Source organism: Acidovorax sp. GW835-FHT14B10 (assembly GCF_058793725.1).
The window spans coordinates 1-47,871 of sequence record NZ_JBXAGC010000032.1; the positions used below are offsets into that span (position 1 = coordinate 1).

The 47,871-nt window shown below is 61.6% G+C and carries 38 protein-coding genes and 3 pseudogenes; 30 read left to right on the top strand and 11 right to left on the bottom strand.

Annotated features, from left to right (window positions below; all coding sequences use genetic code 11):
- Positions 1 to 131: 131 nt before the first annotated feature.
- Positions 132 to 2,492: a hypothetical protein gene (locus tag AC1Q5S_RS19050; RefSeq protein WP_492239240.1), complete on the bottom strand. Its 2,361-nt coding sequence runs from the start codon at positions 2,490 to 2,492 to the stop codon at positions 132 to 134.
- Positions 2,493 to 2,715: 223 nt separating this feature from the next.
- Here AC1Q5S_RS19050 and AC1Q5S_RS19055 point away from each other — a divergent pair, with 223 nt between their 5' ends.
- From AC1Q5S_RS19055 to AC1Q5S_RS19090, 8 genes are all read left to right on the top strand, one after another.
- Positions 2,716 to 3,483, top strand: coding sequence for a response regulator transcription factor (locus AC1Q5S_RS19055; RefSeq protein ID WP_492239241.1), 768 nt, complete (start codon positions 2,716 to 2,718; stop codon positions 3,481 to 3,483).
- Positions 3,484 to 3,492: 9 nt separating this feature from the next.
- A complete protein-coding gene (locus tag AC1Q5S_RS19060) occupies positions 3,493 to 5,337 on the top strand; it encodes a sensor histidine kinase (protein WP_492239242.1) in 1,845 nt (614 codons plus the stop codon).
- A gap of 32 nt (positions 5,338 to 5,369) precedes the next feature.
- Complete coding sequence (gene rodA, locus AC1Q5S_RS19065) at positions 5,370 to 6,542, top strand: rod shape-determining protein RodA (protein WP_303836279.1); 1,173 nt, start codon at positions 5,370 to 5,372, stop codon at positions 6,540 to 6,542.
- Between the two features lie 94 nt (positions 6,543 to 6,636).
- The gene (locus tag AC1Q5S_RS19070) at positions 6,637 to 6,972 is read left to right on the top strand and encodes a YegP family protein (protein ID WP_303836281.1); all 336 of its coding nucleotides are present in this window, start codon (positions 6,637 to 6,639) and stop codon (positions 6,970 to 6,972) included.
- Positions 6,973 to 7,055: 83 nt separating this feature from the next.
- Positions 7,056 to 8,540: a metalloprotease TldD gene (gene tldD / locus AC1Q5S_RS19075; RefSeq protein ID WP_422205711.1), complete on the top strand. Its 1,485-nt coding sequence runs from the start codon at positions 7,056 to 7,058 to the stop codon at positions 8,538 to 8,540.
- A 103-nt stretch (positions 8,541 to 8,643) separates the two neighbouring features.
- Positions 8,644 to 9,180, top strand: coding sequence for a hypothetical protein (locus tag AC1Q5S_RS19080; RefSeq protein WP_303836284.1), 537 nt, complete (start codon positions 8,644 to 8,646; stop codon positions 9,178 to 9,180).
- 264 nt (positions 9,181 to 9,444) lie between these two features.
- Positions 9,445 to 10,566 carry a 3-deoxy-7-phosphoheptulonate synthase gene (locus AC1Q5S_RS19085; RefSeq protein WP_303836286.1) on the top strand — a complete coding sequence of 374 codons (1,122 nt, stop codon included), beginning with the start codon at positions 9,445 to 9,447 and terminating at the stop codon, positions 10,564 to 10,566.
- Positions 10,567 to 10,662: 96 nt separating this feature from the next.
- Positions 10,663 to 10,974: a hypothetical protein gene (locus AC1Q5S_RS19090; protein WP_092696954.1), complete on the top strand. Its 312-nt coding sequence runs from the start codon at positions 10,663 to 10,665 to the stop codon at positions 10,972 to 10,974.
- Positions 10,975 to 11,022: 48 nt separating this feature from the next.
- Here the strand turns inward: AC1Q5S_RS19090 and mpl are convergent, their stop codons facing one another.
- Positions 11,023 to 12,447, bottom strand: coding sequence for a UDP-N-acetylmuramate:L-alanyl-gamma-D-glutamyl-meso-diaminopimelate ligase (gene mpl / locus AC1Q5S_RS19095; protein ID WP_422205713.1), 1,425 nt, complete (start codon positions 12,445 to 12,447; stop codon positions 11,023 to 11,025).
- A gap of 197 nt (positions 12,448 to 12,644) precedes the next feature.
- Between mpl and AC1Q5S_RS19100 the strand changes: the two genes are divergently transcribed.
- From AC1Q5S_RS19100 to AC1Q5S_RS19130, 7 genes are all read left to right on the top strand, one after another.
- On the top strand, positions 12,645 to 13,241 hold the full coding sequence (locus AC1Q5S_RS19100; protein ID WP_303836290.1) for a hypothetical protein: 597 nt from the start codon (positions 12,645 to 12,647) through the stop codon (positions 13,239 to 13,241).
- Complete coding sequence (locus tag AC1Q5S_RS19105) at positions 13,238 to 13,819, top strand: TlpA family protein disulfide reductase (protein WP_303836292.1); 582 nt, start codon at positions 13,238 to 13,240, stop codon at positions 13,817 to 13,819. Before AC1Q5S_RS19100 ends, AC1Q5S_RS19105 begins: the two co-directional genes overlap by 4 nt.
- Before the next feature lie 151 nt (positions 13,820 to 13,970).
- Positions 13,971 to 14,426: an acetyl-CoA carboxylase biotin carboxyl carrier protein gene (accB, locus tag AC1Q5S_RS19110; RefSeq protein ID WP_303836293.1), complete on the top strand. Its 456-nt coding sequence runs from the start codon at positions 13,971 to 13,973 to the stop codon at positions 14,424 to 14,426.
- A 225-nt stretch (positions 14,427 to 14,651) separates the two neighbouring features.
- Positions 14,652 to 16,001, top strand: a complete 1,350-nt coding sequence (gene accC, locus AC1Q5S_RS19115) for an acetyl-CoA carboxylase biotin carboxylase subunit (RefSeq protein WP_303836295.1) — start codon at positions 14,652 to 14,654, stop codon at positions 15,999 to 16,001.
- Between the two features lie 77 nt (positions 16,002 to 16,078).
- A complete protein-coding gene (prmA, locus tag AC1Q5S_RS19120; RefSeq protein WP_422205716.1) occupies positions 16,079 to 16,981 on the top strand; it encodes a 50S ribosomal protein L11 methyltransferase in 903 nt (300 codons plus the stop codon).
- A gap of 370 nt (positions 16,982 to 17,351) precedes the next feature.
- Positions 17,352 to 18,467, top strand: a complete 1,116-nt coding sequence (locus tag AC1Q5S_RS19125) for a DUF3426 domain-containing protein (RefSeq protein WP_422205735.1) — start codon at positions 17,352 to 17,354, stop codon at positions 18,465 to 18,467.
- A 22-nt stretch (positions 18,468 to 18,489) separates the two neighbouring features.
- Entirely contained in the window at positions 18,490 to 19,386 is an 897-nt protein-coding gene (locus AC1Q5S_RS19130) for a carbohydrate kinase family protein (protein ID WP_422205718.1), read from the top strand.
- Positions 19,387 to 19,608: 222 nt separating this feature from the next.
- Here the strand turns inward: AC1Q5S_RS19130 and AC1Q5S_RS19135 are convergent, their stop codons facing one another.
- From AC1Q5S_RS19135 to AC1Q5S_RS19170, 8 genes are all read right to left on the bottom strand, one after another.
- On the bottom strand, positions 19,609 to 20,205 hold the full coding sequence (locus tag AC1Q5S_RS19135; protein ID WP_303836303.1) for a histone: 597 nt from the start codon (positions 20,203 to 20,205) through the stop codon (positions 19,609 to 19,611).
- A gap of 184 nt (positions 20,206 to 20,389) precedes the next feature.
- Entirely contained in the window at positions 20,390 to 21,586 is a 1,197-nt protein-coding gene (locus AC1Q5S_RS19140) for a ribonucleotide-diphosphate reductase subunit beta (protein WP_422205720.1), read from the bottom strand.
- Between the two features lie 135 nt (positions 21,587 to 21,721).
- Positions 21,722 to 24,652, bottom strand: coding sequence for a ribonucleoside-diphosphate reductase subunit alpha (locus tag AC1Q5S_RS19145; RefSeq protein ID WP_422205722.1), 2,931 nt, complete (start codon positions 24,650 to 24,652; stop codon positions 21,722 to 21,724).
- Between the two features lie 368 nt (positions 24,653 to 25,020).
- On the bottom strand, positions 25,021 to 25,641 hold the full coding sequence (gene ampD / locus AC1Q5S_RS19150) for a 1,6-anhydro-N-acetylmuramyl-L-alanine amidase AmpD (RefSeq protein ID WP_303837961.1): 621 nt from the start codon (positions 25,639 to 25,641) through the stop codon (positions 25,021 to 25,023).
- Positions 25,625 to 27,121, bottom strand: a complete 1,497-nt coding sequence (locus tag AC1Q5S_RS19155; protein WP_422205724.1) for a sigma-54-dependent transcriptional regulator — start codon at positions 27,119 to 27,121, stop codon at positions 25,625 to 25,627. The genes ampD and AC1Q5S_RS19155 overlap by 17 nt, the downstream gene beginning before the upstream one ends.
- Before the next feature lie 15 nt (positions 27,122 to 27,136).
- Positions 27,137 to 28,840, bottom strand: coding sequence for an ATP-binding protein (locus tag AC1Q5S_RS19160; protein ID WP_422205726.1), 1,704 nt, complete (start codon positions 28,838 to 28,840; stop codon positions 27,137 to 27,139).
- A gap of 4 nt (positions 28,841 to 28,844) precedes the next feature.
- Complete coding sequence (locus AC1Q5S_RS19165; protein ID WP_422205728.1) at positions 28,845 to 29,072, bottom strand: PP0621 family protein; 228 nt, start codon at positions 29,070 to 29,072, stop codon at positions 28,845 to 28,847.
- Positions 29,069 to 29,866, bottom strand: a complete 798-nt coding sequence (locus tag AC1Q5S_RS19170) for a cytochrome C assembly family protein (protein ID WP_422205730.1) — start codon at positions 29,864 to 29,866, stop codon at positions 29,069 to 29,071. Before AC1Q5S_RS19170 ends, AC1Q5S_RS19165 begins: the two co-directional genes overlap by 4 nt.
- Before the next feature lie 99 nt (positions 29,867 to 29,965).
- On the opposite strand from AC1Q5S_RS19170, the gene ffh reads away from it, so the two are divergent.
- Together ffh and AC1Q5S_RS19180 are read left to right on the top strand one after the other, a co-directional pair.
- On the top strand, positions 29,966 to 31,339 hold the full coding sequence (ffh, locus tag AC1Q5S_RS19175) for a signal recognition particle protein (protein ID WP_422205732.1): 1,374 nt from the start codon (positions 29,966 to 29,968) through the stop codon (positions 31,337 to 31,339).
- Between the two features lie 88 nt (positions 31,340 to 31,427).
- A pseudogene (locus tag AC1Q5S_RS19180) lies at positions 31,428 to 31,625 on the top strand (transposase); the annotation flags it as partial.
- Positions 31,626 to 31,908: 283 nt separating this feature from the next.
- Here the strand turns inward: AC1Q5S_RS19180 and AC1Q5S_RS19185 are convergent.
- Positions 31,909 to 32,934, bottom strand: coding sequence for an IS110 family RNA-guided transposase (locus AC1Q5S_RS19185; RefSeq protein ID WP_422205734.1), 1,026 nt, complete (start codon positions 32,932 to 32,934; stop codon positions 31,909 to 31,911).
- 75 nt (positions 32,935 to 33,009) lie between these two features.
- Between AC1Q5S_RS19185 and AC1Q5S_RS19190 the strand changes: the two are divergent.
- From AC1Q5S_RS19190 to AC1Q5S_RS19250, 13 genes and pseudogenes are all read left to right on the top strand, one after another.
- Positions 33,010 to 33,804, top strand: a pseudogene (locus AC1Q5S_RS19190) (IS5 family transposase); the annotation flags it as partial.
- Between the two features lie 450 nt (positions 33,805 to 34,254).
- Positions 34,255 to 35,823 carry a sigma 54-interacting transcriptional regulator gene (locus AC1Q5S_RS19195; RefSeq protein WP_422204707.1) on the top strand — a complete coding sequence of 523 codons (1,569 nt, stop codon included), beginning with the start codon at positions 34,255 to 34,257 and terminating at the stop codon, positions 35,821 to 35,823.
- A gap of 195 nt (positions 35,824 to 36,018) precedes the next feature.
- On the top strand, positions 36,019 to 36,984 hold the full coding sequence (gene dapA / locus AC1Q5S_RS19200) for a 4-hydroxy-tetrahydrodipicolinate synthase (protein ID WP_422204734.1): 966 nt from the start codon (positions 36,019 to 36,021) through the stop codon (positions 36,982 to 36,984).
- A 30-nt stretch (positions 36,985 to 37,014) separates the two neighbouring features.
- Entirely contained in the window at positions 37,015 to 38,031 is a 1,017-nt protein-coding gene (locus AC1Q5S_RS19205; RefSeq protein ID WP_422204705.1) for an Ldh family oxidoreductase, read from the top strand.
- Positions 38,028 to 39,260: an iron-containing alcohol dehydrogenase gene (locus AC1Q5S_RS19210; protein WP_422204703.1), complete on the top strand. Its 1,233-nt coding sequence runs from the start codon at positions 38,028 to 38,030 to the stop codon at positions 39,258 to 39,260. The genes AC1Q5S_RS19205 and AC1Q5S_RS19210 overlap by 4 nt, the downstream gene beginning before the upstream one ends.
- A gap of 25 nt (positions 39,261 to 39,285) precedes the next feature.
- A complete protein-coding gene (locus AC1Q5S_RS19215; RefSeq protein WP_422204701.1) occupies positions 39,286 to 40,758 on the top strand; it encodes an NAD-dependent succinate-semialdehyde dehydrogenase in 1,473 nt (490 codons plus the stop codon).
- A gap of 18 nt (positions 40,759 to 40,776) precedes the next feature.
- On the top strand, positions 40,777 to 41,697 hold the full coding sequence (locus tag AC1Q5S_RS19220) for a dihydrodipicolinate synthase family protein (protein ID WP_422204699.1): 921 nt from the start codon (positions 40,777 to 40,779) through the stop codon (positions 41,695 to 41,697).
- Between the two features lie 44 nt (positions 41,698 to 41,741).
- Positions 41,742 to 42,899, top strand: coding sequence for an MFS transporter (locus AC1Q5S_RS19225; protein WP_422204697.1), 1,158 nt, complete (start codon positions 41,742 to 41,744; stop codon positions 42,897 to 42,899).
- A 194-nt stretch (positions 42,900 to 43,093) separates the two neighbouring features.
- Positions 43,094 to 44,509, top strand: a complete 1,416-nt coding sequence (locus AC1Q5S_RS19230) for an FAD-binding oxidoreductase (RefSeq protein WP_422204695.1) — start codon at positions 43,094 to 43,096, stop codon at positions 44,507 to 44,509.
- Between the two features lie 247 nt (positions 44,510 to 44,756).
- Positions 44,757 to 45,320, top strand: a complete 564-nt coding sequence (locus AC1Q5S_RS19235) for a TRAP transporter small permease (RefSeq protein ID WP_492239243.1) — start codon at positions 44,757 to 44,759, stop codon at positions 45,318 to 45,320.
- On the top strand, positions 45,317 to 46,597 hold the full coding sequence (locus AC1Q5S_RS19240) for a TRAP transporter large permease (RefSeq protein ID WP_492239244.1): 1,281 nt from the start codon (positions 45,317 to 45,319) through the stop codon (positions 46,595 to 46,597). The genes AC1Q5S_RS19235 and AC1Q5S_RS19240 overlap by 4 nt, the downstream gene beginning before the upstream one ends.
- A 34-nt stretch (positions 46,598 to 46,631) precedes the next feature.
- A complete protein-coding gene (locus AC1Q5S_RS19245; RefSeq protein WP_492239245.1) occupies positions 46,632 to 47,654 on the top strand; it encodes a TRAP transporter substrate-binding protein in 1,023 nt (340 codons plus the stop codon).
- 122 nt (positions 47,655 to 47,776) lie between these two features.
- Positions 47,777 to 47,871, top strand: a pseudogene (locus AC1Q5S_RS19250) (electron transfer flavoprotein subunit beta/FixA family protein); the annotation flags it as partial.

A 47,871-nucleotide genomic window follows, 5' to 3' on the forward strand; every position in this document is an offset into this window, starting at 1 on the left:
ACGAAAAAGGGAGCATGAAGAACATGCTCCCTTTTTACCTGCCCGGGGCAAGCTGCCGTCTTAACTGACTGGCATTGCGCTTCGGCGGGGTTTTGCGGGCAAGGGCAGCCCTATGGCCGCCTGCCGGTTTGTTAGCGACGGACACCCACGAAGCTGCCATTCGAGCCGTCTGTATCTGCAAATGTACCGCTGGCCGCACCCGTCAAGAAGTTGAGGGTGCCAGTCGCGATGCCGTAATCATCGGTCAAGGTGAAAGCGCCCTTTGCCAGGTCTGTAAAGGTCAGGGTGCATGGATCGGTTCCGTTCCCGGTGCTGTCTATCCAGGTGCAAGTGACATTGCCGTTGCCGTCAATACGGATGGTGGTTGATCCGTCCGCTGCAACGGGGTCGGAAATCACCCATTCACCCGAATAAGATGTTCTCGTCAAGGCCAAGGGCGCTTCGGGATCTACGGTGGGCAGCCCCAGTTGGGAGGCCAGGGCATTGGTGGCAACCAGATTCAGCCGCGCCGTTTTGGTGGTCGTGGGATTGTTCTGGTAGCCGGCGTAGATCTTGCCGTTGCGCTCCACAAACACGCGCTGGTAGCCCAGGCTGCTGGCGATCAGCGGCGGGTTGCTCAGCGCCATGACGCGTGCGTCGCCCTGGGTAGCGATGGTGTAGGTGCCGGTACCGATCTCTGTGCAGTTGCGCGTCGAGCCGTTGTTGAAGCGCTCCTTGCAGGCGTAGTAAGTCACCGGGTTCGTGCCCGTGCCCTTGAAGGCCACACGAAGTTTGGTGTTGCCGCTGTAGAAGCCTGGAGCCGAGCCAAAGCCGACCGGCGCCGTTCCGAGCGTGCCGATACCCACGGTGCTGTTGCCCCATGCCTCGTCGACCGCGTCTGGGCTCGTGTAGATGACGCTGTTGTAGGTAAATTGGCCTTGTCCAAAGACGCAGGGAGTGCCCGTCATGGCACCGATCATGCCCTCCAGCGTGGCGCTGGCGGTGCCGTTGGTGTTTTTAAACTCGGAGGAGTTGCAGCCCACAGTGGCCCCTTGCGTGCTTGCAATTCCCCCGGAAGACACGGCCGCGCTGTACTGCGTTACATAGCTGCTGCTCCCGGGGTAATAAGCCACCGCTGTAGTCAGGGGCGTATTCGACTGGTAGAGCAGCTTGGCACCGACCGGGAACTGGGTGGTGCCGAGCACGGTGGGTGCCGAGGTAATGGACAGGTTGGTATAGCCCGCTGCCGTGATCTGGTTGTATACGTCGATCATGGGGCGGCCGGCGATGTCGAACACGGCGCGGTTTGAGCTGCCGGTTTCCATCTTGTCGCAGTCGTTATAGATGGAGTTGCCCTTGGCATCGCGCACCGTGCTGGTGTTTTCGCTGTTCAGTGCGCAGCCGACCCAGCTGGACCCATTGAAATGCAGGTCTGCCTGGCGGTTGGGGCTGCCTCCGTTGTTCCATGCGGCCACCGCACCGCCCACGCTGTTGTAGCGGCGGCTCACATATTTGACGTTGTTCGAGGCATCCGGGGTGTTCTGTGCCAGCGTCGAGACGAGGGCTCTGACAGACCAGTTGGCGGAGTCCGTGAACTTGAGACTGCGCAAAGTTCCGCCTGCTGTAGGTGTTTCGGCCACCACGCTGGGAGAAGCGGTCTGGTTGTTGATGGCAACCAGGGTGGTGACGGCAGTCGTCGGGATACCCGTGTCTGGGCTATTAACCAGTGCATTGGCTTGGGCGAGCAAGACCGCATCCTTGTCCGCCGGGGCTGCGTTTAGAACACTGGGATCTGCCAAGGCTGTCAGCAGCGCAGGCAGGATTTCAAGCAGTCTGTTCTGGATGATCTTGTCCAGATCGGCCTGTTTGATTACGGCGCCGTCGATGGCGCTCGAGCCCACCGTGCTGCTCAGCAGGGTGGATTGTTGCTGGGTGGTCAACACCACCATGCGTGCCACCGTGCCAGCAGCCTGGCTGTCGGCCGTGTTGTCCTTGCTGAAGTCGGAAAACAGCGAGACGTTGAGGCCGGTTTGGGCTTTGATGGAGGCTTCGGCATCGGCGCTGCTGGCACCGGTGCTTGCCATCACGGATTGCACCAGCGTGGTCAGTGGGCTGACGACCGCAGGCTTGTCTGCTGGGGCCTGCATGGTGAAGGGAGTCTTGACGGGGCCATGGTCTTTATCGACGGCATCGATGCCGACGACCGCGAGAATGGGGTATTTGTTGGCGTCTGCAATGTCAATTTGCAGCGTCACTTTGCCGTCGATGTCCGTTTTGCCCGAAGGTTCGCCGGAGTCGCAAATACCGTTGAGGTTTTTGTCCAGGCAGACCGTGGCTTTTTCAATCGCGCCATCGATCACGGTCACGGGCACGCTGGTGGTGCTGACGACAACATCGCCACCACCACTCCCTCCGGTGCTGTCACCATTGCTCCCGCCACCACCGCACCCTGCTACGGTCAGCATGGCCGCACCTGCCAGTGCAAATGCCAGTTTGCTGAGTTTGTTCGTCATCAGTTTCTCCAAGAAATTTGAATCAAGCGGTATGCAAGGTCTTGCGGATTGCGCTGGGAGATGATTGGGCCGACATTCGTGACAAATTGCATCGCATGAACATGGGGTGTTACACCGCTGTTGTGCTGCGTGGACGTGCTCCCTTGTTCATGGGATGCGGGTGGCTGGTGGTTTGCACGCCCCGGGTTTATGCTGGCCTGGGTTACACATTTAAACCAGCTGGATGCCAAGGGAGATGCCTGTGTGGCGGGTGCTGATTGTTGAAGACGATTCGCAGATGCGCGAGTTTTTTGCGGCCAGTGTGTCCGGTTGCGACCGGCTGGAGCTGGCGGCCAGCATGGGCTCTGTTGGCGAGGCGCGGGCCTGGCTGGCCGATGCCGAGCACCAGGTGGATGTGTTGTTGGTGGATCTGGGGCTGCCCGATGGCAGTGGGCTGGAGGTGATCCGTTATGCGCGGCAGCTGCATCCAGAGTGCGAGCCGCTGGTGATTTCGATGTTTGGTGACGAGGACAACGTACTGTCCAGCATTGAGGCCGGTGCGCTGGGTTATGTCCATAAAGACTCCACGCCCGAGAATGTCGCAGAAACTATTTTGGAGATGAAACAGGGCGCTTCGCCCATTTCGCCCATGATCGCGCGGCGGGTCTTGTCCAAGTACCTGAGCATGCACGCCACGCGCTTGCCAGCGCAACTTCAGCAAGGTCCTGTAGCGCTCAAGAACACAGCATCTGCCACCGGTGACGGGCAGGCGGGCCGCAATGCGCCAGAGTCCGTGTTGCTATCGGGCAAGGAGCAACAAGTTCTGGAGCTGATTGCGCGAGGGTTTTCTTATGCGGAAACTGCGCGACTGCAGGGCATCAGCGTGCACACGGTGCGCACGCATATCAAGAGCCTCTATGGCAAGCTGGCTGTGCACTCCAAGAATGAAGCGGTTTACGAAGCGGTCAAGTTGGGACTGCTGCCGAACTATTCCAGCGGCCGAGCGGACTGATCACTGCACATGCAGCGCCGTACTTCTGGGTTCCTGCCGTTCATCCGCATGTGGGCCGTGTTGCTGGGGTGGCTGGCCATGGTCAGTGGCCTGCAGGCCGCGCCATTGCAGTTGACACAGGCGCAGGCGACGGTCGATGTCGATGGGCATGTGCGGCATTTCGAGGCGGCGCTGCCGTATGTGTGGGACTGGTGGCATCGCGGGGGGCGGGGGCATGCCGAATTCGAGATGTCATTGCCGCTTCAGGACATACCGAAAGAGCCCTGGTTCCTGTATTTTCAGCGCCTGGGCAATGCCTACGAGGTTCGGCTCAATGGCGCCTTGCTGGATGGCAATGGCGACCTGACTGCGTTTGACAGGGACGACTACGGCCTGATTCCCCGCCTCATCACCATTCCGGTTGGTTTGCTGCGGCAAGACAACCTGATCCAGGTCCGGATTAGGGCCGATCATTCCCGGCGCGCCGGCGTGGCCAGCCCATGGGTGGGGTCGCACGCTGAGGTCTTGCCGATTTATAACGCGGAGTACCTTCAACGTGTCATGGGGACTCGGGTGGTTGTCATCGTGAGCCTGCTGGTGGGCACGATTGCGTTGGCACTTTGGTGGACGCAGGTCAACCCGACCCAGCCGCCCGGAAAACGGAGAGATCCGCTATATCTCTATGCGGCGCTCGCAGAATATTTCTGGAGTCTGCGCGTGGGCAACGTGTTGCTGGAGTCGCCGCCCTTGCCCAGGTTCTGGTGGGACATTCTGTTGATTGAGGCGCTCGGTATTTGGGTAGCGTCCATGCTGATGTTCAGTGCCTTGGCGGTGGGGTGGCGTGGGCGTTTCAGCGGGGTGCGCCTGCAGTGGGCGCTGGCCGTCCTGCTGGTCGCCGGGGTTGGCTGTGCGGTGGCCGCGCAATGGGGCTACAGCGGGTGGCTGACCTGGTGGTATGCGGGTCTGGGCGTTGTCGCTTTGCCGTTTGTAGTGCTGTACTGCTGGTCTGCTCTGCGCACGGGCAGTCATCTGCACCGACTGGTTGCTGCCGCCTTGGTTTTGAACTTGCTGGTGGGTGTGCGGGATTGGGCCGTGTTTCGTGTGCAGATGACTCTGGGTGGCAATACGCTGATGCGCTACTCCTCCGTGGTTTTCGGCGTGTTGCTGGTCTACATTGTGTTCACGCGGTTTCGGGAGGCCAGCGCGCAGGTGCGTTACCTCCTGTCCACGATGGCCCTGCAGGTGGCCGCCAAGGAACAGGCGTTGCAATCAAGCTACGAGAGGCTGGAGTTGCTTGCGCGGGAGCAGGAGCGGGTGAACGAGCGCACACGCATCCTGCGTGATCTGCACGACGGGGTGGGCTCGCACATCAGTGCCGCCATCCGGCAACTGCAGTCGGGTCGGGCTAGCAACGACGAGGTTCTGCATACGCTGAGGGACTCCCTGGACCAGATCAAGCTGTCGATAGATGCCATGCACCTGCCAGCGGGAGATATCACGGGCTTGCTGGCCAATTTGCGTTACCGGCTGGAGCCCAAACTCAATGCTGCGGACATCGAGCTCGTCTGGGACGTGGATCTGATCGAGCCGCTGGAGCGGCTGGATGCGGCTGGCATGCGGCATCTGCAATTCATGGTGCTGGAGTCCTTGTCCAATGTGCTACAGCATGCGCACGCCAGCGAGCTGCGTATTGATGCAAAGGAACAGGGGGGAGGGGTCGTGGTTCGCATTGCCGACAACGGCGTGGGTTACGACACCACGCGGCCGATGCGCAAAGGGTTGCTCGCGCTCCATGAGCGTGCCAAGGCCATCGGTGCAGCCCTTGTCATTCGCAGCAGGGCGGGTGAAACCGAAGTGGAAATAACGTTGGCCTGATGGGTTGGGGTGGCGACTGGGATAATCGCGCCATGGCCGCCGTTTTTGACAAACCCTCCCTCACCCAGCGTTTCGTGCCCCTGTTTCAGGGGTTTGACTGGCCGCTCGTCCTGGTGGTGTCGGTGCTGGCCGGCGCCGGGCTGCTGGCCATGTATTCGTCGGGGTACGACCATGGTTCGCGCTTCATGGACCATGGGCGCAACATGCTGATTGCGGCCGCCATCCTGTTCATGGTGGCCCAGGTGCCGCCACAAAAGCTCATGGCCTTGGCCGTGCCCCTTTACGCCATGGGGGTGGCGCTGCTGGTGGCGGTGGCGCTGTTCGGCGTCACCAAGAAAGGCGCCCAGCGCTGGATCAATCTGGGCATCGTCATCCAGCCCAGCGAAATCCTCAAGATCGCCATGCCGCTGATGCTGGCCTGGTGGTTCCAGAAGCGCGAGGGCCAGTTGCGGCCGCTCGACTTCGCCGCGGCCGGGCTGCTGCTGCTCATTCCCGTGGGCCTGATCATGAAGCAGCCCGACCTGGGCACCTCGCTGCTGGTGCTGGCGGCGGGGCTGTCGGTGATCTTTTTTGCCGGCCTGTCGTGGAAGCTGGTGCTGCCCCCGGTGTTGCTGGGCGCCGTGGGCATCGTGCTGCTGGTCTCCCTGGAGCCCCAGTTGTGCGCAGAAGGCGTGCGCTGGTCGGTCCTGCACGACTACCAGCAGCAGCGCATCTGCACTTTGCTCGATCCCTCACGGGATCCGCTGGGCAAGGGATTCCACATCATCCAGGGCATGATTGCGATTGGCTCGGGCGGCATCTTTGGCAAGGGCTTCATGGCGGGCACGCAGACCCACCTCGAGTTCATTCCCGAGCGCACCACCGACTTCATCTTCGCCGCCTTTTCCGAAGAGTTCGGTCTGGCCGGCAACCTGTTCCTGATCGTGTGCTTCTTGCTGCTGGTGTGGCGCGGGCTGGCCATTGCGGTGGGCGCAACGACCCTGTTCGGACGGCTCATGGCAGGGGCGGTGTCGATGATCTTCTTCACCTATGCCTTTGTGAACATGGGCATGGTCAGTGGCATCCTGCCCGTGGTGGGCGTGCCGCTGCCGTTCATCAGCTACGGCGGAACGGCCATGGTCACGCTGGGGCTGGCGCTGGGCATCCTGATGTCGGTCGCCCGGGCCCAACGCATCGATCCCAAGGACGCCCGGCCCGCGCTGTGAGGAGGCGGTCCGGCTGCCCATTGCACTGCAGGGGGTTTTGCGGGTACAACCCGGTTGCCAACCGTGCTTTGGCATTAATCTGGAGGTGCTTCCCATGGCGTCAAGGTTTGAGCTGAAAAAATCCAAGAACGACAAGTTCGTCTTCAATCTGCTGGCGGATAACGGCAAGGTCATTTTGACCAGCGAACTCTACGACTCCAAGGCCAGCGCGCTCAATGGCATCGAATCCGTCAAGAAGAATGCTCCCGACGATGGCCGCTTCGGGCGGCTGAGCGCCAAGGATGGATCGCCCTATTTCACGCTCAAGGCGGGCAATGGCCAGGTCATCGGGCAGAGCCAGATGTTTTCCGGCGAAAAGGCCCGCGATGACGGCATCGAATCGGTCAAGAGCAACGCCCCCGGGGCGATGACAGACGACCAGACGGTGTAATTGCCCGGCAGCGGTGGGGCGCGTACCGCGTGGGTTGCGCCCCTGCCCCGCGAAGGGCATGGCGGCGCGCCTAAAATGCCCGCATGTCCTCACGCTCCCCCTCTGCCGCGCCACAGCGCGAGTCCACCCAGCAGCGCATTGATGTTGCCCGCCAGTTGCTCCTGACGCCTTTTGGCCTCGACGAAAGCCATCTGGCGCGTGCGCTGGCGGAAATTCGCACCCACCAGGTGGACGATGCCGACCTGTATTTTCAGTACACCCGCAGCGAAGGCTGGAGTCTGGAAGAGGGCATTGTCAAGACGGGTTCGTTTTCCATCGACCAGGGCGTGGGGGTGCGCGCCGTCAGCGGCGAGAAGACGGCGTTTGCCTATTCCGACGACATTTCCGAGCCCTCGCTGCTCGATGCCGCCCGCACTGTGCGGTCTATTTCGGCTGCAGCCAAAACGGGACGTTCGCGAGTTGCTTCCAAAAAAATAGCAAGCGGGCGCAGTCTGTATCCCGGTGTGGATCCCATCTCGACACTGGACAGCACGGCCAAGGTGGCCCTGCTCGGGCAGGTGGAGCAGCGTGCCCGTGCCAAGGACCCGCGCGTGGCCCAGGTCATGGCCGGCCTGGCCAGCGAATACGACGTGGTGCTGGTGGCCCGCGCGGACGGCACGCTGGCCGCCGATGTGCGGCCGCTGGTGCGGCTGTCGGTCACCGTGATTGCCGAGCAGAACGGTCGCCGCGAAATGGGTTCGGCCGGCGGTGGTGGACGCTTTGGCCTGGCGTACTTTGACGATGCCCAGATCGCCAGATATGTGGACGAGGCGGTGAACGCCGCCCTGGTCAATCTGGAGTCGCGCCCCGCGCCTGCGGGCGAGATGACGGTGGTCCTGGGCTCCGGCTGGCCCGGCATCCTGCTGCACGAGGCCATCGGCCATGGTCTGGAGGGCGACTTCAACCGCAAGGGTTCCAGCGCCTTCAGTGGCCGCATCGGCCAGCGCGTGGCGGCCAAGGGTGTCACCGTGCTCGATGACGGCACCATCGCCGACCGGCGCGGTTCGCTCAATGTGGACGACGAGGGCAACACCAGCCAGCGCAATGTGCTGATCGAGGACGGCATCCTCAAGGGCTACATCCAGGATTCGCTCAACGCCCGCCTCATGGGCGTGGCGCCCACGGGCAATGGTCGGCGCGAGAGCTATGCGCACATCCCCATGCCGCGCATGACCAACACCTACATGCTGGGCGGCGACAAGGATCCGCAAGAGATCGTTGCCAGCATCAAGAAGGGCCTGTATGCCACCAACTTTGGCGGTGGGCAGGTGGACATCACCTCGGGCAAGTTCGTGTTCAGCGCCAGCGAGGCCTACTGGGTGGAAAACGGCAAGGTCCTCTACCCGGTCAAGGGGGCGACCATCGTGGGCAGCGGCCCCGAATGCCTCAAGCATGTCAGCATGATCGGCAACGACATGCAGCTCGACAGCGGCGTGGGCACCTGCGGCAAGGAAGGCCAGAGCGTGCCGGTGGGCGTGGGCCAGCCCACCCTGCGAATCGACGGGTTGACGGTGGGCGGAACCGCCTGATGCTGAACTGACCACTCCCCGGCTGCGGCTTGCGCGCATGGTGGCGCTGAGTGGATCGCACAGGGGGGCGACAGCCCGCAAGCGGCGGAGCACAATGGCGCGCATGCCTGCGCCACTTTCCCGTTTGCAGCACTCCTTCCAGTCGTTCGGTGACATCAGCCGCTTCCTGCGCGAAGGCGTGGCGGACGAGGACTCCCTCCAGCTGCGGGACAGCCTGGGTGCGCTGTCGGTGCAGATCGACGAAACCACCCGCCTGCGCCGCACCGGAGCCGACGCCATGGCCATCACCCGCCGCGTGGGGGGGCTGGCCCAGTGCGCCAGGGAACACCAGCTTTTTCTCACAGGGCTGGGTTCCGCCTGGCACGCGTTGTACGAGTTCGGTGCCTACCAGCGGGCGCTGCGGGAGCTGCGTGACGCCATCGCCGCTTGGCAGCAGGCGCTGGAGCGCCACAGCACGCAGGAAGGTGCCAGTTTTCGGCAATTTGAACTGCTGGCCTGGCGTACGCTGGGCGACGCATTGCTGCTCATCGACATGTACGAGCACGACAATGGCCCGCCAAGTGATTTGTCCGGCGTGTTGCCACAGCGCCCGTCGCGCTGGCAGGGCCTGCGGGCGTGGTTTCGGCGCCTGCGGCGATAGGGGGCTTCTGCCGCCACCCTGGCTGATCGCGCGATAGTTGCCGCCACGCCACAATGCACCGGGCTTGCTGCGGTGCGGCAAACACTGTGCTACATTGATCTCCATGCAAGTCCGCAGCGCTTTTTATTTTTGGTTTTGGATCTCAGTCCCCGGCGGATGAGAGGACAGCGCGCAAGCCCACACAACCTCCCCATACCAACCGCCGACGCTGAAGAGCCCGGCGGTTTTTGTTTTTCTGACATTTCACTCCATGAGGAAGCAACCATGACGGCCCACACCACCCCTGCCAGCGATGCCTGGTACCGCAGCGTCGAGAAAACCAGCCAGACCGACGACGAACGTATCAAGGACATCACCGTGTTGCCACCTCCCGAACACCTGATTCGCTTTTTTCCCATCAGCGGAACGCCGGTGGAAACGCTGATCACCCAGACCCGCAAGAACATCCACCGCATCATGGCCGGCAAGGACGACCGCCTGCTGGTGGTGATCGGCCCCTGTTCCATCCATGACCCGGCTGCCGCGCTGGAATACGCCCGCCGCCTTGCCGCGGTACGGGCCCAGTACGCCGACACGCTGGAGATCGTGATGCGTGTGTATTTCGAGAAACCCCGCACCACGGTGGGCTGGAAGGGCCTGATCAACGACCCCTACCTGGATGAAAGCTACCGCATCGACGAAGGGCTGCGCATCGCGCGCCAGCTGCTGATCGAGATCAACCGCCTGGGCATCCCGGCGGGCAGCGAATTTCTGGATGTGATCTCGCCCCAGTACATCGGCGATCTCATCAGCTGGGGCGCCATCGGGGCGCGCACCACTGAGAGCCAAGTGCACCGCGAACTGGCCTCGGGGCTGTCGGCGCCCATCGGGTTCAAGAACGGTACGGACGGCAACATCCGCATCGCCACCGATGCCATTCAGTCCGCCAGCCGGGGCCACCATTTCCTGTCGGTGCACAAGAACGGCCAGGTTGCCATCGTGAACACCAAGGGCAACAAGGACTGCCACGTCATCCTGCGCGGCGGCAAGGCGCCCAACTACGATGCCGCCAGCGTCGCCGCTGCCTGCAAGGACCTGGAAGCCGCCCACTTGCCTGCCACCCTGATGGTCGATTGCAGCCACGCCAACAGCAGCAAACAGCATGAAAAGCAGCTGGACGTGGCGCGGGACATTGCTGCCCAGATCGCGGGCGGCTCGCGCAGTGTGTTCGGCCTGATGATCGAGAGCCATCTGCACGCCGGCGCCCAGAAGTTTTCGCCCGGCAAGGACCAGCCCGGCGCGCTGGAGTATGGCAAGAGCATCACCGATGCCTGCCTGGGCTGGGACGACTCGCTGCAGTCGCTGGCGGAGCTCTCGGCCGCCGTGGTGGCCCGCCGCGCCCGCTGATCCCGCAGCGGCGGTGTAAGCTCAAACCTCCGGGGTGCGCGCCAGGCGTGCGGCCCCGGCCCTTGCATCCACCTTGCGCCAGAAAGGCAACCCATCATGCACAGTGAAGTGTCGGTCCAACTGACTGGAAACCAGGAATTCCGTTTTGATCTGCAGGGCCAGGAGCCGCTGGCAAACGAAGCCGCGCGCCGCTGGCTCGACGATCAGTTCACAGCCCTCGATTGCGAACCCCTGCGCGCCAGCGGCAAGGTATTGCTGGCCGACAAGGTGCTGACCGTGGCGCGGGCTGCGGGCGCCTCGTTGTTCAACGATCCCGTCTGGTCGCGCGACTTTGCCCGTGCCGCCAGTGCCGCGCTGGCCAAACCCGTGGTGCGGGTGGACGTGCCGGGCATGGCGGTGTCTTACTGAGTATCCGGTAAAAATGGCTGATGGCGCTTATGGTTAAAGCGTTATAAGCTATTGTTTTGATAGTGATCGCAGCAGCCGTTCGTGCACCCCACCAAAGCCGCCGTTGCTCATGCAGACGATGTGATCCCCCGGCTGCGCCGCCTGCAGGACCTGGCTGACCAGGGTGCCGATGTCTGCTGCGGTTTGCGCGCGCTGGCCGGGGCCCACACCCAGTGGTGCCAGGGCCTGCGTCGCATCCCAGTCCAGCCCGGCCGTGTGGCAAAAGACCAGGTTGGCCGGCTCCAGTGCCCAGGGCAGCTGGCTTTTCATGGCGCCCAGTTTCATGGTGTTGCTGCGCGGCTCGAACACGGCCAGGATGCGGGCATCGGGCCCCAGGCTGCGGCGCAGGCCATCGAGCGTGGTGCGCAGTGCCGTGGGGTGGTGCGCGAAATCGTCGTACACGGCGATGCCGCCCACGGTGCCGCGCAGTTCCATGCGGCGTTTGACATTCTGAAAATCGGCCAGCGCCTGTGCGGCCTGCTGCACCGGCACGCCCACATGGTGGGCCGCTGCGATGGCCGCCAGCGCATTGAGCTGGTTGTGCACGCCCGTCAGACCCCATTGCACCCGCGCCACGGCCGCGCCCTGGTGCAGCACATCAAAGGCCTGCGGATCGCCCTGCGCAGAAAAATCGCTCACGGCGGCGCCGAAGCTGCTCACCGTGCTCCAGCAGCCAGCGTGCAGCACGCGGGTCAGGCTTTCTTCCAGTCCGTTGACGACCACGCGGCCCGACGGCGGCACGGTGCGCACCAGGTGGTGGAACTGGCGCTCGATGGCGGCCAGGTCGTCAAAAATGTCGGCATGGTCGAACTCCAGGTTGTTCAGCACCGCCGTACGGGGGCGGTAGTGCACGAACTTGCTGCGCTTGTCGAAAAAGGCCGTGTCGTATTCGTCGGCCTCGATGACGAACAGCGGGCTGCGGCCCTGCGGTGCGTCGCCTGCGTGGGGCCGCTGCGTGGCACCCAGGCGTGCGGAAACCCCGAAGTTCAGCGGTACGCCGCCAATCAGAAATCCCGGCTGTTGCCCGGCACGCTCCAGGATCCACGCCAGCATCGACGTGGTGGTGGTCTTGCCGTGGGTTCCGGCAACGGCCAGCACATGCCGGCCTTGCAGGACCTGCTCGGCCAGCCACTGCGGGCCGCTGGTGTAGGGCAGGCCGGCGTCCAGGATGGCTTCCATAAGGGGGAATTTCGGGCTGCCGTCGGCCAGCCGGGCGCGGCTGACCACATTGCCCACCACGAACACATCGGGTTGCAGCGCCAGCTGGTCCGCGCCAAATCCTTCGATCAGTTCGATGCCAAGGGCCCGCAACTGGTCGCTCATGGGCGGGTAAACGCCGGCATCGCACCCGGTGACGTTGTGGCCGGCTTCGCGCGCCAGCGCCGCCAGGCCACCCATGAATGTTCCGCAGATTCCCAGTATGTGTATGTGCATGGGCGCAGATTCTAAGGTTCAAGCAAGAAATGGCCTGCAGCGCTTTAATGGTGTGTGCGAGAAGCTATGAAAAACATAGTGTCTGCCGAGGTGTCAGTGGGGCAATGACCGTCACTGCGGCGGGCCATGGGGCGCGCAGTGGCGGTCTGCCATGGGTTGGCGCCACAATAGCGCTTCCAACGCCATCCAACGCCGCCATGCCAACACCTTTGAGCGCCGAAATCGCCAGCACCACTGCCCGGCTGGTCGTGGAAGAAGGGCTGGAATGGGGGCCTGCCAAGCGCCGCGCCGTGCGCGAGCTCGGCCTGCCGGCTCGCACCCCCCTGCCCGACAATGACCAGGTGGAAGCAGCCGTGCGCGAATACATTGCCCTGTTCTGCGCCGATACCCAACCCCAGGAATTGCGCGCTCTGCGCCAGCTGGCCCTGGTCTGGATGGAGCGCATGGCCACCTTCCGACCCCACCTGGGCGGGGCGGTATGGCGTGGCACGGCCACCCGGCTGTCGGATATTTATTTGCAGTTGTTTTGTGATGACTCCAAATCTGCCGAGATCGCGTTGATAGACCACCAGGTGGACTATGAACCGCGCACCGTCACAGGCTTCCATGGCGAATCTGTCGAGGCCCTGAGCGTGGGCAGCATGTGCCCTGAGCTGGGTGAAATGATTGGCGTGCATCTGTTGATCTACGATCTCGACGATTTGCGCGGGGCGTTACGCCCTGATGCCAAGGGGCGACCGCCGCGGGGTGACATCACCGCTGTGCGGCGCCTCCTCCAGGAAAATATTCCATGACTGCACCCATTCCCGAGTTTTCTCCTGCTGGCGGGCCAGCCCATGGCGCCGCGCCCATGAACCGGCGCCGGGCGCTGTATGCCGGCGTGGCTGCAGCCGCTGCCGTTGGCGGTGCGGGCCTGGCATGGTGGCGCCTGCAGCCCCACACCATGCAGGCGGGCGCCGAGCAGATGCTGTGGACGCAGGCATTCGATACGCCCGAGGGCACGCGCCTGGCCATGCAAGCGTTTGCTGGCAAGCCGCTGCTGCTCAATTTCTGGGCGACCTGGTGCCCTCCTTGCGTGGACGAATTGCCCATGCTCAATGCCTTTCACCGCAACAACAAGGAAAAAGGCTGGCAAGTGGTGGGATTGGCGATTGATCAGCCGTCTTCGGTGCGGAAATTCCTGGCCCGCCTGCCCCTCGATTTTCCGGTGGGGTTGGCGGGGCTGGGCGGTTCGGAGCTCGGGCGCTCCCTGGGAAATCTCACAGGCGGGCTGCCTTTTACGGTGGTTTTCAGCGCGGAAGGGAGGGTGTTGCATCGTAAAATGGGGCAGGTCACCCCGCAGGATCTGCAAACATGGGCGGCCATGGGCTGAACATGGTGCAGCGCAGGAGCATGGTCGGATTGACGGTGGTCCAGAGGCAATGCCCTGCTGTCAGCGGTGAAAAATGTGCTCTGAAGACGGAAATAGGCTGAAATTGGAGTAAATTCGCGCCTTATTCAGTTTTATGGCCGTTGGAGCTCCCATGGATTTGCGAAAACTCAAAACCCTGATCGACCTGGTATCCGAGTCGAATGTGTCTGAACTCGAGATCACCGAAGCCGAAGGCAAGGTCCGTATCGTCAAGAGTGGCGGCGCCGTGGTGCAGCAATATGTTCCAGCCCCCATGCCCGCTCCGGCTGCTGCGACTGCAGCAGCTCCGGTGGCCGTGGCGGAGTTGCCCGCCCCGGTGGCTGCAGCCCCCGCTGGCCATGTGGTGAAGTCTCCCATGGTGGGTACGTTCTACCGTTCGTCGAGCCCGGGCGCCAAGGCCTTCGTCGAAGTGGGCAGCCAGGTCAAGGAAGGCGAGACGGTCTGCATCATCGAGGCGATGAAGATCCTTAACGAGATCGAGGCCGACAAGTCCGGCACCGTGACCAAGATACTGGGCGAGAACGGCCAGGCCGTCGAATACGGGCAGCCCCTGTTCGTGATCGAGTAAGGCGCTCATGTTCAAGAAGATCCTTGTTGCGAATCGCGGCGTTCTTGCCGTAGGCAAGGCGAAGCAAATTGCACTGGCACACGCCAGCGTGCAGGCGATGAGCCGCGAGATAACCCATGTTTAAAAAGATTCTGGTCGCCAATCGCGGCGTTCTTGCCGTAGGCAAGGCGAAGCAAATTGCACTGGCACGCGCCAGCGTGCGGGCGATGAGCCGCGAGACAGCCTATGTTTAAAAAGATTCTGGTCGCCAATCGCGGCGAAATCGCCCTTCGGATCCAGCGTGCCTGCCAGGAACTGGGCGTGAAAGCCGTCATGGTCTATTCCGAGGCCGATCGTGATGCCAAGTATGTGAAGCTGGCCGAAGAGGCCGTGTGCATTGGTCCGGCGCCTTCGCCGCTGTCCTATCTCAACATGCCTGCCATCATCTCGGCCGCCGAGGTGACGGATGCCGAAGCCATCCACCCCGGCTATGGTTTCCTGTCCGAGAACGCCGACTTTGCCGAGCGCGTGGAAAAGAGTGGTTTCCAGTTCATCGGTCCCACCCCGGAAAACATCCGCACGATGGGCGACAAGGTGTCGGCCAAGCAGGCGATGATCCGCGCGGGTGTGCCGTGTGTGCCGGGGTCGGATGGCGAATTGCCGGACGATCCGGTGCAGATCCGCCGCATTGCCAAGGCAGTGGGTTATCCGGTGATCATCAAGGCTGCTGGCGGCGGCGGCGGACGCGGCATGCGCGTGGTACACACCGAGGCGGCGCTGGTCAATGCCGTGCAGATGACCAAGGCCGAGGCGGGCGCTGCGTTTGGCAACCCTGCGGTGTACATGGAGAAGTTCCTGCAGAACCCCCGCCATATCGAAATCCAGATCCTGGCCGACAAGCACCGCAACGCCGTGTATCTGGGCGAGCGCGATTGCTCGATGCAGCGGCGCCACCAGAAGGTGATCGAAGAGGCTCCGGCGCCCGGCATTCCGCGCAAGCTGATCGAGCGGATCGGCGAGCGCTGCGTGGCCGCCTGCAAGAAAATCGGCTACCGCGGTGCGGGCACTTTCGAGTTCCTGTACGAAAACGGCGAGTTCTATTTCATCGAGATGAACACGCGCGTTCAGGTGGAGCATCCGGTGACCGAATGGATCACGGGTGTGGACATCGTGCGCACGCAGATCATGGTGGCCGCCGGTGAAAAGCTTCCCTTCACGCAGCGGCAAATTGAAATCCGTGGCCATGCCATCGAATGCCGGGTGAACGCCGAAGATCCCTACAAGTTCATCCCGTCGCCGGGGCGCATCACCATGTGGCATGCGCCGGGTGGTCCGGGGGTGCGCGTGGACTCGCACGCATATACCAATTATTTTGTGCCCCCGAACTACGATTCGATGATCGGCAAGATCATCGTGCACGGCGATACGCGTGAGCAGGCCCTGGCCCGCATGCGCACGGCGCTGTCGGAAACGGTGATCGAGGGGATCAACACCAATGTGCCACTGCACCGCGAATTGATGGTGGATGCCAAGTTTGTGGCGGGTGGCACCAACATCCACTACCTGGAAGAGTGGCTGTCCCAGCACAAGCGGTGAAGCCACCTTGTGCACCGTTTCATGCTGGCTCCTGGCAACGGGTGCCAGCATTTCATTTTTTCTGAGAGGCATGTGCCATGTTTGAGCTGAGCCTGATGTGCCCCGAAGACCGCATTGAGGCGGTGAGCGATGCGCTGGACGCGCTGGATGCCCTGAGCGTGTCGGTGGAGGACGCAGATGCGCAGACCGATGCCGAGCAGGCATTGTTCGGCGAGCCGGGCATGCCACCGCCCAAGGACGGTTGGCAGCGCAGCCGGGTGGTGTCATTGTTCGCGACCGAAGCGGCTGCCCGCGAGGCGCAGCAGTTGCTGGCGGTGCAGGATTTCTTCACGGGGTGCCAGGTGCTGGGGTTGGCGCGCGTGCCGGATCAGGACTGGGTGCGGCTCACCCAGTCACAGTTTGCCCCCGTGGATATCACGGCGGATTTCTGGATTGTTCCGACCTGGCACGAGCTGCCAGCGCAGGCGTTGCGCAGCATCCGGCTGGATCCGGGGCTGGCTTTTGGCACGGGCACCCATCCCACCACGCGCATGTGTCTGCGGTGGATTGCGCGCCATGGTGTCACCAGCGCCGGGGCGGGCAATCCCCTCGGGCGTGTGCTGGACTATGGCTGTGGTTCGGGCATCCTGGCCATCGGTGCGGCGAAGTTCGGTGCAACCGACATTGATGCGGTGGACATTGATCCGGCTGCCGTCGAGTCCACGGGGCAGAATGCGCAAGCCAATGGTGTGCTGGTGCATGCCGGCCTGCCGGACCAGGCCCACGGGCTTTATCAGACCGTGCTGGCCAACATCCTGGCCACTCCGTTGAAGGTGCTGGCCCCCTTGCTGTGCGCGCATGTGGCTCCGGGCGGACACCTCGTGCTGGCAGGTATCCTGGAGCGCCAGGCGCAGGAGCTGCAGGAGGCTTACGCTCCCTGGATCCGCCTGGAGGTTGCCGACACAGAGGATGGCTGGATTCTCATGACGGCGTCTCGCTGAAGTTGCAACCCCGCCGCAGTTTGTTGAGAAGGGTGCCGACCACCATGGATCGCAGATGAGCCAGATTACACGCTGCCCGTCCTGCGCGACGATGTTCAAGGTGGTTGCCGACCAGCTGCGCATTTCCGATGGTTGGGTGCGATGCGGCCAATGCAAGGAGGTATTTGACGCATCCGCCCATTTGCTGCCTTCCGAGCCGCAGGCCTTGTTGCCGGACGTTTGCATGGCCGCAGCGCCACCCCCACCGGCACCTGCCAGGCGTGCCGCCGATGATGTGCAGGTCTGGGGAGCGCACGCTGACCGGGGGCAAGCTGCAGCGACGGCGCCCAGCGTGCCACCCGCCAGTGCACAAGATTTGCCCGAGGGTCCCGTGGCATTGGATGCCATGCTGGATGCGCCCGTGCCTGCGGTTTCTGCATTGCTTGTCGCCGATGCAGAGACGGTCTTCTCCCCTGAGATGCACCCGGCCCTGCAGCCAGACGGCACATTGGCGTGGCGGTCGATTGGATCGACTGGCGATACTTTCAGGGAGCCGACGGCCGATGCCCGGGCCCCGGCCATTCCGGCGGGGGCAGGGGCGTCTCGGAAAGAAGAGACTCCTGCGATTCGGATCGACGAATGCCCGGCCGGCTACGAGCTGCCAACCGCCGAGCTGGGTGATCCGGATGTGGCCGATGGGTTGCTGGACGGCATCCGGGCGGCAGGGGCGTTGTATGCGCCTTTGGAGTTGCTGCGCAAACCGTCTGACGACGCGTCGGCACCGGCCGGCTTCGGAGTCGGAGGGGAGAGCGAGCCGGCGCAGGAAGACGAACCAGAGCGGGCGTCCAGTACGCCATGGGAAGCGCCCCTTCCACCGGAGGTTTGGCGCAGGGCCGATAGGGGGCAAAACGAGGCGTTGGAGGCGGCTGCTCCTGACGGCATACCCCCAGCGCAGCAAGAGTACGACCAACCCGAGGAGCGTGTGGACGCGGAGGATGTGAGTTTTGTGCGCGCGGCCAAGCGCAAGGCCTTCTGGCGGCGTCCTTTTGTGCGGGTGGTGCTGGGGACGATCGGGGGCGTTCTGTGGTGCACCCTGGCATTGCAGATTGTGTTGCACGAGCGGGACCGCATCGCGGCCATGGATCCCCGCGTTCGCCCCTGGCTTCAGGCACTGTGCGAGCCATTTCAATGCACATTGGCTCCGCTGAAACAGATGTCGGAGGTCGTGATTGACAGCTCTTCCTTCAACAAGGGGCGCGGAGACAGCTACCAGCTGACCTTCGCCATCAAAAATCGTGCAAACATACCCTTGGCCATGCCCGCCATGGAGTTGACATTGACCGATGCACAGGACCAGCCCGTACTGCGGCGTGTGTTTTTGCCGCCGGAGATGGCGGCCCCTGCGGAACTTCCTGCCCTGGGTGCTTGGAACTCTTCGGTGGCGGTCATCGTGACCACAGGCGGAGCGCGCGTGGCGGGCTACCGGTTGCTGGCGTTTTATCCCTAATCTATTGATCTACCCTCTTGCCATGGCTGTACTGATTTGCGGTTCTCTTGCGTTTGACACCATCATGACTTTTGAAGGGCGGTTCGCCGAGCAGATACTGCCCGATCAGCTCCATATTCTCAATGTCTCGTTCCTTGTGCCCTCCTTGCGGCGGGATTTCGGTGGATGCGCCGGCAACATTGCTTACAGCCTGCGGCAGCTGGGGGGGGTGCCGCTGCCCATGGCCATGCTGGGCAGTGATGGGGCCGACTACCTGGTGCGATTGAAAGAGTTGGGCATCAGCACGGCGCATGTGGGTCAAACCCATGACACCTACACGGCGCAGGCCATGATCATGACGGACCGTGACAATAACCAGATCACTGCCTTTCACCCCGGAGCGATGATGCAGGCCCATGCGAATCGCATTGAACCTCGGGCCGATGTACGTCTTGGCATTGTTGCACCCGATGGGCGGGATGCCATGCTGGAACATGCGGCCCAGTTTGTGGCGGCAGATATTCCGTTTGTCTTCGATCCAGGCCAGGGGCTGCCCATGTTCAGCGGAACTGAGCTTTCCCGGTTCGTCGAGCAGGCCACCTGGGTTACCGTGAACGACTACGAAGGCAAGATGCTGTGTGATCGTACCGGCTGGTCTTGCGCTGACATATCACGCAAGGTGAGGGGATTAATCGTTACGTTGGGAGCGCAAGGTTGCGAGGTGTGGATTGACGGCGAAAAGACGGTGGTCCCTGCGGTGAAGCCTGCCGAGGTGGTGGATCCGACCGGGTGCGGAGATGCATGGAGGGGGGCGCTGCTTTTCGGGTTGGAGCGTGGCTGGCCGCTGGTGCGTTGTGCGGAGTTGGGCAATCGGGTCGGGGCTCTCAAGATCGCACAACGTGGGCCACAAAATTACCGGCTGGACTTTACACCCGCCTGATAGCACTTCTCCATCCGACGGCGGTGGTCACTTGGCTGGTTGCGTTGGGCATCCGTCTTTACTGCCAGCGCTGCGCCTTCGCGTTGGTGCCGAGTGGAAAAGTGGGCTGACCGGGCTGGTTGCCGAGATGCGTCTCCACTCTATCGATGGCGGGGGTACTATGGTTTGGGCATAAAAAAACCCGGTGCACAGGCACCGGGCTGGGCGCGGAGTGTACCGGGCTTACGGCTTCGTGCCGGTAGGGAAAGGCCAGGCTGCCTGGGGATTCAGTGTGGTTTGCGCAGCCGGCGCGGTAGCGGCGGTTTTCACGGCTTTCTTGGCTGGGGCAGCTTTCTTGGCTGGGGCTGCTGCCTTTGGGGCAGGTGCCGCAACTTTCTTGGCGGGAGCAGCTTTCTTCGCCGGTGCAGCCTTCTTGGCGGCCACTGCCTTCTTGGCGGGAGCAGCCTTCTTCGCCGGTGCAGCCTTCTTGGCGGCCACTACCTTCTTGGCGGGAGCGGCTTTCTTCGCAGGCGCAGCCTTCTTGGCAGCCACTACCTTCTTGGCGGGAGCGGCTTTCTTTGCCGGTGCAGCCTTCTTGGCGGCCACTACCTTCTTGGCGGGAGCGGCTTTCTTTGCAGGCGCAGCCTTCTTGGCGGCCACTGCCTTCTTGGCGGGAGCGGCTTTCTTCGCCGGTGCAGCCTTCTTGGCAGCCACTACCTTCTTGGCGGGAGCGGCTTTCTTCGCGGGCGCAGCCTTCTTGGCGGCCACTACCTTCTTGGCGGGGGCGGTTTTCTTCGCGGGCGCAGCCTTCTTGGCGGCCGGTTTTTTCGCAGTTGCCATCATGTTCTCCTTGGGTCAATTTGCAAAGAGCACTTCCTGTCTGCAGTGGACAGAAAGCGATCCATGGAGATGGGGCAGAACCCCATCCCCATGAACACGGGAACGCCCCGCACGGTGCCGCTTTGCGGCGCTGTGTGTGTTGGGCGTGGTGTAAGGATCCATGGTGGTGTGATGCGAAAAGGCGCTAGTCCCAGGACAGCGCACCACCGGACTGGTATTCAATAACCCGGGTCTCAAAGAAGTTGCGTTCCTTCTTCAAGTCGATCATCTCGCTCATCCACGGGAACGGATTTTCTTCATTGGGGAAGAGTGTTTCGAGCCCGATCTGCGTGGCACGGCGATTGGCGATGTAGCGCAGGTAGCCCTTGAACATGGAGGCGTTCATGCCCAGCACACCGCGCGGCATGGTGTCTTCGGCATAGCGATACTCCAGCTCGACCGCCTTGAGGAACAGCGCCTTGATCTCGGCTTTGAACTCCGCTGTCCACAGGTGGGGGTTTTCCAGCTTGAGCTGGTTGATCAGGTCGATGCCGAAGTTGCAGTGCATGGACTCGTCGCGCAGGATGTACTGGTACTGCTCGGCGGCACCGGTCATCTTGTTCTGGCGGCCCAGTGCGAGGATCTGTGTGAAGCCGACGTAGAAGAACAGGCCTTCCATCAGGCAGGCAAAAACGATCAGCGACTTGAGCAGGGTCTGGTCGGTTTCGGGTGTGCCGGTATGAAAGTTGGGGTCCATGATCGCCTCGATGAAGGGGATCAGGAATTCGTCCTTGTCGCGGATCGACTGGACTTCGTTGTAAGCGTTGAAGATCTCGCTCTCGTCCAGCCCCAGCGATTCCACGATGTACTGGTAGGCGTGGGTGTGGATGGCTTCTTCGAACGCCTGGCGCAGCAGGAACTGTCGGCACTCGGGTGCTGTGATGTGCCGGTAGGTGCCCAGCACGATGTTGTTGGCGGCCAGCGAGTCGGCGGTCACGAAGAAGCCGAGGTTGCGCTTGATGATGCGGCGCTCGTCATCGGTCAGGCCGTTCGGGTCCTTCCACAACGCGATGTCGCGCGTCATGTTCACCTCTTGTGGCATCCAGTGGTTGGCGCAGGTGGCCAGGTACTTTTCCCAGGCCCACTTGTACTTGAAGGGCACCAGCTGGTTGACGTCGGTCTGGCCGTTGATGATGCGCTTGTCTGCGGCGTTCACGCGGCGGTGTGCGGTCGCAGCGGTGGGCGCATGGGCACCACCGATGGCGGTGGTGGCAGTACCCGCGGTTGGCAGTGATGGGGGCTGGAAAGACAGAGGCGGTTGTCCCGCCAGGCGGTTGTTGTGCAGACCGCCGTCCAGTTGATTTTGCGATGAGGGCTTGACTTCTTCGTCCCAGGTCAACATAGATTTTCCAGTGTTCGGATTATGAAAGCAGTGCTGCGAAAAGGAAAGCACTGAAGCGTTGCGCAGCAAGGATTTGTTGCTTCACAGCACATGAGCAATGTCCCGGATGGGTCCGAGGCATTGCAGGTGAAGTCTTTACTGGCAGGCTTCGCAACCGGGATCGTCGATGGCGCAGAACTTGATGTCCGTAGCGGGCAGGGCGGCGGCCTGCTGAGAGGCCGCAGCGGCTGCGGCTTCCAGCGGGCTTGGCTTGGCTTGCGTGGCGGCTGAAACTGCCGATGCGCCGCTGTCGCTGCCCGACGAAACCGCGTTGAGCTGGCGTGTGTTCACGGTGCTCATCTCGACGTGCGTTGCGCTCTGTGTGCGCAGGTAGTACGTGGTCTTGAGGCCGCGCACCCAGGCGAGTTTGTAGGTGTCATCGAGCTTCTTGCCCGATGCGCCCGCCATGTAGATGTTCAGGCTCTGCGCCTGATCGATCCATTTCTGGCGGCGTGATGCGGCTTCCACCAGCCACTGCGGTTCAACTTCAAACGCGGTGGAGTACAGCGCCTTGATGTCCTGCGGCACGCGGTCGATGGGGTGCAGCGAGCCCTTGAAGTGCTTGAGGTCCATGATCATCACGTCGTCCCACAGACCCAGGCGCTTCAAGTCGCGCACCAGGCCGCCGTTGATGACGGTGAACTCGCCCGACAGGTTGGACTTGACCGACAGGTTGCCGAAAGAGGGCTCGATCGACGCGTCCACGCCGATGATGTTGGAGATCGTGGCGGTGGGGGCGATGGCGACGCAGTTGGAGTTGCGCATGCCGTCCTGTGCAATCTTCTTGCGCAGGGCATCCCAGTCCAGCGTGGACGAGCGGTCCACTTCCACATAGCCACCACGGGCCTGCGACAGCATGTCCAGCGTGTCGAACGGCAGGATGCCGCGATCCCACAGCGAGCCCTTGTAGCTGGAGTACTTGCCGCGCTCCCTGGCCAGCTCGGTCGATGCCCAGTAGGCGTAGTAGCAGATGGCTTCCATCGACTGGTCGGCGAATTCCACGGCTTCCTGCGATGCGTAGGGGATGCGCAGTTCGTACAGGCTGTCCTGGAAGGCCATCACACCCAGGCCGACCGGACGGTGGCGCAGGTTGGAGTCGCGGGCCTTCTTGACGGCGTAGTAGTTGATGTCGATGACGTTGTCGAGCATGCGCATGGCGACCGTGATGGTTTTCTTGAGCTTGTCGTGGTCGATCTGGCCGTTCTTCAGATGCTGCAGCAGGTTCACCGAGCCCAGGTTGCACACGGCGGTTTCGGTGTCGCTGGTGTTGAGCGTGATCTCGGTGCACAGGTTGGACGAGTGCACCACGCCAGCGTGTTGCTGGGGTGAGCGCACGTTGCAGGCATCCTTGAACGTGATCCAGGGATGACCGGTCTCGAACAGCATGGTCAGGATCTTGCGCCACAGATCGGTGGCCTGTACCGTCCTGGCGGGTTGGATCTCGCCGCGTGCGGCCTTTTCTTCATAGGCCACGTAGGCTTTCTCGAACGCGGCACCAAACAGGTCGTGCAGGTCGGGCACGTTGGAGGGCGAGAACAGCGTCCAGGTGCCCTTTTCCATCACACGGCGCATGAACAGGTCGGGGATCCAGTTGGCCGTGTTCATGTCGTGCGTGCGGCGGCGGTCATCGCCAGTGTTCTTGCGCAGCTCCAGGAACTCCTCGATATCCAGGTGCCAGGTCTCCAGGTAGGTGCAGACCGCGCCCTTGCGCTTGCCGCCCTGGTTCACCGCCACGGCCGTGTCGTTGACCACCTTGAGGAAGGGCACCACGCCCTGCGACTCGCCGTTGGTGCCCTTGATGTGGCTGCCCAGGGCGCGCACGCGGGTCCAGTCGTTGCCCAGGCCGCCGGCGAACTTGGACAGCAGGGCGTTTTCCTTGATCGACTCATAGATGCCGTCCAGGTCATCGGGCACCGTGGTCAGGTAGCAGGAGGACAGCTGTGAGCGCAGCGTGCCGCTGTTGAACAGCGTGGGCGTGCTGGACATGAAGTCGAAGCTGGAGAGGATTTCGTAGAACTCGATGGCGCGGGCTTCGCGGTCGATCTCGTTCAGGGACAGGCCCATGGCCACGCGCATGAAGAACGCCTGGGGCAGCTCGATGCGGCTCTTGCGCACGTGCAGGAAATAGCGGTCGTACAGGGTCTGCAGACCGAGGTAATCGAACTTCAGGTCGCGCTCGGCCTTGAGCGCGGCCCCCAGGCGCTGCAGGTCGTACTGCAGCAGGCGTTCATCAAGCAGGTCGTTTTCCACCCCCTTCTTGATGAACTGGGGGAAATAGTCCACATAGCTCTGCGCCATTTCGCTCTGGGCGACGTCTTTGCCCAGGACTTCCCGCACGATGGTGTGCAGCAGCAGGCGTGCCGTGGCGTAGGTGTAGTCCGGATCCTTCTCGATCAGGGTGCGCGCAGCGAGGATGGAGGCCTTGTACACCTCTTCCATCGGAACCCCGTCGTACAGGTTGCGCATGGTTTCCACCACGATGGGCTGCGCGGAGACATCTGCGCCGAGGCCGATACAGGCGGATTCGATCAGTGACTGCAGGCGGGCCAGGTCCAGAACAACGCGTTCGCCGCTGTCGAGCACATGCAGCTGGGGCGCCGCAGGCGTCTGCTCTTCGCTTTGCCGGGAGCGCTCCTGGGTGCGGCGTTCGCGATAGAGCACATAGGCCCGTGCAATTTCATGGTGGCCACTGCGCATGAGGCCCAGTTCCACTTGGTCCTGGACGTCTTCTATGTGGAAGGTGCCGCCGCCAGGACGCGAGCGCATCAGCGCGCGGGTCACATTCTGGGTCAGCGTATCCACCACTTCGCGCACGCTGGCCGATGCAGCGCCCTGCGTGCCATGCACCGCCAGGAAGGCTTTCATCATGGCGACGGCGATCTTTTGCGGTTCGAACGGGACGACCGCGCCGTTGCGCCGGATGATCTGGTAATGCGTCAGCACGTTGGCGGATGCGCCACTGTGTGCTGGCTGCGCTTGCGGGGTGGCTGCGAGGGCGGCGACGGGGGTGTTCAAAGCAGCTTGCATGGGTATCCTCTTCTGTGGGCTGTCTGGGATGGGCTGACGGGCTGGAAATGCTGCCGCGCTGCCCGGATGGGGCACGGCGTTCAATCTGTTGCACACTAGCTATGGTGTGTTGATAGTGTTCAGGACACTACCGGTAGTGTACAGCCGGGAAAACCCTTCTCGCCTGAAACCATCCGTGGTGCGGTTGTTCGGCAGGGTGTTGACAAGTACGGAGAGCCGCGTATCGCCGACATTTCATGACTCAGATCAAGCAATGTCGGGCCGTACAGGCGGTTTTTCGGTAGCAGCCCGCATGGGCATTGCGTCCGATTTTTTTCACTTTGTCGTGAGCGCGTTGCAAGGAGTGATGCTTGCTCGCGACAGCCGCATCATGGGCCGGGGGGCGGTGCGTTGCGAGTGCCGATCGGAAACCGGGCGGGAGGCCACGCAAGCAGGTTCTGCAGCCGTGGCCAGTCAAATCCGGGTCCCGGGTCCTGTTTGCGTCCAGGCGCGATGTGTTCGTGTCCCGCCACATGGGCAATGGGGTAGCGCTCCTGGATGTCGGCGCACAGACGGGCCAGCACCTCGTATTGCGCCGGCTCAAAGGTCTGCCCTTCCAGTCCCTCCAGCTCGATGCCAATGGAGTCGTCGTTGCATTGGGGGCGTCCACGGTAACTGGATTGGCCGGCATGCCAGGCGCGCTGGTCGCAGTCCACAAATTGCCAGAGGGTGCCGTCACGCGCTATGAAAAAGTGCGAAGACACCTGCAGCCCCCGGATGCTTTGAAAGTAGGGGTGGGCGTCCCAGTCCAGCGTGTTGGCAAACAGCCGTTGCACCGCCCCGTTGCCATAGTGTCCTGGCGGAAGGCTGATGGAGTGGACCACGATCAGGTCCACGGCGGCGGCGCCGGGGCGCGGGCCAAAATTGGGCGACGGCTGCCGGAGGGCGTCCCGATGCCAGCCCGCGTTCCACAAGTCCGGGGCAGGAGACCCGTCAGGCAAGGTCGTCATGCACGTCGTTGTCGTTCGGCGCGGCAATGTTCAAGCGGGCGATGCGGTAGCGGATCTGGCGCAGGCTGATGCCCAGCCGCGCCGCCGTGGCAGTCCGGTTGAAGTTGGCCTCACGCAGTGCGCGCACCAGGATCTCCCGCTCCTGCTGGTCCAGCCAGGCCTGAAGATCACTGGGCAGCGGGGTGGAGGGGGCCGGCCCGCTCGCCGTCGGCGTGTCCGGCGGCATTGGAGCGGCGGGCGCTGGTGAGGCGGGGTGGAGCGGCTGGTTGCCGAAGGCCTCGGCCGTGGACGGGGCGCATTCCACATGCAGTTCTTCCCCGTCACTCAGTGCCACGGCCCGGTGCAGCAGGTTTTCCAGCTCGCGCACATTGCCGGTGAGGGGGTAGCTGGCGATGGTGCTCAGCGCTCGCTCCGTGAGCATCGGAGGCTGGATGCCTGATTCGTGCGCAATGCGGGTCAGCAAGGCAGTGCACAAGGCGGGCAGGTCCTCCCGACGCTCGCGCAGCGGCGGAATGACGATCTCGATCACGTTCAGACGGTAATACAGGTCCTGGCGGAACCGGCCCGACAGCACATCGGCAGCAAGGTCCCGGTGGGTGGCACTCACGATGCGCACGTCCACGGTTTCCTCCTGGGTCGAGCCCAGGGGGCGCACGCTGCGTTCCTGGATGGCGCGCAGCAGTTTCGATTGCATCGCCAAGGGCAGATCGCCAATTTCGTCCAGAAACAGTGTGCCGCCACGTGCGGCCTGGAAGTAGCCGTCGCGATCCTGGCTGGCCCCGGTGTAAGAGCCTTTGCGGGCGCCGAAAAATTCGGCTTCGAGCAGGTTTTCGGGGATGGCACCGCAATTGACGGCGATGAGAGGGCCTTCAGCGCGCTGGCTGCTGGCGTGCAGCGCCTGGGCCACCAGTTCCTTGCCCGTGCCAGACTCGCCATGGATCAGCACCGGGGCCATGCTGCGGGCCACCTTGGCGATGCGCTGCTTGACATGGCGAATGGCCTGCGATTCGCCCACGATGCGGTCCATCGCACCCCCGGTGCCAACGGGTTCGGCCGTGCTGCCCGTGCGTCCGGCGTTGCGGCTGGAGCGTGGCGCGGGAACACCCCCCGTTCCCTGCACGGCCGAAGCCACCACCGAGCGGAACTGTTTCAGGTCTACCGGCTTCGTCAGGTAATCGAACGCGCCCGAACGCAGTGCTTCCACCGCATTTTCCGCGGACCCGTAAGCCGTCATGACCACGCAGCGCTCCCGGCGCTGCTGGTCGCGCAGGTCCCGCAGCAATTCCATGCCAAAGCCGTCGGGCAGGCGCATGTCGGTGATGACGGCGTCAAACCGCAGGTCTTTGAGTTGCTGGCGCGCCTCCTGCATGCTGGCTGCGGTTTCCACCCGGTAGCCTTCGCGCAGCAGCGTGAGTTCGTACAGGGTGCGCAGATCGGGTTCGTCATCGACGACGAGGATGGAGGCAGCTGGGGCGTTCATGGATTCAGGGGCGTTTCAGACCACGATGGTGTCAAACAGGGTTGCATTCTCTGCAGGGCGTGTGTTGCGGCGGAAACCCACGGTGAAGGCGTTGCCGCCGGTCTCGCCGCGCCCGGTGGTGCGCACCAGGCGCTGGTAGCGAATGGATGCGCTGTGACGCTGGCACAGCTCCCGGCAGATATACAGGCCCAGCCCGCTCGATCGGCTTTCAGAGGAAAAGAAGGGCTCGAACAGGTGGCGCTCCACCGATTTGTCCATGGGCGCACCATCGCTCCATACCTGCAGGCTGACAACCCCCGAGGGGTTGACGCGCGTGGTGACGACCAGCGAATCGTTGTGCTGGCCCTTGTAGCGCAGGGTGTTGTCCAGCAGGTTGAACAGTACACGCCGCAGGTGCTCCGTATCAAACTCGATCTGGGCGTCATGGGCCATCAGTGAAATGGTGGCGCTGCGCTGCGCCGGGTCCTGGCGTTGCCAGTCGGTACAGATTTGGGCCACGGTGTCGTCCAGCATCAGTGTGGAGGCGGGCGCATGGCTGATCTGGTGCTGCACGCGGGCGATGTCCAGCACCTCTTCGGCGATGCGCGCCAGGCGCTCTGCATTCTGCCGCACCATCTGGGCAAGCCGCAGGTGGCCCGCGTCGTTGAGGTCCTCCTCCAGCAAGGCATTGGCCTGCACGATGGCCGCCAGCGGGTTGCGTATTTCGTGGGCCACGGCGGCAGACATGCGGCCCATGGCGGCCAGCTTTTCCGTGCGCAAGCGCGCTTCCAGTTCGCGCAGATCGTGCAGGAACATCACGCACAGGCGCACTTCAGGCTCCGGCAGTGATTCACCGCGCGAGGTGGTGAGCCAGGTGCGCACATGCAGTCCGGTCGGGCTCTGCCCGGGGTGCCGCAGGTCCGCGTCGGCCGTGACGGGCTGACCCTGGCGGAATGTGCGCTGCGCCAGCGACACCAGCGGCTCCCAGGCGGGGCTGTTGTTCAGGGCAAAAGGAGGCTTCAGTACACCGGGGCCGCCCAGCAACAGCAATGCAGCAGGGTTGGCAATGCGCACCACATCCTGGTTGTCCAGCACCAGCACCCCGTCAGTGAGGTGCTCGATCACCAGCGCGTTCACCTGCGACTGCACTTGTGCCGCCATCTGGCTTTGCAGTGCCAGCTGCTGTTCGCGCGCCAGTCGCACGGACAGCTGGTGCACCAGGTAGGAGATGATGAAAAAGCCGGTGCCTGTGAGGGCGCTTTGGAGGTAGCGGGCTGCGTCATCCCCACCGCTGTGCAGGCCCTGCCACCAGGCCCAGGCCAGCAGCAGCAAGGTGACGCCCGCCGTCGTGCCGAGGGCCAGGGTCAGCGTGCCCAGCACCGCCGCCATCAGGATGGGCAGGCCGAACAGGGGGGTGTAATTCATGGTGCCGGCCTGCAGCAACTGCAGGGCGCACACTGCCGCCAGGTCCACTCCGATGAACGGGAGCCATCGGGCGCCCGCCGTGGGCGGTGGTGGGGCTCGGCCTGCCAGAGTGCGCTCGGCCAGGGTCGCGGCCAGGTAGGCCAGGCACACCGCCAGCACCGCCGGCTCCACAGCCAGGTTCATGAACTGGCCCAGGCCCTGCAAAAAAAGCAGTGCCAGTGCCACCATCACGCGGCCTGTCAGGAACCCACGCCACAGGCGCACAAAGGGCGCATCGGCCGCGGAAGGGGCAAGGCCTGGCAGGAGATAGGGCATGGTGTCAGGCGCTGTGCTGGCGCCTGTGCTCGGCGCTGCAGTAGGCGTGATGGCCCACCATCAGCGCCTCGGCGCGCGGCACATGCACGCCGCAGTGCTCGCAGGCCACCATGTCCTGCGGCAGCAGGGGAGTCCGGGGCGCTGCCCTGGCGGCGCCGGAGATGGTGGGCCGGCGGCTGCGCCAGATGCCCACGGCCACCGCCAGAACGATCAGCAAGACGAGGTATTTCATGTGCTTCGACCCAATACCACCTCCATCACGAAGCGCGAACCCACATACGCCAGCAGCAAAAGCCCGGCACCCGCATAAAGCATGCGCACGGCATTGCGTCCACGCCAGCCAAAGCGCGAGCGGCCCAGCAGCAGGGCGGCAAAGGTGATCCAGGACAGGAGCGAGAAAACCGCCTTGTGGTCCCAACGCCCGGCATGCCCGTAAAGCACTTCCCCAAACAGCCAGCCGGCCAGCAGGGTGGCCGACAAGAGGACAAAGCCGGCGGTCACGAAACGGAAGGTCAGCCGCTCCAGCGTGAGCAGCGGGATACCGTTCTGCGGGTCTTCGGCCTGGCGGATCTGGCGTTCGGCGCGCGTCATCAGCCAGGCATGCACTACCGCTGCGGCAAAAAGCCCATAGCAGGCAATGCCCAGTGCGAGGTGCAGCGGCAGCCAGGCGGAAGCGGTCACATGCAGAGGCTGGCCAGGAAACAGCAGGGTCAGCAGGACTGCCACCGCGCCCAGCACCGCCAGCATCCAGCGCGCCCGCAATTGCGGAAAAAGCTGGCGTTCGACGGCATACACGGTGAGCACCAGCCATGCGGTCATCGACAGCGCGGGCGCAAAGCCGAAGCGGGGGGCGTCGCCCCACAGGCCCCACACCAGCACGGCGGCGTGCAGCACCCACGCCAGCAGCAGCGCATTGCGCGCGGCGGTGGCGCTCAGGCGCGAGGACGCAGCCGCCGGTACGGCATACGCGGCAGCGGCCGCCAGGGCCAATAGCCAGCTGACAGGGGAAGCACTGGGTAAAATCATGGGCACAGTTTAGCCTTTCGCCCCACCGCCAGCGCCCTGGCGGGCCCGCATACACAACGACAGCAAGGCTGGCGCGCGGGCAACACCGGAACTTCTCCTATGGCCTCCGCCCTTACCGACAAACTCACGCGCCTCGTCAAGGAGATGCGCGGCCAGGCCCGCATCACCGAATCCAATGTCACGGACATGCTGCGCGAAGTGCGCATGGCCTTGCTGGAGGCCGACGTGGCTCTGCCCGTGGTGCGCGATTTCATCGCCCGCGTCAAGGAAAAGGCCCTGGGCCAGGAGGTGCTGGGCTCGCTCAAACCGGGGCAGACGCTGGTCAGCATCGTCAACCGCGAGCTGGCCGCCACCATGGGCGAGGGCGTGGCCGACATCAACCTGGCGGCCCAGCCGCCGGCCGTCATCCTGATGGCGGGCCTGCAGGGCGCGGGCAAAACCACCACCACGGCCAAGCTGGCCAAGCATCTCATTGAAAAGCGCAAGAAAAAGGTGCTGACCGTGTCGGGCGACGTGTACCGCCCGGCCGCCATCGAGCAGCTCAAGACCGTGACCAAGCAGGCCGGTGCCGAGTGGTTCCCTAGCACGCCCGAGCAGAAGCCCCACGACATCGCCGTGGCCGCGCTGGACTACGCGAAGAAGCACTACTTCGATGTGCTGCTGGTCGATACGGCCGGCCGCCTGGCCATCGACGAGGCCCTGATGCAGGAAATCAAAGACCTGCATGCCACCCTGAATCCGGTCGAAACCCTGTTCGTGGTCGATGCCATGCAGGGCCAGGATGCCATCAATACGGCAAAGGCCTTCAAGGAGGCGCTGCCGCTCACCGGCATTGTCTTGACCAAGCTCGACGGCGATTCCCGCGGCGGCGCGGCCTTGTCGGTGCGCCAGATCACGGGCGCGCCCATCAAGTTTGCCGGGGTCAGCGAAAAAATCGACGGACTGGAAGTGTTTGACGCCGAGCGCCATGCCGGCCGCATCCTGGGCATGGGCGACATCGTGGCGCTGGTCGAGCAGGTCACGGCGGGCGTGGACATCGAAGCGGCGCAAAAGCTGGCTGCCAAGGTCAAGAGTGGCGACGGGTTCGATCTGAACGACTTTTTGTCGCAGATCCAGCAGATGAAGCAGATGGGCGGCCTCTCCAGCCTGATGGACAAGCTGCCGTCGCAACTCACGGCCAAGGCCGGCGCGGTGGACATGGACAAGGCCGAAAAAGACATCCAGCGCAAGGAAGGCATCATCCAGAGCATGACCCCGCTGGAGCGCCGCAAGCCCGAGCTCATCAAGGCCACGCGCAAGAAACGCATTGCCAACGGCGCCGGCGTGCAGGTGCAAGAGGTCAACCGCCTGCTCAAGGAGTTCGAGCAGATGCAGGACATGATGAAGAAGATGAAGGGCGGCGGCCTGATCAAGATGATGAAGAAGATGGGCGGAATGAAGGGCATGGGTGGCATGCCCAAGATGCCATTCTGACGTTTTGATATTTTTGAGCGCTAGGGATTCTCTTCACGAATCCCTACGTGATGTGCTTGGACAGCCCTGAAGCTCAGACAATACGCGCATGAAGCAAAGCAGCCTGGGCCTGAGCAACACCACCAAGCGCACACGCAAGCGCGAGTTCCTTGATGCCATGGAGTTGGTGGTTCCTTGGGCTGAACTGGTCTCGCTGATAGAGCCTTATGCCCCCGAGAGCGGACGCCGAGGCCAGCAGCCCTTTGGGGTGCAAACCCTGCTGCGCATTCATTTCATGCATGTATGGACCCGACGCCTTTTGCAAGCCCCTCTCGTTTGATGATCAACGGTCTGCACACATGTATTCGGCTTGCTTGATGGACAATGCTTTTGCTTGCCCGCAGCCTTGATGAGATCCGCGCGTTCCGTCCTTAGCAGCAGTTCGGCCTGATCGCTCGGCCCACATGAAGTACAGGATCACGGAACGCTGGTCTAACCGGTTGTGTCATCACATTTGAGAAGCGTCGCAAAAACCACGGCTGGGTGTTGGCCGATTCTTCCGGCCTGGAATCAAGTTCGAGAGCGTTCCGCTATGCCGCCACCATCGACGGGCGGTAGCTCTCAGGACCACTCAGGACGGACTGAATGATCCGTGCATTTTTGTTGGCCAGCGCTACGGTCGCGCGGTTGTATCCGCGTCTGGCGATCAGTTCCTGAAGCCACAAGCTGCGTGCATCTTTGCGGCACGTAACCCTGATCAGAACGGAGCGCGCCCCGTGGATCAACAGCCTCCGCAAGTAGTCGTCTCCCCGCTTGCTGATGCCGAGCAGGCGAGACTTTCCGCCTGATGAGTTTTGCTGTGGAACGAGTCCAATCCAAGCAGCCAAATGGCGGCCATTTTTGAATGCTTTGGCGTCGCCGACCGCAGCCACCATTGCTGTGGCGGTCATCACCCCGACGCCTGGGATGGCTGCGATCTTTTGGCACAACGCGGACTGTTCCATAACGGCTTCAAGCCATCCTTCTGTTTGGGCAATCTGCGCTTCGATAGCGCGGAACCTATCCAGTGCCATGCGCAGCAACGCTTGGCAGAGAACGGTCAGCTCGCCCTGTGCCTGCTCAAGAATTTCGGGGACGGACTTCTTGAACGCTGCTGGAGATCGATTCACGGTGATGCCTCTTTCAGCGAGCAGTCCTCGAACCTGGTTGATGAGTGCGGTGCGCTGATGTACCAGCAGTTCGCGCGTTCGGTGGATGGCCTGGATGTCTTGCTGCTCGACCGACTTCACCGGCACGAAGTTCATGCTCGGGCGGCAGGCGGCCTCGACGATCGCCTCGGCATCGTTGCGATCGTTCTTGTTCGTTTTGACGAAGGGTTTGACGTAGTGAGGGCTGACCAGTTTGACCTCGACGCCGATGGCTTGGAACTGCCTCGCCCAATGGTGCGCTGAACTACAAGCTTCCATCGCGATGATTCGTGGACGAAGTTGCCGAACGGACTCCAGCAGCTCCGATCGAGTGACCTTGGCTCGATGCAGCACATGACCGCGACGATCGGCACCGTGCAACTGGAACACGCGCTTGGCCAAGTCGATGCCCAGAATGTCAACTTCCATGATGAACCTCCGGTAGCAGCAAGTTGCGAGGACGCCCAGTTTCCTGCGAAGGTGGCGTCGGGTCCATCTCAGTAGCAATGGTTCAAGCTCAGTGACCCGGCCATGGAAGAAGCGCTGCACGACGTGCCCGCCTTCCGAGACTTTGCAGGACTGTCTCACTGCGATGAACAGATCCCAAGTGAGTCGAGCATCCTGCGCTTTCGGCATCTGCTGGAGCGCCACAAGCTGGCCGATCAGATCCTGGCCACGGTCAATGCGCTGCTCCAAGCCAAAGGGCTGCAACTCAAAGCGGGCACGGTGGTGGATGCCACGCTGATTGCCGCGCCCAGTTCAACCAAGAACCAAAGCGGCGAGCGCGACCCCGAGATGCACCAGAGCAAGAAGGGCAATCAGTGGTACTTCGGAATGAAAGCCCACATTGGGGTGGATGCGGACTCGGGCCTGGTGCATACGGTGCGAGGCACCAGTGGCAACGTCGGCGATGTGATCGAGGCCAACAGCCTGCTGCACGGGCAGGAGACAGACGCCTTTGGCGATGCGGGTTACCAGGGGGTGGAAAAACGGCCCGATGCCAACAAGAACGTGCGCTGGCATGTGGCCATGCGCCCGGGATTGCGCCGGGCTTTGGACAAGGACAAGCCTCTGGGTACTCTGATTGATCAGTTCGAGCGCACCAAGGCCAGCATCCGGGCCAAGGTGGAGCATCCATTCCGAGTGCTCAAGCAACAATTCGGGTACGTGAAGGTTCGCTACCGGGGGCTCAAGAAGAACACGGCGCAGATCGTCACGCTGTTTGCGCTGGGCAATCTGTGGATGGCAAGGCACAAGCTGATGGCCTGCCTAGGACAGGTGCGCGTGCAGGGGGCGTAATGCCCCACGAAACCGGGCAACTGCCCTGGCGCAGCGCCTGCTGGGCGCCCTGCACACGCCCAAACTGCTCAACGTGAGTGCTATTTGAGCTCACACATCGCCGTGGCACAGCCAGAACCGATTCGTGAAGAGCTTCCGTAGCGGTTGATAACTGAGAGGGGCATGTAATGCCGAACTGATTCCTGGGAATGCCAGATCTCGCGATATGATTTGCGTTCGAGAGACAGATTGCTATTTCGATTTCTTGGGGCGATTCGGTGGCAAAGCGCTACCGAATCGCCCTGAGATAACGGCGTGGTGATGTCAATAGCAATCTAGCTCTCTTGCCAGAATCTCAATCAACCTGATTCTGGCTAAAGCCGATGAGTGATGTGGGTTTGCAACTCTGCGGTGAATGACTGAAAAAAAGTGAGTGGATGCGTCGACGGACGGTCAATGCAGGGAGAAATCATGCGAATCGAAATCACGACAGAGAAAAGGCTGGGCGCACTGCGCGACGTGATGCTCATTTTTAATGAGCGGCAGTGGATGGTACGTGGTGTGGAAATGGAGTGGCACCATATTTACGTCGATGTGCCACGACTTGAGCCAGATCTATTGGCTGAGGTGGTTGAAAAGTTGCATGCTATTGCTGGTGTTAAATCTGTCCACGAGATAGATCTCTTGCCAGGTGAGCGGAGGCGCGCACATTTTGATGTGCTTTTGAGTGCTCTTGGGGAGCCAGTTATCGCCATCGGTTCTGGACGTCGAATTGTTGCTGCTAATCAGGCGGCTATGACATTATTCGGTATTGATGAAGCGCATATTGATGAGAGGGCCGACACGATGGACCTCTTTGGTGTTGAGGCGGACCGGCAGATTATGCGTTTGCTGACCGATGGTGTCGACGGAGAGGTCTGTATTCAACGTCGCCCATTCATCGTTGACATGATGCCGTTGCATAGCACCTTCGAGGATGTCCCAGATGTTCCTCATGGCGCGGTACTTGTGTTCCGATCTCCAGCAAGCCTTGGGCAGAATATCCATTCAATAGCAAAACGCGAGGAGAGTTCAGAAATCAAACTGGTAGGTGATTCGCCTTCCATGCAGAAAGTCAGCGCTATGATTCGTCGTCTGGCCCCAATTGCTGCACCACTGCTTATTACTGGGGAAACTGGCACGGGTAAGGAGTTGGTTGCTCGATCTTGCCACCAAAATTCGCCGAGGAAGTCGAAGCCATTCCTTGCGCTCAACTGCGCAGCTTTGCCCGAAAACTTGGCAGAGAGCGAGTTGTTTGGCTATGCGCCTGGCGCGTTTAGTGGTGCTCAGAAAAGCGGAAAGCCTGGGCTCTTCGAACTTGCCGACGGTGGCACGGTCTTCCTCGACGAGATAGGCGAGATGTCGCTTTATTTGCAGGCCAAGCTTTTGCGATTTCTTCAGGACAGTACTTTTATTCGCATTGGAGGAAAGGTAGAGACTAGGGTCAACATTCGACTTATTGCGGCTACGCATCGCGACTTGCTGTCGATGATTCGCAAGGGGACTTTTAGGGAAGACTTGTACTATCGGCTTCACGTACTCACTATCAAGCTTCCACCGCTTCGCGAGCGCCACGAGGACATTCGTCAGTTGGCCGTTCACTTCGCCAACCGGGCGGCGCAGCAAATCGGCAAGCCCTTCCGCGAAATCTCTCCTGCTTGCTTGGACAAGCTCACGAAGCTTCCTTGGCCCGGAAACGCCCGACAATTGGAAAACGCCATGTTCCGCGCCGTCTCATTGAGTGAGGACGAGGAGCTCAATGTGCATGACATCGACGAGCTCATGGAGGAGTTCGCTGAGCAGGCCCCCGAGGTCGCAGAAGTTATCCCGTTCTTGCGCGCGGAGGCTTCCGAGACCCATGCTCAGGCGATGGACCGCATGGAGAAAGTCATGCTGGAAGACCTCTATCAGAAGTTTCCGAGCACGCGCAAGCTGGCTCAGCGGCTGAGCCTCTCCCATACAGCTGTGGCAAACAAGCTCAAGCGCTACGGCATCGCATGACGGTGTAAAGGTGGCATGCCAAGTTGTCCAAATTGGTTGCCACCGTTAGTGGTTGAAAAAATTCCAAGATGCTGATTTAAAAGGAAAAAAACATTGGCATGGTAGTTGCTCTTATCTCCGCATACGAATAAAAGGAGACAAGAGTTGCAAGCTACGGATAGCAAGTCCGGGTCGACTTCATCCTCACGGAAGGCCATCACGGCAACAGCCAAAAGGACGGCTGCGCAGGGTAAGGCGTCGGCCTTCACGATTGGGGGAAGCATCCCTGCCGTCGTGACCCCGTTCACCTCGGGAGGCCATATCGACATGGGGCGCTTCGAAGCCCTGGTCAACGACCTGATCGTCAAAGGCTCTGACGCCATCGTCGTGGCCGGCACCACGGGTGAATCCGCCACAGTGAACTTCGAAGAGCACTGCGCGCTCATTGCCCGCGGTGTTCAGATTGTCGTCGGCCGAGTTCCCGTCATCGCTGGCTCGGGTGCCAATTCGACTGCTGAAGCCATCGAGCTGAGCTTGGCTGCGAAGCGGCTGGGTGCTCAAGCGCACCTCAGCGTGGTGCCCTACTACAACAAGCCCTCCCAGGGCGGCATCTACAAGCACTTCAAGGCCATCGCCGAAGCGGTTGAGCTGCCGCTGATTCTCTACAACGTTCCCGGTCGCACCGTGGCCGATGTGTCCAACGACACGGTCCTGCGCCTGAGCAAGCTGCGCCAAATCGTTGGCATCAAAGACGCCACCGCTGACATCGAACGCGGCATCGACCTGCTGCGGCGCGCACCTTCCGGATTTCGCATCTACAGCGGTGATGACGGCACCGCCGTTGCCCTGATGCTTTTGGGCGCTCACGGGACGATTTCGGTTACCGCCAACGTGGCACCAGAGCAGATGGCTGCGCTGTGTGCTGCCGCAACGAGTGGCAACGCCCAAGAGGCGAAGGCCATCAACGACCAGCTGGCAGAGCTCCATCAGACGCTGTTCCTGGAGCCTAACCCCGCACCCCTGAAGTGGATGTTGCATCGGCTCAGTCACTGCAGCGCCGCCGTTCGCATGCCACTGACGACCTGCCAACCCGCAACGGTGCCCTTCCTTGAGCAAGCCCTGCAGACGGCTGGACTGCTTCAGGCTAAGCGCCGAGGTCTGACCTCGAAGTCGGCTCGCTGAGCCTTACCCACTTTTCTTGGATTTCTGAACATGCTCGTACCTCATGAGAAAGCCGTGGCGGCTGCCATCGAAGCCTTGGAGAATGCCAACGTCCCCTCGGATCACGCACGTCTGCAGGTCGACCTGCTGGTCGAAGCCGATCTCCGCGGTCGCGCTTCGCACGGTCTGATGCGTCTGCCTCGCATCGTGGAACGCATCGGCAACGGTGTGACGGACCCGAATACCACTGGCTGCATCGAATGGCGCGGCAACGTCGCCTTTGTGGACGGTCAGATGGGTATGGGCCCGATCATCGCCTGCAATGCAATCGACCAGTTGATGCAGCGTGTCGAGACCGCTGGCGTTGCTGTCGCAGCTATCCGCAACAGCAACCACCTGGGCATGCTGGCCTGGTACGCCGAGCGCGTGGCTCGCCAGGGCAAGGTCCTGCTGGCCATGTGCACCAGCGAGGCCTTGGTTCACCCCTGGGGTGGTCGTCACGCCATGCTGGGCACCAACCCTCTGGCTATCGGTGTCCCGGCCGGCAAGACGCCATTCGTGCTGGACATGGCAACCAGCCTGGTCTCTATGGGCCAGATTCACGACTACGCCCTGCGCAACGCCCCCATCCCCCCGAGCTGGGCGCTGGATGCGGAAGGCAACGCGACGACGGATGCTCGTCTGGCAAAGGCTGGCTCCATCGCTCCCTTTGGTGAAGCCAAGGGCTACGCCCTGGGTATCGCCCTCGAAGTCCTTATCACCGCTCTTACCGCATCGGCTGTCGGCCGTAACGTGGTGGGCACGCTGGACTCGACGCAGGCCTGCAACAAGGGCGACGTCTTCATCGTCATCGACCCCATCGCTCAGCCCGGTGTGACTGAGTCCATTGAGCGCTACCTCGACGACGTGCGTGCCTCCGGCCTCGTTGAGAAACCCGTTGCCGTCCCTGGCGACCGTGCATTGGCCACTCGCGCGAAGAGGCAGCGCGACGGCTTGGAGCTGGCTGAAGACGTCTGGGCGCGTCTACAGAGCTTGGCAAATCAACAACCCTCCAACCAATCGGCATGACCATGACCAACTTCGGCGTTTCCCGTTCCCCCCGTTTGACCCTGTTCGGCGCCAAGCAGCGCTTTGCACTGCCCGATGTCGTGAAGGAGTTCGGCAATCGCGTCTTCATCTGCTCCGACCTGCGTTTCCTGCAGGATCCGAACCTGTTGGCCATGGCCGACAGCCTGCGCGAGCAGGGCATGACGGTCGATGTGTACACCGGCACCATCGCCGAACTGCCGCTGGATTGCATTACCGAAGCCAGCGAGCGTGCCGCCGAGTTCGAGCCTGACGTCATCGTGGCCATCGGTGGTGGCAGTTGCCTCGACCTGGCCAAGCTGGTGGCTCTGTCGCTGGCCCATGCAGGTCCCATCTCAAACTTCTACGGCGAGTTCAAGGTGCCCGGTCCGGTGCTGCCCCTCGTGGCCATCCCGACCACATCCGGCACTGGCTCCGAAGTCACGCCTGTCGCTGTGCTGGCTGACCCTGTGCGCGACACGAAGATTGGCGTGTCCAGCCCGCATCTGATTCCCATGGTCGCCATCTGCGACCCTGAACTGACGCGTACCTGCCCGCGCTCGCTGACCGCCATTGCCGGCGCCGACGCGCTGACCCACGCCATCGAGTCCTTTACCGCTGTCCGCAAGCCTGTTACGCCCAACCTGGGCATGACACAGGTGTTCGTGGGCAAGAACACGGTGAGCGACATGTATGCTCGCGCCGCCATCAAGGCACTGGCTGGCAACCTGGAGCGTGCCGTCAAGAACGGTGAAGACATGGAGGCCCGCGAGCAAGTCATGTTCGGTGCGATGTCTGCGGGCATGGCATTTGCCCAGGCCGGCACTGCGGCCGCTCACGCAATCCAGTACCCCGTTGGTGCAGCGACCCACACGGCTCACGGTACCGGCGTGGCTGCGCTCATGCCCTACGTGATGGAGTTCAACCTCAAGAACTGCATCCCCGAATTCGCCGAAATCGCGGAGATGTTCGGTGTCGCGGAGAAGGGTGACTCGGCCGAAGTGCAAGCACGCAAGGGCATCGACGCAGTCGCCGGCCTGTTCGCACGTATCGGCATCCCCAGCTCGTTGGCTGAACTGGGCCTGCCGGAAGACAAGAAGGCATGGGTTGCACAACAAGCCATGCAGGCCGCCCGCCTCGTCAACAACAACCCACGGACGCTGGACAGCGAATCCATGGTTCGCCTGGTCAACGCAGCTTTCGCAGGCAAGCGCGCTGGTCTTTCCGACTGATTTCCCCTTCACAAACGAGGTTCACATGACTCAAGTTTTCAAGCTGTCTGGTTTCGACACCTTCCCGGATACCCCCACCGACCTGTTCATCGGTGGCGAATGGCTCGCGGCTAAGTCCGGCAAGCGCATCGACGTATATGACCCCTCGACCGCCAAGGTGCTGGCCTCCGTTGCCGATGCCTCGCCTGAAGAAGGCCTGGCTGCTGTGGACGCTGCTGCCAAGGCTGCTCCGGCATGGGCGGCCACCGCACCCCGCAAGCGCGCGGAAATCCTGCGTAAGGCCTATGAGCTGATGAGCAGCCGCATCGAAGAGTTCGCCAAGCTCATCTCGCTGGAAAACGGCAAGGCCCTGTCGGACGCCCGTGGTGAAGCCAACTACGCCGCCGAATTCTTCCGCTGGTACGCAGAAGAAGCCGTCCGCGCGCTGGGTGAAATGGGCACCTCGCCTGCAGGGACCAACCGCATGCTGGTCCAGTACCAGCCCATCGGTATCTCGCTGCTCATCACGCCCTGGAACTTCCCTGCCGCCATGGCTACTCGCAAGATCGGCCCCGCACTGGCTGCCGGTTGCACCTGTATCTTGAAGCCCGCCAGCGAGACCCCGCTGACTGCCTATGCCATGGCTGCGCTGATGAAAGAGGCGGGTGTGCCGGATGGCGTGGTCAACGTGGTGAGCTCGTCGAAGTCTGGTGCCCTGTCCAGCGCCATTCTGCACGACCCCCGCGTTCGTAAGCTGTCGTTCACTGGCTCTACCGAAGTGGGCCGCATCCTGCTGAAGGAAGCGGCTGACCAGGTCATCAGCTGTTCCATGGAGTTGGGCGGTAACGCTCCCTTCATCGTTTTCGAAGACGCAGACATCGACGCCGCTGTCGACGGCGCCATGATCGCCAAGATGCGTAACGGCGGTGAGGCTTGCACGGCCGCAAACCGCATCTACGTGGCTCGTGCTGTACACGACGAGTTCGCAAAGAAGCTGGCTGACCGCATGAGCAAGATGCGCATGGGCGAAGGTTGCCAACCGACCACCGAACTGGGGCCTCTGGTCAACGAGCAAAGCCGCTCCAAGGTGGCTGAACTCGTCGACGACGCCAAGGCCAAGGGGGCTAAGGTTCTGACAGGCGGCGCCGTGCCATCCCAAACCGGCTATTTCTACCCAGCAACCGTCATCTCGCATGTGAGTGCAGATGCGAACCTGTTGCGTGAAGAAATCTTCGGCCCCGTCGCCGCACTCGTGGCCTTCGACAAGGAGGAGGATGTCATCAAGCAAGCCAACGACACCGAGTATGGCTTGGCTGCCTATGTCTACACCAAGGATCTGGCTCGCGGTCTGCGTGTCTCGGAGCAGTTGGAGTTCGGCATGGTTGGCCTGAACCGTGGTCTGGTTTCCGACCCTGCGGCTCCGTTCGGCGGCGTGAAGCAAAGCGGTATTGGCCGTGAAGGTGGTCACCATGGCCTGCTCGAGTACATGGAAGCGAAGTACATCGCTACTTCTTGGTAATCGGAGATCACTATGGACATGAAAAAACTGAACGAACGCAAAGCCAAGCTCTACGGCAACCATGCCTTGTTGGTAACTCCAATGCTTCCTGATGGCAGCATTGACCAGGCTTCGACGCACCGCCTCATTGACTTCGTCATCAGCAAAGGCGTGCACGGCATCCTAGCTCTGGGTAGTACTGGTGAAGTGTTTGCCCTGACCGATGACGAACGTCGCCAGTTGGTGGAAATCGTAACCAAGCACGTTGCTGGCCGTGTGCCAGTCGGCGTGGGCGTGAACGATTCTTCCGCTGACACTGCTGCGCTGCTGGCCAAGCACGCTGAGGCCCACGGCGCCGATTACATCTTCACGACCGGTCCCTACTACCACCCTCATGGGGCGGAAGGCGTGTTCCGTCATGTGAAGTACGTGGGCGATGCCACTGAGCTGCCCCTGATGGTCTACGACGGTGGAGCCGGCATTGAATTCAGCCTGGCGCTGCTTAAGCGCATGGCCGATGCCATCCCCACGATGCATTGCTCGAAACTGTTCTTGCCCTATCCCGGCAAGATTGCTCAGTACGCAGCAGCGACGGACAACCGTGTCAAGGCATGGGCAGGCCATGACCAGATGAACTTCATGATGCTGCTGTATGGAGCTGAAGGCATGACATCTGCCGCCAGCTGTGTCCTGCCAAGCGAGCAATCGCGCATTTTCGAGTACATCCGTGATGGTCGCCTGGACGACGCTCGCAACCTTTTCTACACGACTGTCGGTCCCCTGAACTCCGTGGCCTTTGCCAACGTATTGCAATACCCGCAGTGCTACAAGCGCGCGCTGAAGTGGATGGGCATCATTGAGCATGACACTTGTAAAGTGGTCATGGAGCCCATCGACGAAGTACGCAACAATGAGTTGCGTGCCATCCTCGAGCGCATCGGGGTTCTGCCTCGCAAATGAAGAGGGTCAGCCAACGCCTGGGGGCTGTAGCAGTCCCGGTCATCGTGCTGTCCCAGTGGCTCGGCACATCGCTGTGGTTCAGCCCCAGCGGTGCGGCCGACGGGATAGCGCAATGGCTTGGCTTGGCGCCCAGCGGGTTTGGCTGGCTTCTGTCAGCCACCCAGTTGGGCTTCATCCTCGGCACGCTTCTTTTCACGCTGCTGGGTTGGGCTGACAAGTTTGCGCCGGAGCGACTGTTTGCCACTAGCTGCGCTATTGGCGCGGTGCTGAACTGCGTCTGGCTCCTCGCTGAACCGTCGTTTGCATTCGCCTGGGCTTGCCGATTCGCCGTTGGTGTCACTCTCGCAGGCATCTACCCGATGGGCATGAAGATGATTGTCCAGCGGAGTGGTGCCAGCGCGGGCTGGGCACTCGGCTGGTTAGTGGGGATGCTCACCCTTGGCACCGCAATGCCCCAAATCCTTCGCATGGTTGGAGCTTCGTGGCCATGGCAGTGGATTGTTTGGGGAGCCACTGTGCTGGCAATCGTGGGCGCTGTCCTTGTTGTCGGCTTGGCTGGTGACCAAGCACGACCTGACACGGGTTCCAGCAAGAAAAGAAGTTTCGTCGCCGACTTGCGCGAGCTCGTCGGAACCCGCGGGTATCGAGCCGCCTGCGCGGGCTATCTCGGGCACATGTGGGAGCTCTACGCCTTCTGGGCTGTTGTGCCGCTTCTCGTCCGTGGTGTGCTGCCTCCTACCGAGACCGCAACGCAAGTCGCTGCGGTAAGCGCCCTGGTCATCGCTGTCGGAAGCGTGGGCTGTGTGGTTGGCGGCATGGTGAGCAGGCGAATTGGCAGCGGAGCGGTTGCCCGCATTTCGCTGGTCATGTCTGGCTTTATGTGCACGGTATACCCGTTCATACCGGCACCACTGCTCATGGCAAAGCTCACCGTGCTTGCACTGTGGGGGGTGTTTGTCGTCTCGGACTCGCCGCAGTTTTCAGCCCTGACTGCATCCCACGTACCTGCACGCTTGGTCGGCACAGCTTTGACTGCTCAGAACTGTCTCGGCTTTCTGTTGACGGTCATCAGCATCTTGCTGCTGCAAACCGCGCTTTTGAGTTGGGGTGATATGGCCGTCTGGCTGCTGGTTCCGGGCCCTGTATTTGGCGTTTGGGCGCTCAACTCCCTGCGGCATAGCAATGCTCGCGTTCCAACTTGAGTGCACTAAGGATAACCCTGTAAGGGTTTGCTCGCATGTAAAAGCTGGAGGTTGACTTTCGGCAACTTTTCTTGCCGAGAGCTTCCGGCGTCAATTTATAAGTCATTGATATCAAACAGGTAAATGGAAATCTGACGTTGGCATGCAATCTGCTTTAACAGATGCCAACGGAGACACTGTAAGTAGGACAAATAGTGAACACAAACAACCTATCCGAGCAGTTGCTGGAGGCGTTCGGCCCTTTGATTTGCAGCACAGACCAGGACGTGCTCGATGCGGCCAACGCCGACGCATGGAAGGTGCATGCCGGAAGCGCTGCAGCTGTCATGCGGCCTCGCAACGTAGAAGAGGTTTCGGCCATCGTGAAGTGGTGCCATGAGCGAAACGTCGCCGTGGTCCCCCAAGGTGGCAACACCGGCGTCGCGGGCGGCGCCATTCCTGACGCCAGTGGGCAGCAGGTCATCCTGAGTCTGAGTCGTCTGAACCGTATTCGCGAGATTGACGCTGAAAACTACACCGCAACGGTCGAGGCCGGCTGTGTCCTGGCAACTGTTCGTGCCGCGGTATCCGAAGTTGACAGGCTGTTTCCACTGAGCTTTGGCGCAGAGGGCTCCTGTCAAATTGGCGGCGTCATGTCCACCAACGCTGGTGGTATCAATACCCTGCGTTATGGCAACGCGCGTGACCTGGCCCTGGGCCTGGAGGTTGTGCTCGCCGACGGCACCATCTGGAACGGTCTTCGCAAGCTCCGTAAAGACAACACCGGCTACGATCTGCGTCAGCTCTTTATCGGCGCCGAAGGCACGTTGGGAGTCATCACGGCCGCCGTGCTCAAGCTCTACCCAGCTCCCAAGACCACCGTGACTGCACTTATCGCTTTGGCCGATCTCCCGTCATCGGTAAAGCTGCTGAGCATCGCTCGCCAACATGCCGGCGAAGCCGTAAGCGCCTTCGAGCTCATTCCTCGCCGCTTCTTCAAGCTGGCCAACGATCACGTGCTTGGCACTGTCGGCCCGCTGAACGCCGATACCGATTGGTTCGTCCTGGCTGAGTTCGATGCCGGGCAAGGCAGTCTGCTTAACGACCTCGTACAAAACATGCTCGAGGCCGCATTGGAAAGTGAAGTCATCGTTGATGCAGCCATTGCTTCGAGCGTCGAGCAACGCAACAAGTTCTGGGAGCTACGTGAGTGCGTTTCCGAAGCGCAGATTCGCAACGGCGCGGTGGTTTACACGGATGTGTCTGTTGCTGTGTCCGTGGTGCCGGAATTCATCCGCGCGACTTCGGAAAAACTCGCGGCTTTTTATCCCTCCGTTGACATCAATGCCTTCGGTCACGTCGGTGACGGGAACATCCACTTCAACCTGCTTCAGCCCCAGGGTGAGGACATGCAAGCGTTCTTGAACCTGCGCAAGAAGTTCGAGGAAATCGTGTATGCGAGCGTGCATGACTTCGGCGGAAGTATCAGCGCCGAGCATGGAATCGGTCAATCCAAGATTGCCGCGTTGATTGAACAAAAGGCGCCTCTCGAGATGGCAATGATGCGTCGTATTAGGGAAACGTTAGCAGGAGACTCATTCAACCCAAACAAAGTTATCCCAACCCATTAATAGCCCCCCCCCCCCCCCCATGCATTTCGGTGGATAGATAGAAAGTAATTCGTTGGTGATGAGTTTCAGCTCAGCATTTTTCGGGCAGCTCAGGAACATCGACAGTGTGTAGATTTGCACCTATCAAAAGTGCAGATCATTTGGATGGTGAGTGGTTTCATGCCAATTTCCTTTTCTCTACGTCTCAAGAGTATTGGAGTAAAAGAAGTTTCTACGATTCATCAATACCTAAAACAAAGGAAGACAAATGAACAAGTGTTTAAAAGGCTTCGAGGCGCTCATTGCGCTGATGCTCGCCGTAATGGTCGTATTGGTACTTTCCAATGTGGTACTACGTTACGGATTCAACTCGGGAATCGCCTCTTCTGAGGACGTCTCTCGATTTCTTTTCATCTGGATGGTTTTCATCGCCGCAGTTATCGGAGTGAAGGAGAAAACCCATTTGGGTATGGATGCGATCGTGAAAATTCTGCCGCGAAAAGGGAAGGTGGTGTTCGCATTGATTAGTCACGTGCTCATGCTGGTGATGGTGGGGATGCTGCTCGTGGGGTGCTGGAACCAGATGGTTCAAAACCAGCAAATCATGGCTATGGGCGCGGTTGAGTATCCGCTCTCATGGATGTATGCAGCCGGCGTCTTTGGCAGCCTGGGTTGTGGTGGTTTCCTGTTCGCGAACTTGATTCGCCTGATGCGCGGCCGTATGGCAGAGGATGACCTGGTCATGGTTCAAGAACAAGAAGGCCTCGATGATGTGAGTCGCATTGCCGAAGAAGCGGAGAAATCCGAAATGAAACTGGGAGCTCGAGTATGACCGTCGGTGTTTTTCTCTTCTCACTGCTCGGGGCCATGAGCCTTGGCATGCCCATCGCCTTCTCCCTCATCATCTGCGGCGTTGCGCTAATGGTGTTCGGTGGCGGAGGTCTGGATGTTGACCTGATTTCGGGCAACATGATTAACGGCTTGGATAACTTCATTTTCCTTGCCATCCCGTTCTTCATGCTTGCTGGCGAACTGATGAATGCAGGCGGCTTGTCGCGCCGAATCGTTTACATGGCCTCGACTATCGTCGGTCATGTGCGAGGCGGTCTAGGCTACGTCACTATCATCGCGGCCATCCTGTTGGGCGCGCTTTCCGGTTCGGCTATCGCCGACACCGCGGCTCTGGCCGCCATCTTGCTGCCCATGATGCGCAAGGTCGGCTACAACCCCGAGCGCGCAGCTGGCCTGATTGCCTCGAGCGGCATCATCGCCCCGATGCTGCCTCCCTCTATGGGGCTGGTGATGATTGGTGCCATCGGTGGTATCTCCATCACGAAGCTGTTCCTGGCCGGCATCGTTCCCGGTCTGATGATGGGCGTCGCCCTGGTCGGTACCTGGTGGTGGGTCAGCCGCAAGGAGAGCGTCAGCCTGATGCCCAAGCAGCCGCTCTCAGAAGTTCTTCGTAGCCTCAAGAGCGGCATCGGGGCACTGCTGCTGCCCGCCATCATCGTTGGCGGCATGAAGTTCGGCATCTTCACCCCGACCGAGTCGGCTGTGGTCGCAGTGGCCTATGCGCTGTTTGCTGGCTGCATCGTCTACCGCGAACTGACCTGGGCTGCCATCTATCGTTCCTTCGTCAACTCGGCCAAGACCACCGGCGTCGTGATGTTCGTCGTGGCTGCTGCCTTCATCTCCTCTTGGATGATTACCACGGCAGACCTCCCAGGTCAGCTGGCCGGCATGCTGGCGCCCTTCATGGACAGTCCTACCGAACTGATGCTGGTCATCGTGGTGCTGCTGGTCATCGTTGGCATGGCGCTCGACTTCACGCCGATGATTCTCATCCTGATTCCGGTGCTGCTCCCGCTGATCAAGCAAGCGGGCATCGATCCTGTGTATTTCGGCGTCGTTTTCATAATGTGCAACGCCATAGGAATGATTACCTGGCCTGTGGGTACCGTACTTAACGTCGTTAGTGGCGTCGGCAAGCTCTCTTTCGACACCGTGTCCAAGTCTGTGCTCCCCTTCCTCATTGCGGAAGTCGGTGTTGCGCTGCTGCTGGTGTTCTTCCCCAAGCTCGTGTTGGTCCCGCTGCAGTGGTTCCTCTAACCCACGAGCGTTAGCAAATTTATAGGAGATAAACATGAAACGTTCTCAATTTCTGGGTTTGATGGGCGCAGGGCTGGTGGCAATGTCAACAGGTGGTTTGGCGCAAGCCCAAACTGCCTCCACACGCGAACTGAAGGTCGGTTACTGGAACACCGACGAATCACCGCACGGCAAGGGCCTGGCGAAGTGGGCCGACCTCGTGGCCTCCCGTACCAATGGTCGTATCAAGCTACGCATCTACAGCTCCGGTCAGCTGGGCAGCGAAGTGCAGCAGCTTGGTGCCATGCAAAGCGGCTCGCAAGACTTTTGCCTTTTCACAGCCCCTCCGCTGGCGTCTGTCGTCCGCGAAATGCAGGTTCTGGACTTCCCGGGCCTGCTGCCCACGCCTCAAGTGGCAGATAAGGTGCTGGACGGCCCTATCGGCAACGAACTCCTCGAGAAGCTCAAGGAGCGCAACATCATTGGCCTGGGTTTCATGGAGAATGGCTTCCGCCAGTTCACCAACAGCAAGCGTCGTATCCTGAAGGCCTCGGACTTCGAGGGTCTCAAGGTTCGAGTCATTCAGGCACCGATCTACATCGACATGTTCAAGTCGCTGCAGACCAACCCTGTTCCGATGTCGTACACGCAGCTGTACACCGCTCTGGAGACGCGCACGGTCGATGGCCAGGACAACCCTCTGTCAAGCGTCTACACCGGCAAGTTCGGCGAAGTGCAGAAGTACTTGTCTCTGACCCGTCATATCTACAGCGCGATGGTCATGGTCGGCAGCAAGAAGAGCTGGGATTCGCTGCCCGAAGGCGACCGCAAGATTCTGTCGGAGACCTTCGCAGAAGCACGCGACTACCAACGCAAGGTGGCCCGCGAGACGGACAAGTACTTCATTGAAGAAATCCGCAAATCCGGCGTGACCGTGGACGAGTTCCCGGCTGCAGAAGCAGCCAAGATGCGCGACCTTATGAAGCAGGGCGCGGCATCGCACGCCAAGTCCGTGGGCGAGGACTTCGTCAAGCGCGCCTACGCCGAAGCCGAGAAGGCCGCTGCCTCGACCAAATAAGCGCATTTGGTGAGATTTGGGCTTGCGGTTGCGTTGGCTGTCGGCCCTTTTCTCACTTGCCTCCGCATTCTTTAACCGGGAGCTGGCTCGCTTACGCCGATTGCTTCCTTCTCTGAGCCCCCATGAAAATCCTGGTCCCCGTCAAACGCGTGGTGGACTACAACGTGAAAGTCCGCGTCAAATCGGACGGCACGGGCGTAGACATTGCCAACGTGAA

Bases quoted from the DNA above. Each gene is read 5' to 3' on its own strand.
- AC1Q5S_RS19090 (WP_092696954.1), top strand. From the start codon at position 10,663: ATGCACAGTGAAGTGTCGGTCCAACTGACTGGAAACCAGGAATTCCGT.
- AC1Q5S_RS19185 (WP_422205734.1), bottom strand. From the start codon at position 32,934: ATGGAAGTTGACATTCTGGGCATCGACTTGGCCAAGCGCGTGTTCCAG.
- AC1Q5S_RS19070 (WP_303836281.1), top strand. From the start codon at position 6,637: ATGGCGTCAAGGTTTGAGCTGAAAAAATCCAAGAACGACAAGTTCGTC.
- AC1Q5S_RS19055 (WP_492239241.1), top strand. From the start codon at position 2,716: ATGCCAAGGGAGATGCCTGTGTGGCGGGTGCTGATTGTTGAAGACGAT.
- AC1Q5S_RS19235 (WP_492239243.1), top strand. From the start codon at position 44,757: ATGAACAAGTGTTTAAAAGGCTTCGAGGCGCTCATTGCGCTGATGCTC.
- prmA (WP_422205716.1), top strand. From the start codon at position 16,079: ATGTTTGAGCTGAGCCTGATGTGCCCCGAAGACCGCATTGAGGCGGTG.
- AC1Q5S_RS19205 (WP_422204705.1), top strand. From the start codon at position 37,015: ATGCTCGTACCTCATGAGAAAGCCGTGGCGGCTGCCATCGAAGCCTTG.
- AC1Q5S_RS19105 (WP_303836292.1), top strand. From the start codon at position 13,238: ATGACTGCACCCATTCCCGAGTTTTCTCCTGCTGGCGGGCCAGCCCAT.
- AC1Q5S_RS19145 (WP_422205722.1), bottom strand. From the start codon at position 24,652: ATGCAAGCTGCTTTGAACACCCCCGTCGCCGCCCTCGCAGCCACCCCG.
- ffh (WP_422205732.1), top strand. From the start codon at position 29,966: ATGGCCTCCGCCCTTACCGACAAACTCACGCGCCTCGTCAAGGAGATG.
- AC1Q5S_RS19165 (WP_422205728.1), bottom strand. From the start codon at position 29,072: ATGAAATACCTCGTCTTGCTGATCGTTCTGGCGGTGGCCGTGGGCATC.
- AC1Q5S_RS19135 (WP_303836303.1), bottom strand. From the start codon at position 20,205: ATGGCAACTGCGAAAAAACCGGCCGCCAAGAAGGCTGCGCCCGCGAAG.
- AC1Q5S_RS19195 (WP_422204707.1), top strand. From the start codon at position 34,255: ATGCGAATCGAAATCACGACAGAGAAAAGGCTGGGCGCACTGCGCGAC.
- AC1Q5S_RS19170 (WP_422205730.1), bottom strand. From the start codon at position 29,866: ATGATTTTACCCAGTGCTTCCCCTGTCAGCTGGCTATTGGCCCTGGCG.
- AC1Q5S_RS19130 (WP_422205718.1), top strand. From the start codon at position 18,490: ATGGCTGTACTGATTTGCGGTTCTCTTGCGTTTGACACCATCATGACT.
- ampD (WP_303837961.1), bottom strand. From the start codon at position 25,641: ATGACGACCTTGCCTGACGGGTCTCCTGCCCCGGACTTGTGGAACGCG.
- AC1Q5S_RS19100 (WP_303836290.1), top strand. From the start codon at position 12,645: ATGCCAACACCTTTGAGCGCCGAAATCGCCAGCACCACTGCCCGGCTG.
- AC1Q5S_RS19080 (WP_303836284.1), top strand. From the start codon at position 8,644: ATGCCTGCGCCACTTTCCCGTTTGCAGCACTCCTTCCAGTCGTTCGGT.
- AC1Q5S_RS19060 (WP_492239242.1), top strand. From the start codon at position 3,493: ATGCAGCGCCGTACTTCTGGGTTCCTGCCGTTCATCCGCATGTGGGCC.
- AC1Q5S_RS19160 (WP_422205726.1), bottom strand. From the start codon at position 28,840: ATGCCCTATCTCCTGCCAGGCCTTGCCCCTTCCGCGGCCGATGCGCCC.
- AC1Q5S_RS19050 (WP_492239240.1), bottom strand. From the start codon at position 2,492: ATGACGAACAAACTCAGCAAACTGGCATTTGCACTGGCAGGTGCGGCC.
- AC1Q5S_RS19215 (WP_422204701.1), top strand. From the start codon at position 39,286: ATGACTCAAGTTTTCAAGCTGTCTGGTTTCGACACCTTCCCGGATACC.
- accB (WP_303836293.1), top strand. From the start codon at position 13,971: ATGGATTTGCGAAAACTCAAAACCCTGATCGACCTGGTATCCGAGTCG.
- mpl (WP_422205713.1), bottom strand. From the start codon at position 12,447: ATGCACATACACATACTGGGAATCTGCGGAACATTCATGGGTGGCCTG.
- AC1Q5S_RS19085 (WP_303836286.1), top strand. From the start codon at position 9,445: ATGACGGCCCACACCACCCCTGCCAGCGATGCCTGGTACCGCAGCGTC.
- rodA (WP_303836279.1), top strand. From the start codon at position 5,370: ATGGCCGCCGTTTTTGACAAACCCTCCCTCACCCAGCGTTTCGTGCCC.
- AC1Q5S_RS19245 (WP_492239245.1), top strand. From the start codon at position 46,632: ATGAAACGTTCTCAATTTCTGGGTTTGATGGGCGCAGGGCTGGTGGCA.
- AC1Q5S_RS19210 (WP_422204703.1), top strand. From the start codon at position 38,028: ATGACCATGACCAACTTCGGCGTTTCCCGTTCCCCCCGTTTGACCCTG.
- tldD (WP_422205711.1), top strand. From the start codon at position 7,056: ATGTCCTCACGCTCCCCCTCTGCCGCGCCACAGCGCGAGTCCACCCAG.
- AC1Q5S_RS19240 (WP_492239244.1), top strand. From the start codon at position 45,317: ATGACCGTCGGTGTTTTTCTCTTCTCACTGCTCGGGGCCATGAGCCTT.
- accC (WP_303836295.1), top strand. From the start codon at position 14,652: ATGTTTAAAAAGATTCTGGTCGCCAATCGCGGCGAAATCGCCCTTCGG.
- AC1Q5S_RS19220 (WP_422204699.1), top strand. From the start codon at position 40,777: ATGAAAAAACTGAACGAACGCAAAGCCAAGCTCTACGGCAACCATGCC.
- AC1Q5S_RS19155 (WP_422205724.1), bottom strand. From the start codon at position 27,121: ATGAACGCCCCAGCTGCCTCCATCCTCGTCGTCGATGACGAACCCGAT.
- AC1Q5S_RS19140 (WP_422205720.1), bottom strand. From the start codon at position 21,586: ATGTTGACCTGGGACGAAGAAGTCAAGCCCTCATCGCAAAATCAACTG.